Annotated in this window: 46 protein-coding genes, 1 pseudogene and 1 riboswitch; of the genes and pseudogenes, 22 read left to right on the forward strand and 25 right to left on the reverse strand. The window is 72.0% G+C overall.

Annotated elements, in window-relative coordinates:
- Positions 1-96: 96 nt before the first annotated feature.
- Together ACFWRO_RS27405 and rsmH are read right to left on the reverse strand one after the other, a co-directional pair.
- Positions 97-615 carry a septum formation initiator family protein gene (locus ACFWRO_RS27405; RefSeq protein ID WP_384514230.1) on the reverse strand — a complete coding sequence of 173 codons (519 nt, stop codon included), beginning with the start codon at positions 613-615 and terminating at the stop codon, positions 97-99.
- Positions 616-640: 25 nt separating this feature from the next.
- Entirely contained in the window at positions 641-1,600 is a 960-nt protein-coding gene (gene rsmH / locus ACFWRO_RS27410) for a 16S rRNA (cytosine(1402)-N(4))-methyltransferase RsmH (RefSeq protein WP_384514232.1), read from the reverse strand.
- A gap of 312 nt (positions 1,601-1,912) precedes the next feature.
- Between rsmH and ACFWRO_RS27415 the strand changes: the two genes are divergently transcribed.
- The 4 genes from ACFWRO_RS27415 to ACFWRO_RS27430 all read left to right on the forward strand — a co-directional run bounded on the left by ACFWRO_RS27415 (position 1,913) and on the right by ACFWRO_RS27430 (position 7,493).
- Complete coding sequence (locus ACFWRO_RS27415) at positions 1,913-2,485, forward strand: beta-class carbonic anhydrase (RefSeq protein WP_384514234.1); 573 nt, start codon at positions 1,913-1,915, stop codon at positions 2,483-2,485.
- 180 nt (positions 2,486-2,665) lie between these two features.
- Positions 2,666-3,685 carry an AAA family ATPase gene (locus tag ACFWRO_RS27420; protein WP_384514235.1) on the forward strand — a complete coding sequence of 340 codons (1,020 nt, stop codon included), beginning with the start codon at positions 2,666-2,668 and terminating at the stop codon, positions 3,683-3,685.
- Positions 3,685-5,061: a DUF58 domain-containing protein gene (locus tag ACFWRO_RS27425; RefSeq protein WP_384514237.1), complete on the forward strand. Its 1,377-nt coding sequence runs from the start codon at positions 3,685-3,687 to the stop codon at positions 5,059-5,061. The genes ACFWRO_RS27420 and ACFWRO_RS27425 overlap by 1 nt, the downstream gene beginning before the upstream one ends.
- Complete coding sequence (locus ACFWRO_RS27430) at positions 5,058-7,493, forward strand: DUF3488 and DUF4129 domain-containing transglutaminase family protein (RefSeq protein ID WP_384514239.1); 2,436 nt, start codon at positions 5,058-5,060, stop codon at positions 7,491-7,493. Before ACFWRO_RS27425 ends, ACFWRO_RS27430 begins: the two co-directional genes overlap by 4 nt.
- Positions 7,494-7,710: 217 nt before the next feature.
- On the opposite strand, the gene ACFWRO_RS27435 is transcribed toward ACFWRO_RS27430, so the two are convergent.
- From ACFWRO_RS27435 to ACFWRO_RS27445, 3 genes are all read right to left on the reverse strand, one after another.
- Positions 7,711-8,118 carry a DUF3040 domain-containing protein gene (locus ACFWRO_RS27435; protein WP_384514241.1) on the reverse strand — a complete coding sequence of 136 codons (408 nt, stop codon included), beginning with the start codon at positions 8,116-8,118 and terminating at the stop codon, positions 7,711-7,713.
- 269 nt (positions 8,119-8,387) lie between these two features.
- A complete protein-coding gene (locus ACFWRO_RS27440) occupies positions 8,388-9,176 on the reverse strand; it encodes a class I SAM-dependent methyltransferase (protein WP_384514243.1) in 789 nt (262 codons plus the stop codon).
- An 80-nt stretch (positions 9,177-9,256) separates the two neighbouring features.
- The gene (locus tag ACFWRO_RS27445; protein WP_384514245.1) at positions 9,257-9,727 is read right to left on the reverse strand and encodes an SAV_6107 family HEPN domain-containing protein; all 471 of its coding nucleotides are present in this window, start codon (positions 9,725-9,727) and stop codon (positions 9,257-9,259) included.
- 166 nt (positions 9,728-9,893) lie between these two features.
- Between ACFWRO_RS27445 and ACFWRO_RS27450 the strand changes: the two genes are divergently transcribed.
- The 5 genes from ACFWRO_RS27450 (at position 9,894) to ACFWRO_RS27470 (ending at position 15,847) form a co-directional block, all read left to right on the forward strand.
- Complete coding sequence (locus tag ACFWRO_RS27450; RefSeq protein ID WP_384514246.1) at positions 9,894-10,781, forward strand: ATP-binding cassette domain-containing protein; 888 nt, start codon at positions 9,894-9,896, stop codon at positions 10,779-10,781.
- Entirely contained in the window at positions 10,753-12,840 is a 2,088-nt protein-coding gene (locus tag ACFWRO_RS27455) for a YhgE/Pip family protein (protein WP_384514248.1), read from the forward strand. The genes ACFWRO_RS27450 and ACFWRO_RS27455 overlap by 29 nt, the downstream gene beginning before the upstream one ends.
- Before the next feature lie 29 nt (positions 12,841-12,869).
- Positions 12,870-13,478 carry a TetR/AcrR family transcriptional regulator gene (locus ACFWRO_RS27460; protein ID WP_384514249.1) on the forward strand — a complete coding sequence of 203 codons (609 nt, stop codon included), beginning with the start codon at positions 12,870-12,872 and terminating at the stop codon, positions 13,476-13,478.
- 276 nt (positions 13,479-13,754) lie between these two features.
- Positions 13,755-14,378 (forward strand): DUF4126 domain-containing protein, encoded by a 624-nt coding sequence (locus tag ACFWRO_RS27465; RefSeq protein ID WP_384514251.1) that lies wholly within the window; start codon positions 13,755-13,757, stop codon positions 14,376-14,378.
- A 35-nt stretch (positions 14,379-14,413) separates the two neighbouring features.
- Positions 14,414-15,847, forward strand: coding sequence for a phytoene desaturase family protein (locus ACFWRO_RS27470; RefSeq protein WP_384514253.1), 1,434 nt, complete (start codon positions 14,414-14,416; stop codon positions 15,845-15,847).
- 54 nt (positions 15,848-15,901) lie between these two features.
- On the opposite strand, the gene ACFWRO_RS27475 is transcribed toward ACFWRO_RS27470, so the two are convergent.
- The 6 genes from ACFWRO_RS27475 to ACFWRO_RS27500 all read right to left on the reverse strand — a co-directional run bounded on the left by ACFWRO_RS27475 (position 15,902) and on the right by ACFWRO_RS27500 (position 20,579).
- Entirely contained in the window at positions 15,902-16,741 is an 840-nt protein-coding gene (locus ACFWRO_RS27475; RefSeq protein ID WP_384514255.1) for a hypothetical protein, read from the reverse strand.
- A gap of 51 nt (positions 16,742-16,792) precedes the next feature.
- Positions 16,793-17,710 (reverse strand): methylenetetrahydrofolate reductase [NAD(P)H], encoded by a 918-nt coding sequence (metF, locus tag ACFWRO_RS27480; protein WP_384514257.1) that lies wholly within the window; start codon positions 17,708-17,710, stop codon positions 16,793-16,795.
- A gap of 133 nt (positions 17,711-17,843) precedes the next feature.
- Positions 17,844-18,494: a thiamine phosphate synthase gene (gene thiE / locus ACFWRO_RS27485; protein WP_384514258.1), complete on the reverse strand. Its 651-nt coding sequence runs from the start codon at positions 18,492-18,494 to the stop codon at positions 17,844-17,846.
- Positions 18,495-18,584: 90 nt separating this feature from the next.
- Positions 18,585-18,950 carry an Rv2175c family DNA-binding protein gene (locus tag ACFWRO_RS27490; protein WP_384514260.1) on the reverse strand — a complete coding sequence of 122 codons (366 nt, stop codon included), beginning with the start codon at positions 18,948-18,950 and terminating at the stop codon, positions 18,585-18,587.
- A gap of 44 nt (positions 18,951-18,994) precedes the next feature.
- Positions 18,995-20,197 carry an NAD(P)/FAD-dependent oxidoreductase gene (locus ACFWRO_RS27495; protein WP_384514370.1) on the reverse strand — a complete coding sequence of 401 codons (1,203 nt, stop codon included), beginning with the start codon at positions 20,195-20,197 and terminating at the stop codon, positions 18,995-18,997.
- A 40-nt stretch (positions 20,198-20,237) separates the two neighbouring features.
- Positions 20,238-20,579 carry a hypothetical protein gene (locus ACFWRO_RS27500; RefSeq protein ID WP_384514262.1) on the reverse strand — a complete coding sequence of 114 codons (342 nt, stop codon included), beginning with the start codon at positions 20,577-20,579 and terminating at the stop codon, positions 20,238-20,240.
- Between the two features lie 54 nt (positions 20,580-20,633).
- A riboswitch (TPP riboswitch) is annotated at positions 20,634-20,746 on the forward strand.
- Between ACFWRO_RS27500 and thiO the strand changes: the two genes are divergently transcribed.
- The 6 genes from thiO to ACFWRO_RS27530 all read left to right on the forward strand — a co-directional run bounded on the left by thiO (position 20,744) and on the right by ACFWRO_RS27530 (position 26,495).
- Positions 20,744-21,946: a glycine oxidase ThiO gene (gene thiO / locus ACFWRO_RS27505; protein WP_384514263.1), complete on the forward strand. Its 1,203-nt coding sequence runs from the start codon at positions 20,744-20,746 to the stop codon at positions 21,944-21,946. It overlaps the preceding riboswitch by 3 nt.
- A complete protein-coding gene (gene thiS, locus ACFWRO_RS27510) occupies positions 21,943-22,158 on the forward strand; it encodes a sulfur carrier protein ThiS (protein ID WP_384514264.1) in 216 nt (71 codons plus the stop codon). The genes thiO and thiS overlap by 4 nt, the downstream gene beginning before the upstream one ends.
- Before the next feature lie 5 nt (positions 22,159-22,163).
- Positions 22,164-22,958 (forward strand): thiazole synthase, encoded by a 795-nt coding sequence (locus ACFWRO_RS27515; protein ID WP_384514266.1) that lies wholly within the window; start codon positions 22,164-22,166, stop codon positions 22,956-22,958.
- A gap of 111 nt (positions 22,959-23,069) precedes the next feature.
- The gene (gene pknB / locus ACFWRO_RS27520) at positions 23,070-25,013 is read left to right on the forward strand and encodes a Stk1 family PASTA domain-containing Ser/Thr kinase (protein ID WP_384514268.1); all 1,944 of its coding nucleotides are present in this window, start codon (positions 23,070-23,072) and stop codon (positions 25,011-25,013) included.
- 6 nt (positions 25,014-25,019) lie between these two features.
- Positions 25,020-25,871 (forward strand): deoxyribonuclease IV, encoded by an 852-nt coding sequence (locus tag ACFWRO_RS27525; RefSeq protein ID WP_384514269.1) that lies wholly within the window; start codon positions 25,020-25,022, stop codon positions 25,869-25,871.
- 84 nt (positions 25,872-25,955) lie between these two features.
- Positions 25,956-26,495, forward strand: coding sequence for a DUF4396 domain-containing protein (locus ACFWRO_RS27530; protein ID WP_384514271.1), 540 nt, complete (start codon positions 25,956-25,958; stop codon positions 26,493-26,495).
- 33 nt (positions 26,496-26,528) lie between these two features.
- Here the strand turns inward: ACFWRO_RS27530 and ACFWRO_RS27535 are convergent, their stop codons facing one another.
- On the reverse strand, positions 26,529-27,161 hold the full coding sequence (locus ACFWRO_RS27535) for a sulfite oxidase-like oxidoreductase (protein ID WP_384514272.1): 633 nt from the start codon (positions 27,159-27,161) through the stop codon (positions 26,529-26,531).
- 176 nt (positions 27,162-27,337) lie between these two features.
- Between ACFWRO_RS27535 and bfr the strand changes: the two genes are divergently transcribed.
- A complete protein-coding gene (gene bfr, locus ACFWRO_RS27540) occupies positions 27,338-27,814 on the forward strand; it encodes a bacterioferritin (RefSeq protein ID WP_384514273.1) in 477 nt (158 codons plus the stop codon).
- 23 nt (positions 27,815-27,837) lie between these two features.
- Here bfr and ACFWRO_RS27545 read toward each other — a convergent pair whose 3' ends face one another.
- Both ACFWRO_RS27545 and ACFWRO_RS27550 read right to left on the reverse strand, forming a co-directional pair.
- Positions 27,838-28,083 carry a bacterioferritin-associated ferredoxin gene (locus tag ACFWRO_RS27545; protein ID WP_384514275.1) on the reverse strand — a complete coding sequence of 82 codons (246 nt, stop codon included), beginning with the start codon at positions 28,081-28,083 and terminating at the stop codon, positions 27,838-27,840.
- A gap of 128 nt (positions 28,084-28,211) precedes the next feature.
- Complete coding sequence (locus ACFWRO_RS27550; protein WP_384514277.1) at positions 28,212-29,564, reverse strand: class II 3-deoxy-7-phosphoheptulonate synthase; 1,353 nt, start codon at positions 29,562-29,564, stop codon at positions 28,212-28,214.
- Between the two features lie 157 nt (positions 29,565-29,721).
- Here ACFWRO_RS27550 and ACFWRO_RS27555 point away from each other — a divergent pair, with 157 nt between their 5' ends.
- From ACFWRO_RS27555 to ACFWRO_RS27565, 3 genes are all read left to right on the forward strand, one after another.
- Positions 29,722-32,514, forward strand: coding sequence for an N-acetylmuramoyl-L-alanine amidase (locus tag ACFWRO_RS27555; RefSeq protein WP_384514278.1), 2,793 nt, complete (start codon positions 29,722-29,724; stop codon positions 32,512-32,514).
- A gap of 89 nt (positions 32,515-32,603) precedes the next feature.
- A complete protein-coding gene (locus ACFWRO_RS27560; RefSeq protein WP_384514372.1) occupies positions 32,604-32,660 on the forward strand; it encodes a trp operon leader peptide in 57 nt (18 codons plus the stop codon).
- Between the two features lie 100 nt (positions 32,661-32,760).
- Positions 32,761-34,629, forward strand: a complete 1,869-nt coding sequence (locus ACFWRO_RS27565) for an anthranilate synthase family protein (RefSeq protein ID WP_384514279.1) — start codon at positions 32,761-32,763, stop codon at positions 34,627-34,629.
- 12 nt (positions 34,630-34,641) lie between these two features.
- Here the strand turns inward: ACFWRO_RS27565 and ACFWRO_RS27570 are convergent, their stop codons facing one another.
- The 5 genes from ACFWRO_RS27570 to ACFWRO_RS27590 form a co-directional block, all read right to left on the reverse strand.
- A complete protein-coding gene (locus ACFWRO_RS27570) occupies positions 34,642-35,640 on the reverse strand; it encodes a 2-hydroxyacid dehydrogenase (RefSeq protein WP_384514280.1) in 999 nt (332 codons plus the stop codon).
- A 99-nt stretch (positions 35,641-35,739) separates the two neighbouring features.
- Complete coding sequence (locus ACFWRO_RS27575) at positions 35,740-36,768, reverse strand: 6-phosphofructokinase (RefSeq protein WP_384514282.1); 1,029 nt, start codon at positions 36,766-36,768, stop codon at positions 35,740-35,742.
- An 88-nt stretch (positions 36,769-36,856) separates the two neighbouring features.
- Complete coding sequence (locus ACFWRO_RS27580) at positions 36,857-37,540, reverse strand: response regulator (RefSeq protein WP_384514284.1); 684 nt, start codon at positions 37,538-37,540, stop codon at positions 36,857-36,859.
- A complete protein-coding gene (gene macS / locus ACFWRO_RS27585; protein ID WP_384514285.1) occupies positions 37,537-38,748 on the reverse strand; it encodes a MacS family sensor histidine kinase in 1,212 nt (403 codons plus the stop codon). The genes ACFWRO_RS27580 and macS overlap by 4 nt, the downstream gene beginning before the upstream one ends.
- A gap of 37 nt (positions 38,749-38,785) precedes the next feature.
- Positions 38,786-39,517, reverse strand: coding sequence for a lysophospholipid acyltransferase family protein (locus ACFWRO_RS27590; RefSeq protein WP_384514375.1), 732 nt, complete (start codon positions 39,515-39,517; stop codon positions 38,786-38,788).
- Between the two features lie 226 nt (positions 39,518-39,743).
- Between ACFWRO_RS27590 and ACFWRO_RS27595 the strand changes: the two genes are divergently transcribed.
- Positions 39,744-40,526, forward strand: coding sequence for an alpha/beta hydrolase (locus ACFWRO_RS27595; protein WP_384514287.1), 783 nt, complete (start codon positions 39,744-39,746; stop codon positions 40,524-40,526).
- Positions 40,519-41,181 (forward strand): annotated as a pseudogene (locus ACFWRO_RS27600) (hypothetical protein); the annotation flags it as partial. The gene ACFWRO_RS27595 and the pseudogene ACFWRO_RS27600, both read left to right, overlap by 8 nt.
- A gap of 121 nt (positions 41,182-41,302) precedes the next feature.
- On the opposite strand, the gene ACFWRO_RS27605 reads toward ACFWRO_RS27600, so the two are convergent.
- The 6 genes from ACFWRO_RS27605 to ACFWRO_RS27630 all read right to left on the reverse strand — a co-directional run bounded on the left by ACFWRO_RS27605 (position 41,303) and on the right by ACFWRO_RS27630 (position 46,218).
- Entirely contained in the window at positions 41,303-42,055 is a 753-nt protein-coding gene (locus tag ACFWRO_RS27605; RefSeq protein ID WP_384514289.1) for an endonuclease/exonuclease/phosphatase family protein, read from the reverse strand.
- An 85-nt stretch (positions 42,056-42,140) separates the two neighbouring features.
- Positions 42,141-43,082 (reverse strand): ROK family glucokinase, encoded by a 942-nt coding sequence (locus tag ACFWRO_RS27610; RefSeq protein ID WP_362013370.1) that lies wholly within the window; start codon positions 43,080-43,082, stop codon positions 42,141-42,143.
- A gap of 66 nt (positions 43,083-43,148) precedes the next feature.
- Entirely contained in the window at positions 43,149-43,595 is a 447-nt protein-coding gene (locus ACFWRO_RS27615) for a DUF5304 domain-containing protein (protein WP_384514291.1), read from the reverse strand.
- A 41-nt stretch (positions 43,596-43,636) separates the two neighbouring features.
- The gene (locus ACFWRO_RS27620; protein ID WP_384514293.1) at positions 43,637-44,755 is read right to left on the reverse strand and encodes an ArsA family ATPase; all 1,119 of its coding nucleotides are present in this window, start codon (positions 44,753-44,755) and stop codon (positions 43,637-43,639) included.
- A 139-nt stretch (positions 44,756-44,894) separates the two neighbouring features.
- The gene (locus ACFWRO_RS27625) at positions 44,895-45,338 is read right to left on the reverse strand and encodes an SRPBCC family protein (RefSeq protein ID WP_384514294.1); all 444 of its coding nucleotides are present in this window, start codon (positions 45,336-45,338) and stop codon (positions 44,895-44,897) included.
- A 112-nt stretch (positions 45,339-45,450) separates the two neighbouring features.
- Positions 45,451-46,218, reverse strand: a complete 768-nt coding sequence (locus ACFWRO_RS27630; RefSeq protein WP_384514295.1) for a metallophosphoesterase — start codon at positions 46,216-46,218, stop codon at positions 45,451-45,453.
- Between the two features lie 254 nt (positions 46,219-46,472).
- Here ACFWRO_RS27630 and ACFWRO_RS27635 point away from each other — a divergent pair, with 254 nt between their 5' ends.
- On the forward strand, positions 46,473-48,269 hold the full coding sequence (locus ACFWRO_RS27635) for an AMP-dependent synthetase/ligase (protein ID WP_384514297.1): 1,797 nt from the start codon (positions 46,473-46,475) through the stop codon (positions 48,267-48,269).
- Positions 48,270-48,380 lie beyond the last annotated feature (111 nt).

Below are 48,380 nucleotides of genomic sequence, written 5' to 3' on the forward strand. Positions count from 1 at the left end.
GACGTGCGGCGGCCGGGGGCCGGGGGCGGGCCGGGCGGGCGGGGTGCGCGGGGCCGGGCACGCGGCGGCGCGGGGGCTCCTTGGGGGGCACTGAGGTCACCTGCCGGAGTTCGTCGGGGCGGGCGCGGTCGTGTGCGCGGGTGGTGGCGTGGTGGGGTTCGCGGGCGGGCCGGTCGGGGTGGCCGTGCCGCTCGGAGTGGCCGTCCGGGTGGGGACGGGCTTCACGGTCGGCGTCGGGTCCGGCTTCGGGGCGGAGGCCTTGGACGGCCGGCCCTTGACCGTCCCGTCCGGCTCCAGGAAGGCGGGGCTGCCGCCGGGGACCATGCCGAGCTCCCGGGCCCGCCGTTCCAGCGCGTCGGGCGCGGAGTGGTCGTCCACGTCGCGCTGGAGGGCCTGCTCCTCGTCGGTCAGCTCGGTGGTGCGGTTCTTGAGGTCGCGCAGCTTGAAGGAGCCCTGGTTGAGGGCGGAGTTCAGCAGCAGGAGCGTGATGAGCCCGCCGCCGAGGAGTACGACGACGAGCAGGACGAAGGGGGTACGGGCCGCGCTGCTCGGCCCCGACGGCATGAGCCGCCCGAGCCGCGCCGCCCGCCCTTTGAGCGGCCCCTTCATCGTCATGCGTGCCTGTCCTCGCGTGCGTCGCTCACCGGAGTACGTCCTCCCGGATGCGCTGCGCTCCCCTGAGCCGGGCCGGGGCCGCGCGGCGGTTCTCGGCGATCTCCTCCTCGGTGGGGAGTTCCGCGCCGCGGGTGAGCAGCTTCAGGCGGGGCTGGTACTGCTCCGGGACCACCGGCAGGCCGGGCGGAGCGGTGTTGGCCGCGCCCGCCGCGAAGACCTGCTTGACCAGCCGGTCCTCCAGGGAGTGGTACGACAGGACCGCGATCCGGCCGCCCACCGCGAGCGCCTTCACCGCCGCCGGGATCGCCCGCTCCAGGACCGTCAGCTCGCCGTTGACCTCGATGCGCAGGGCCTGGAAGGTGCGCTTGGCCGGGTTGCCGCCGGTGCGCTTGGCCGCCTGTGGGAGCGAGTCCCGGATCAGTTCGACCAGGCGGGCGCTGTTGGTGAACGGTTCCTTGTCGCGCTCGCGCACGACCGCGGAGACGATCCGCTTGGCCTGCTTCTCCTCGCCGTACGCCCGCAGGATGCGGACCAGTTCGCCGGCCGGGTAGGTGTTGAGGACCTCCGCCGCGCTGACCCCGGTCGTCTGGTCCATGCGCATGTCGAGCGGCGCGTCCTGCGCGTACGCGAAGCCGCGGTCGGCCTCGTCGAGCTGCATGGAGGAGACGCCCAGGTCGAAGAGGATGCCGTCGACGCGCGGGACGCCGAGCCGGTCGAGGACCTCGGGCAGTTCGTCGTAGACCGCGTGGACGAGGGTCGCGCGCTCCCCGTACGGGGCGAGCCGCTCGCCGGAGAGCCGCAGCGCCTCCTTGTCCCGGTCGAGGGCGATCAGGCGCGCCTCGGGGAACCGCTTGAGCAGTGCCTCGCTGTGGCCGCCGAGGCCGAGGGTGCAGTCGACGACGACCGCGCCGGGGCGCTCCAGTGCGGGGGCCAACATGTCCAGGCACCGCTGGAGCATCACCGGGACGTGTCGGTCGTTGCTCAATGCGCCCTCTCAGAATTCGGCTCAGATTCGGCGCGGCCGCTACGCATCCGCCGCACACGCGGGGGAGAAACTGCGGAAATCGCTCATTGTCTCCGTCAAACTCCGCGTCACTTTAGTCCACTGACCCCGACGGTCAATCAACCGGCTGGCGCGTCGCGCGGGCCTTCGGCCGGAGCCGGGCATTCCCGGCGACTCACCCGGATGGACCCTGTCTCACCCGGCCTGTGGGTTACCTCACAACAAGGCTCAATGGCGTTCTTTGTCCACTCTCACAGCGGGCCTCGCAAGCGCGTGACCACTACCGTCATAAACATGTCGACCTCTGCGCACCTCTCCGCCAACTCCACAGCTTCGACAGATTCCGCCGATTCCGCCGCGATACCCACCAATGGCACGGTCACCGACCGGCTCGTCGAGGCCAACGCGCGATACGCCGCCCGCTTCGCCGACCCCGGCATGGACGCCCGCCCCGTCCTGAACGTGGCCGTCGTCGCCTGCATGGACGCCCGGCTCGACCTGCACGCCGCGCTCGGCCTGGAACTGGGCGACTGCCACACCATCCGCAACGCCGGCGGCGTGGTCACCGACGACGTGATCCGCTCCCTCACGATCAGCCAGCGCGCCCTCGGCACGCGCAGCGTGGTCCTCATCCACCACACCGGCTGCGGCCTGGAGTCCCTCACCGAGGACTTCCGGCACGACATCGAGATGGAGGTCGGCCAGCGGCCGGCCTGGGCCGTGGAGGCCTTCCGCGATGTCGAGCAGGACGTCCGGCAGTCGATGCAGCGGGTGCGGACCTCGCCGTTCCTGCTGCACACCGAGGACGTCCGCGGCTTCGTCTTCGACGTGACCACCGGTCTGCTCCGCGAGATCGACCCGGCCTGATCGGCCCCGATCTCCTGCCCGATCCCCTGGGCGCAATAGAGCAAACCCCGGCAAATCGCTCCCACTTGTCCACAGCCAAGTGACACAACCCGCCAAGGGCAACAAGAATGCTCGGGTGACACCCCCCGAATCACCGCGGGGGCAGGTGTCGGTGTTTACGGAGGGGCCGAGGAGGGCCGGGTGACGACCTATGACGATCGAGCGAGCCTCACAGATCTGACCACCACAGCGGAGCGTGTCCGCAGGTCGGTGGAGGGTGTGATCGAGGGCAAGCCTGAGGTCGTACGGCTTTCGCTGACCGTGCTGCTCGCCGAGGGACATCTTCTGATCGAGGATGTCCCCGGCGTCGGCAAGACGATGCTGGCCAAGACGCTGGCGCGGTCCATCGACTGCTCGGTGCGCCGCATCCAGTTCACGCCCGATCTGCTGCCCTCGGACATCACGGGCGTGTCGATCTTCGACCAGCAGCGGCGTGACTTCGAGTTCAAGCCGGGCGCGATCTTCGCCCAGATCGTGATCGGCGACGAGATCAACCGCGCCTCGCCGAAGACCCAGTCCGCGCTCCTGGAGTCCATGGAGGAGCGGCAGGTCACGGTGGACGGGCAGACGTACGAGCTGCCGAGCCCGTTCATGGTGGTGGCCACGCAGAACCCGGTGGAGATGGAGGGCACGTACCCGCTCCCCGAGGCGCAGCGCGACCGCTTCATGGCCCGGGTCTCCATCGGCTACCCCAGCGCGGAGGCCGAGCTCCAGATGCTCGACATCCACGGGGCGGTCAACCCGCTGGACGACCTGCAGCCCGTCGCGCACGCCCACGACATCGTCAAGCTGATCGACACGGTACGGGCGGTCCACGTCGCCGACTCCGTCCGCCGGTACGCCGTGGACGTCGTCGCCGCCACCCGCAGCCACCCGGACCTGCGGCTCGGCGCCTCGCCACGGGCCACGCTGCACCTGCTGCGCGCCGCCAAGGCGTCCGCCGCGCTCAGCGGCCGCGAGTACGTCCTGCCGGACGACCTCCAGGCCCTCGCCGTGCCCGTCCTCGCCCACCGGCTGCTGCCGACGGCGCAGGCCCAGCTGAACCGGCGCACCTCGGAGCAGGTCGTCCGCGACATCCTGCAGCGCACGCCCGTCCCCGCCGCGGCGCCGCCCGCCGGCCCGCACTACGGCCAGCAGCAGCCCGGCGTCCGGTCGCTGTGATGGCCACCTCCGCCGCGCCGGAGGGGCAGCGGGGCGACGACGACCGGGACGGTCGCCCGGGTGAGGACCCGACCGGTCTGCGCGCCGCCCTGAGCGGTCTCACCACGCGCGGCCGGTCCTTCCTCGCCGCCGGGGTCGCCGCCGGGATCTGCGCCTACGTCCTCGGCCAGGGCGACCTGCTGCGCGTCGGGCTGCTGCTCGCCGCGCTGCCGCTGATCTGCGTCGGCGTGCTCCACCGCACCCGCTACCGGGTCGCGGGCAGCCGGCGGCTCTCCCCGCAGCGGGTCGCGGTCGGCTCGGAGGCCCGGGTCCACCTGCGGATGGACAACGTCTCCAAGCTGCCCACCGGGCTGCTCATGCTCCAGGACCACGTCCCGTACATGCTCGGGCCGCGGCCCCGCTTCGTCCTGGACCGGGTCGAGGCGGGCGGCCGGCGCGAGGTGTCGTACCGGGTCCGTTCCGATCTGCGCGGCCGGTTCCCGCTCGGCCCGCTCCAGCTGCGGCTGAACGACCCGTTCGGGATGTGCGAGCTGACCCGCTCGTTCAGCGCGTACGACACCCTGACCGTCGTCCCCAGGACCGAGGCGCTGCCCGCGGTGAAGCTGACCGGCGAGGCGTCGGGGTACGGCGACGGCTCCCTGCGCTCGCTGGCGCTCGCCGGGGACGACGACATCATTCCGCGCGCCTACCGCCACGGCGACGACCTGCGCCGGGTGCACTGGCGGTCCACCGCGCGCTACGGCGAGCTGATGGTGCGCCGTGAGGAGCAGCCGCAGCGGGCCCGCTGCACGGTGCTGCTTGACACCCGCGCGATCGCCTACCAGGGCGCGGGCCCGGACTCGGCCTTCGAATGGGCGGTGTCCGGCGCGGCCTCCGTCCTGGTCCACATGCTGGAGCGGGGCTTCTCTGTACGGCTCCTCACCGACACGGGCACGGCGGTGCCCGGCGAGGGCACCGAGGGCTTCGCGGGCAGCTCGCAGGACTCGGCCGAGGCGGCCGGGCTGATGATGGACGCCCTGGCCGTCGTGGACCACTCCGACGGGGCCGGGCTCTCCCGCGCGTACGACGTGCTGCGCGGGGGGAACGAAGGCCTGCTGGTCGCCTTCGTCGGCGACATCGACGAGGAGCAGGCCGCGCTGGCCGCCCGGATGCGCCGGCGCGGCGGCGCGGCCGTCGCCTTCGTCCTGGACTCCGGGACGTGGCTGACCGGCGGCGCCGTGGCCGGCGCCGTCGACGAGCGGCTGCGGCAGCTGCGCGAGGCCGGTTGGACGGCGCTGGCCGTGCCCCCGGGGGCCGGGCTCGCCGAGCTGTGGCGGCAGGCGAGCGGCATCCGGGCGGAGAGCGCCGCGGATGACACGTACGGAGGTTGGGCATGAGCGGCCGCGGGCGGCTGACACTGGGCGCCTACGCGGCCACACTGATGGCGGCGGGCGCGCTCCTGCCGCTGGTGAACCCGTCGACGTGGATCTTCACGGCGGCGTTCCTGCTCGCGCTGCAGAGCGGGGTCGGCGCGCTGACCCGGCGCGTGCCGCTGGCCAGGCCGCTGACGGTGGCGGCCCAGCTCGTCGTCACGCTCCTCGCGCTGACCCTGGTCTTCGCCCGGGAGGAGGCGCTGCTCGGCGTCCTGCCGGGGCCGCAGGCGTTCGAGCGGTTCGCCGCGCTGTTCCAGGCGGGCGCCGGTGACGTCGGCACGTACGCCCCGCCCGCCCCGGACACCGACGGCATCCGGCTGATGGTGGTCAGCGGCGTGCTCCTGATCGGGCTCCTGGTGGACACCGTCGCGGTGACGTTCCGCAGCGCGGCCCCGGCGGGCCTGCCGCTGCTCGCGCTGTACTCGGTGGCCGCGGGGCTCTCCGAGGGCGGTGCGAGCTGGATCTGGTTCCTGCTCGCGGCCTCCGGCTACCTCCTGCTGCTCCTGGCCGAGAGCCGGGACCGGCTCTCGCAGTGGGGCCGGGTCTTCGGCGGCGCGGCGCGGGCCGGTGGCCCTGGGACGCCTGGCGGCTCAGGAGGCGGGGGCGGCGGCGGGAAGGCGCTCGCCGCCGTGCGGACCGGTCGGCGGATCGGCGTGCTCGCCATGGGCGTCGCGCTGGCCGTGCCGGCCGTGCTGCCCACGCTCTCGGGCGGCCTGTTCGGCGCGCCGGGCGAGGGCCCCGGCGACCGGGGCAAGGGCGGCACGATCTCGGCGGTCAACCCGCTGGTCTCGCTCCAGGACAACCTCCGGCAGCCCGAGGACCGCGAGGTGCTCCGGTACCGGACGAACGCGACCGACACGAGCGGCATGTATCTGCGGCTCGTGGCGCTCGACCAGTTCGACGGCACGTCGTGGAAGTCCTCGGTCCGGCCGATCCAGGACGTGCCCGAGCGGCTGCCCCGGCCGGCCGGGCTGAGCGACCAGGTCCGCACGATCGAGGTGACGGGCAACTTCGTCGCCTCCCCGACGTACGAGCAGAAGTGGCTGCCGATGCCCTTCCCGGCGGACCGGGTGGAGATCGGCGGGCGCTGGCGGTACGAGCCGACCGGGCGGATGCTCGTCGGCGACGACGGGCAGAACACCAAGGGTGCCCGGTACACGGTGACCAGCCTGGACGTCCGGCCGACGGCCCAGCAGCTGGCGGCGGCCCCGCCGGCGCCGGAGGCGCTGCGCACGGAGTACACCAAGGTCCCCGACTCGCTGCCGCTCGATGTCCGGGCGACGGCTCTGCAGGTCACGAAGGGTGCCCGGAACGACTACGAGCGGGCGGTGAAGCTCCAGGACTGGTTCACGACGGACGGCGGCTTCCGCTACGACGTCGAGGTGGAGTCCGGTACGGGAGTCCAGGCCATCTCGCGCTTCCTGGAGCGCCGGGAGGGCTTCTGCGTCCACTTCTCGTTCTCGATGGCGGCGATGGCGCGCTCGCTCGGGATCCCGGCGCGGGTGGCGGTCGGCTTCATGCCGGGCAGTCGGCAGTCCGACGGCACGATGTCGGTCGGCATCCGGGACGCCCACGCCTGGCCCGAGCTGTACTTCGAGGGCGCGGGGTGGACCCGGTTCGAGCCGACCCCGTCCCGGGGCTCCACGCCTGAGTACACGCGTGAGCAGTCCCCCTCGGGCACGCCGAGCGAGTCGGCTCAGCCGTCGACGAGCGCGTCGGCGACGCCGTCCGCGGCGCCGAGGACCTCGGAGAGCTGCCCTGCGCAGATGCGCCGGCAGGGCGAGTGCGGCCAGGACGAGCCGGCGGGCGCCGACGCGTCGGACGGAGGCGGCACGGATCTCCTGACGGTGGCCCTGGTGGCCCTGGGGGTGGCGGTGGTGCTGCTGCTCCCGCTGTCGCCGTTCCTCTACCGGTCCCGGGTACGGGCACGGCGGCTCGGCTCCCCGGGCCGTACGGCCGAGGACGGGGTGGCCAGGACGCTGGAGGCGTGGCAGGAGATCAACGACACGGCCTGGGACCACGGGGTGGTCCCGGACGAGTCGATGACGCCCCGCAGGACGGCGGCGCGGATCGTCCGGCTCGGCTCCCTGGAGGGCGAGCCGGCGAGCGCGGTGCACCGGGTGGCGCGGGCGGTCGAGCAGGTGCTGTACGCCCCGCAGCCCCGCCCGGGCACGGGCCTCGTGGACGAGGTGGCGCTGGTCCGGTCGGGCTTCGCGGCGGTCGCCTCCCGGCGGGTCCGGCTCCGCGCCCTGCTGGCGCCGCGCTCGACCGTCCGGGTGATCTGGCGGGCCTCCTCCTGGTGGTCGGCCACGACGACGGCCTGGGGCGCCCGCCGCGACACCCTGACGGCGCGGGTGACCGCCCGGTTCCAGCGCCCGTCCCGCCACGAGGGCTGACGCCCGCCGGGGGCCGGTGCCCCGCCCTTACGGGGGTGGGCGCCGGCCTCGCGGCGCGTCGGTGACGGACGTACTCATACATCCACGAGCCGAGAACATCCACGAGACACATGAGACATGCGACGAGCCCCGTGGGCCCGGGACGCGCTGTCGCGTTCCGGGCCCACGGGGCTCGCTCAAGAAACTATCTGTCAGGGGCAGGGCCCTCGGCGCGGCCTCAGTGGCCGCCGCCCTGCTGCTCGTCGCGGCGGCGCTGCCAGCGCTCCTCGATCCGGTTCATCATCGAGCGACGCTGTCGGGTCCGACGGCCACCGGCCGCCTCCCCCGCACTCGCCTGCTGCTGCTCACCCGGCTTGGGCGCCTTGCGCCAGCCTGTCACGGCCATCACCGCGCAGCCCAGCATGACGAGGAACCCCACCACGCTGATCCACCACTGCTGAGCGACCATTCCAGCCATGAGGAGCGCGATACCCACCAGGAAGCCGGCGACTGCCTGGTAGACCCGTCGCCGGGTGTACGTACGCAGCCCGCTTCCCTCGAGCGCTGTCGCGAACTTGGGATCTTCGGCGTACAGCGCTCGCTCCATCTGCTCGAGCATTCGCTGCTCGTGCTCCGAGAGCGGCACGGAGTCCTCCTAGTCGTCGGTCGCGGGGGCGACCGGGATGCGGCCCTTTCAGGATAGGCAGGGATTCGCCCCCGTGAAACCCGCCCTCAACGCCTATTCGTCAATCCGGGCCGCCACGCGGTCGGGTTGCTGAGGCGTTGATTCCCCAGCACCTTGCCCGTCATGCCGGATCGTGTCCCCCGATCATACGGGGCAAAGCCGTCGACCGGAGGTTCTGTGGCGTACTCCATGTGCGGCTGCGTCGCTGATCAGCGCACCACCACCGGGTATCAGGCGCGCTTCTCGCCCAGGAGGTGCAACTGGGTGGCGATGGCATGGAACGACGGAAGCTCCGCCGCGGCGGCCTCCAGCTTGAGCAGGGCCTCCGCCGCGCCGGGTTCGGTGTCCACCAGGACACCGGGGACGAGGTCGGCGAAGACCCGTACGCCGTGCACCGCGCCGACGTCGAGACCGGCCGCGCCGGCCAGCTCGGTGAGCTGGTCGGCGGTGAAGCGCCGGGGCACCGGGTCGCCGTCGCCCCAGCGCCCGTCCGGGTCGCCGAGGGCGTTCCTGGCCTCGGTGAAGTGTCCGGCCAGCGCGCGGGCGAGGACGGCGCCGCCGACGCCCGCCGCGAGCAGGCTGAGCGCGCCGCCGTCCCGCAGCGCGGCGGCCGCGTTCCGTACGCCCTCGGCCGGGTCGTCCACGTACTCCAGGACGCCGTGGCAGAGCACCACGTCGTAGCCGTCGCGGCCGACCACGTCGAAGAGGCCGTGGATGTCGCCCTGGACGCCGGTGACCCGCTCGGCGACGCCGGCCTCGGCGGCCCGGCGCTCCAGCGCGAAGAGGGCGTTGGGGCTGGGGTCGACGACCGTGACCCGGTGGCCGAGCCGGGCCACCGGCACCGCGAAGTTGCCGGAGCCGCCGCCCGTGTCGAGGACATCGAGGCTGTCCTTCCCGGTGGCCTTGACCCGGCGGTCGAGGGCGTCCTTGAGGACGTCCCAGACGACGGCCGTACGAAGGGAGGCGCGCGACGGGCGCGACGACGCCTCTCGACCGAAGACAGGGGAAGGGTCCGACACGGCTGTTGACTCCTCGGTGACGGTGTACGAACGCCTCCCACCCTATGGCCTCGCGGGCCGTCCCCGGCTCAGCCGCCCCCTCACCCGGTGGCTTCCCCGTCGGCGGGTCGGCGGGGAAGCACGGGCTGGAGGACGAGGAGGCGCTCGACCAGGCGCAGGAACATCCCGGCGTCCCGGATCAGGTCGTCGGCGTCGCGCGGGGTGGCCGCGCCCGGGATGCCCGCCTCGGCCCGGGCGCGACGGGCGGCGCCGGAGGCGAACAGGGCGCTCCACTCCGTGAGTTCCGGCGCTATCTCCGGCAGCACCTCCCAGGCGCTGCGGATCCGGGTCCGCTTGCGCGGGTTGGTCTCGGGCCTGCCCCGGACGGCGAGCACGGCGGCGGCGGTGCGCAGGGCGGCGAGGTGCGCGGTGGCGTACCGCTCGTTGGACCGGTCGAGGCCGGCGGCCTCGTCCAGGCCGGCGCGGGCCTGGGCGAGCAGATCGAGGGCTGCGGGCGGCGCGGTCTGGCGACGCAGCACAGGGTGGACGGCGGCTGCGGAGGAGCTGTTCATGACGTGCCTCCTGTCGTCGTGTGACGGCTCTGTGTCCGTATGTGTCCATCGTGAAGGGCACCACTGACAATCGCCCTGACCTGCTGTTTTGCCGAGATCGCCGATCCAGGGGTAAGTTTTTGCACTGACTGGTCAGTTCAAAAAAGGGGAATCGGGGGGTGGACCGGTGGATGCGAAGCCGGAGGAGCCGCACGGCGCCGCCGTCGTCGCGGACGGATTCGGGCTGAAGGGGCCGCGGGGCTGGGTCTTCCGCGAGGTCGGCTTCCGGGCCGAACCCGGCGCGCTCGTCGCGATCGAGGGCCCGTCCGGGTCGGGGCGCACCTGTCTGCTGCTCGCGCTGAGCGGCCGGATGAAGCCCCACGAGGGCCACGCCGAGGTCGCCGGGCTCCCGCTGCCCCGCAGGATGGCCGCCGTGCGCCGGATCAGCGCGCTCGGCCCGGTGCCCGGGGTCAGCGACCTCGACCCCGCGCTCACCGTCGCCGAGCACCTGCGCGAGCGCGCCCTGCTCCAGCGCCGGTACGACGGCGCCGTACGGGCCCTGTTCCGGCCGCCCGCCGAGCGCGCCGCCGCCACGAAGGCGCGGATCGACGCGGCCCTGGAGGCCTCCGGGCTCGACCTGGACGCCCTGCCGAAGGCCGAGCGGACCTCCGTACGCGACCTGGAGCGCCTGGAGGCGCTGCGCCTCTCCGTGGCCCTGGCGCTGATCGGCCGCCCCCGGCTGCTCGCCCTCGACGACACCGACCTCAAGCTCTCGGCCGCCGACCGGGCCGAGGCCTGGAAGCTCCTCCGCTCGATCGCCGACGCGGGCACGACCGTGCTCGCCGTGTGCAGCGAGGCACCCGAGGACGCCCTGAAGATCACCACCGCACCGCGCGCGGCGGACGACGCGGACGCCACTGACGACAGCGGCGACACGGACGTGGAAAGCGCCGAGAGCACCGAAGACGCCGCCGCGGACGCCGAGAGCGCCGAAGAAGACACCACCGCCGCCACCGACGAAGACACGACCGAGGAGGGGGAAGCCGATGCGCTCGCCGAGACTGGCCGCGCTTGAGCTGAAGCGGTTCGGCAGGGGGAAGCTGCCGCGCGCCGCGCTCGTCGCGATCCTGCTGCTGCCGCTGCTGTACGGCGCGCTGTACCTCTGGTCCTTCTGGGACCCGTACAGCAGGCTCGACCGGATACCCGTCGCGCTCGTCAACGAGGACAAGGGCGCCACCGCCGACGGCAAGAAGATCACCGCGGGCGCCGACATCACCGAGAACCTGCTGGACAGCAAGGTCTTCGAGTGGCACCAGGTGAGCGACGCCGAGGCGCGCGAGGGCGTGGAGGACGGGACGTACTACCTCTCGCTGACCATGCCCGGCGACTTCAGCTCCCGGATCGCCTCCAGTTCGGGCGACTCCCCCGAGACCGGTGCGCTGCGGGTCCGCACGAACGACGCCAACAACTACATCGTCGGGCAGATCTCGCGGACGGTCTTCTCCGAGGTCCGCACCGCCGCCTCGACCAAGTCCTCGCGCTCCTTCCTCGACAAGATCTTCATCTCCTTCTCGGACATCCACGAGGCCACCGCCGAGGCGGCCAAGGGCGCGGGTGACGTCAAGGACGGCGTGGACAAGGCCAAGAAGGGCTCCAAGGACCTGGCCGACGGGCTGAAGGACGCCAAGAGCGGCAGCGGGAACCTGGCCACCGGACTGAAGAAGCTCGACAAGGGCGCGGGCCAGCTGGAGACCGGCTCCCGGCAGGTCGCGGCCGGCACGAAGGAGCTCGCCGACAAGGTCAACGGGACGGCCGCCAAGGTCCGCCCGTACCTGAAGGACAACGGCAAGGCGATCGGCGACACCGCCCGCCTGGTCGGCGACGCGGCCACGGCCGTCCGCAACGACCTGGCCGACGTGGTCCGGCGCGCCCCGCTCGCCCGGAGCGCCGCGCACCTGGCCGACGACAAGCTGGAGGCCCTCCACAAGAAGCAGTGCGTCGACAACCTCCTGCCCGACGCCAAGGCCTGCGAGGTCCTCAAGGAGGCCAAGACCTCGGCCGGCGACGTGGCCAAGATCGCCGACGATCTCCACGAGCTGTCCAAGGGCAGCGACGGCGATCTGAAGAAGCTCGACGCCAAGCTGGCCACCGTCCAGAAGCAGGCCGCCGAGGTGGCCGAGGCGGCCCCGCACCTCGACACCGACCTCGAGGACGCCGTCAAGAAGATCAACAAGCTGAACGAGGGCGCCCAGAAGGTCGCCAAGGGCGCCGACGAGCTCCACACGGGCCTGACCAGCGCCAAGGGCGGCTCGGTGAACCTCGACACCGGCGTCGGCAAGCTGAAGAAGGGCGCCGGGGACCTCGACGGCGGGCTGTTCAAGCTGGCCGACGGCTCGGGCGAGCTGGCCACCGGTCTGAAGGACGGGGTCACCAAGATCCCCGACTACGACAAGGACGAGCGCGACCGGCGTACGGAGGTCATGGCGGACCCGGTCGAGCTGGCCTCCCAGTCGCTCCACAAGGCGCCCAACTACGGCACCGGTTTCGCCCCGTACTTCATCCCGCTCTCCCTCTGGGTCGGCGCGATGGTGGCGTACATGCTCATCCAGCCGCTCAACCGGCGCGCGCTCGCCGCCGGCGCCTCCGCCTGGCGGATCGCCCTGGCCGGCTGGCTGCCCGTCGCGGCCATCGGGCTGCTCCAGGTCGCCGCGCTGATGTCGGTGCTGCACTGGGGTCTCGGCCTGCAGATGGCGAGGGCCGCCGGAACGGTCGGCTTCCTCGCCCTGGTGACCTGCTGCTTCGCCGCGATCATCCAGTGGCTCAACGCCCGCTTCGGCGCGGCGGGCCGGATCCTGGTGCTCGCCGTGCTGATGCTCCAGCTGACCTCGGCGGGCGGCACGTACCCGGTGCAGACCAGCCCCGGCTTCTTCAACGCCATCCACCCGTTCCTGCCGATGAGCTACGTGGTCGAGTCGCTGCGCCGGCTGATCTCGGGCGGCGGGATGGGACCCGTGTGGCAGGCGTGCGCGGTGCTCGCCGCGTTCACGCTCGGGGCGCTCGCGCTGACGGCCGTCTCCGCCCGGCGCAAGCAGGTCTGGACGCTTGACCGGCTGCACCCCGATCTGAGCCTGTGAGACCACCGGAACCTGTGAGAATCGAGCCCATGGACAGCAGCAGCACCAGACGCCAGGCCACGCGCGCGAAGCTCTACGAGGCCGCCGTCACGCTCATCGCCGAGCAGGGCTTCTCGGCGACGACGGTGGACGAGATCGCGGAGCGCGCGGGGGTCGCCAAGGGCACGGTCTACTACAACTTCAAGAGCAAGACCGAGCTCTTCGAGGAGCTGCTGCGGCACGGCGTCGGCCTGCTCACCGCCTCCCTTCGAGAGGCGGCCGAGGAGACGGAGCGGCAGGGCGGGAACCGGGTCGACGCGCTGGACGCGATGATCCGGGCGGGACTGGTCTTCATCAACCGCTATCCGGCCTTCACCCAGCTGTACGTGGCCGAGCTCTGGCGCACCAACCGGGCCTGGAACTCGACCCTCCTGGTGGTCCGCCAGCAGGCCGTCGCGGTGGTGGAGGGCGTCCTGCGCCAGGGCGTCGACGAGGGCGAGCTGAGCCAGGACATCGACATCCCGCTCACGGCGGCCGCGTTGGTCGGGATGGTCCTGGTGGCCGCCCTGGACTGGCAGGCCTTCCAGCGGGAGCGCTCGCTCGACGACGTCCACAGCGCCCTGTCCCGGCTGCTGCACGGGCGCGTGAGCGGGCGTTAGCTCCCCACACACGGTCGGCAACACGACGAACGGCGAGGCTCGATCCCCCCGAGCCTCGCCGTTCGCGTTTCCTGCACCCCCGTGCACCCCCGTGCACCCCCGTGCCCCCGTGCCGGCAGGCGCGCGGCCCCGTTCCGCCACCCCGTGTCGGCGGTCCCGGAGCCGCGCCCCTTCCGTGGACACCACTCTCTCGTCCGCGCGGGTCCGCGCCCATCCGCGTATCTACTCATCTCGCCCCCTAGGTACGGATACTCAGAGCTGGTTACGATCGCGGGCGTGTCCGTACTCCCCCTGGTCTTCACCAGCGGCTGGGCGAGCGGGATCAACGCGTACGCGGTGGTCCTCCTGCTCGGCATCTTCGGCGCGACCGGTCTCACCGACGAGGTGCCCGAGTCGCTGCAGCGCACCGACGTCCTGATCGCCGCCGGTGTGCTCTTCCTCTGCGAGGCGGTGGCGGACAAGATCCCCTACGTCGACTCCGTCTGGGACTCCGTCCACACGGTGATCCGGCCGGTGGCCGGAGCCGTGGTCGGCGCCCTGCTGGCCGGGCAGTCGGGTTCGCTCTCCGACCTGGCGGCGGGCGCGGTCGGCGGCTCGACCGCCCTGATGAGCCACTTCGTCAAGGCCGGGACCCGGATGGCGATCAACACCTCGCCGGAACCGTTCTCCAACATCGCCATGAGCACGGCGGAGGACCTGGGGGTCGCCGGGATCATCACCTTCGCCATATTCAACCCCCAGGCGGCGGCGATCATCGCGGCCGTCCTGCTCGTGCTCGGCCTGGTGATACTGGTCTTCCTGGCCCACGCCATCCGCCGCTTCCTGCGCCGCCGGGCGCAGCGCAGGGAGGAGCGCCGGCTGGCCGCCGCGCAGCCGCGGCACTCGGTCCCGCCCGACTGACAGGGCTGTCAGTGGCGGCCGATAGGGTCGCTGGCATGGCACGGATTGTGGTGATCGGCGCCGGGATGGGCGCCATGGCGGCGGCCGCCCGGCTGGCCGTGGCGGGCCACCGGGTGACGGTGTACGAGCGCGGCGGGACGTACGGCGGCGCGGTGCGCCGCTTCGAGCGGGACGGGTTCGGCTTCGACACCGGCCCCGGTCTGCTGCACCTGCCCGCGGTCTACCGCGATCTGTTCGTCAAGACCGGCAAGGAGCCCCTGGAGGAGCTCGTCGAGCTGACGCAGGTCGACCCGGCGAGCCGTCATGTCTTCGCCGACGGCACCCGCGTGGACCTGCCGAACGCCTCGCGGGCCGGCACGGCCTCCGCCCTGGACGCGGCGCTCGGCGCGGGCGCGGGCGAGCGCTGGGGCGACTTCCTGGGCCGGGCCCGCGAGGCCTGGGACCGCACGCGCCGGCCCCTCCTGGAGGAGCCGCAGGCCGCGGACACCACGCCGCTCGCCCGGGAGCCGTATCCGGCGCTCAAGGCGGGCCTGTTGCGGCGCCCCACGACCACGCTCGCGCAGGTCGGCGCGCGCGAGCTGCGCGACCCACGCCTTGTCGCCCTCGTCGACGCGTACGCCTGGGCGTACGGCTTCGATCCGGCCACCGCCCCCGCCTCTGCGGCCGTCCTGCCGTACATGGAGCAGACCTTCGGGTCCTGGTACGTGAGCGGGGGCATCCGGGCGCTCGCCGACGCGCTGTACCAGCGGTGCCTGAAGCGGCGGGTGGAGTTCGTCTTCGACTCCGCCGTCACGGAGGTCGTCGAGAAGGACGGCCGGGCGGCCGGGGTCGAGCTGGCGGGCGGCGAGATCGTGGCGGCCGACCACGTGGTCGCCGGGGCACCGGTACCCGCGCTCTACGGCGAGCAGGTCGTCCCCTGGGAGCGCCAGGACGACTGGCCGTCGTACCAGAGCGACACGACGGGCCGGCTGACGGTCTGTCTGGCCCTGCGCGGGGCGCGCGAGGCGGGGGCCGCGCACCGCACGGTGGTCCACGCGACCGGGGACCGGCCGACGGTGACCGTGCTGCGGCCCGACGACCCGGCGCTGCGCCCGGACGCCGACCACGAGTCGGTGACGCTCTCCGCGACGGTGAACCTGTACCCCGAGTACGACTGGGCGGAGCTCGCCGGGGACATGGTCACCGCTGCGGAGTCCGCCGTGCCGGGGCTGCGCGAGCGGCTGCTCTGGCAGGAGGTCCGCACCCCCGAGGACACCCTGCGCGAGACGGGCGCCGCCGAGGTCCCCGGGCCCGCCCTCGCGGGCGGCCGGGGCCGGTACCTCCCGGCGGCCAACCGCTCCCCGCTGCCGGGCCTCTACTTCGCGGGCGGCTGGTCCCACCCGGGCGGCGGGCTCGCCCACGCGGGCATGTCGGGCGCGCTGGTCGCCGGACTGATCGTGGAGGGCGACGACTTCCGCGGCTCGCGGTAGGCCCGACCGCCGGCCGCCGGTAGCGGTTCGGGCGATCGGGCCCGACCGCCGCCGTCAGTACCGGTACTGCTGGTCGTTGTCGTAGCCGTAGTACTCCTGGCCGCCCTGCTGCGGCGGCGGGGCCGGCTGCTCGCCGTCCCGCTGCTGCGGCACCCACACCCCGCCGGGCGGGGTGTCGTAGCTGTACGAGGGCGCGTACGGGTCCGCGTAGGACTGCTGGCCGCCGGTGCCGTAGTCGTACGCGGCGTACTGCTGGCCGTCCGTGCCCGGGCCGATGTACGGGTCGGAGTAGGCGGCGTACTGCTGCCTGCCGTTGTCATAGTCGTAGCCGGGCTGCTCGTACCCGGGCTGCGGGGCGTATCCCGGGTGCTGTTCGTAGCCGCCGTAGCCACCGTCATATCCCCCGTAGGAGTGCTGCGGGGTCTCGGCGTTGGCCTGCGCGTGGTCGTACGCGGGGGTGTAGACGCCGTACTGGCCGGTGTCCTCGGGCATCGGCTGGGGCTCGTAGACGGCCGTCGTCTCGGCCCGCGTCTCGTCGTACGAGGGGTCGACCGGCTCGTACGCGAGGTCGCTGACCTCCAGCGTGGGGCCGGCGGCCTCGGCGGGCGGGCCGGACTTGCGGCGGCGGCTCGCGCCGGGGCTGCCGCCGATCGCCCAGCCGGTGGAGAAGCCCCGGCGGAAGGAGAGCGTCACATAGGTCTGGCCGACGGCGAAGGCGACCGCGCCCACGACGATCACCGCGACGGACGGCATCAGCACACCGAGGACGACCCCGAGGAAGCCGCTGAAGGCGAGCACGCGCCAGCGCAGCCGCGCCTTGTACTGCAGCAGCACCTCACCCAGCAGCCACAACGCGACGACACCGAACGCGATGTAGAGGACCGTCCACCCCATGCCCGCCCCTCTCCTACGGCCACCGCCACGGGTCTGGGGCGGGTACGCCGGTCACGACTGCACGTGCAGTCCGAGATTCTCGTAGATCTCCAGCGTCGCGGTGGAGTTGTTCAGCGTGATGAAGTGCAGTCCGGGGACACCCTCGGAGAGCAGACGTGCGCAGAACTCCGTCGCGAACTCGATGCCAATGGAGCGTACAGCGGCCGGATCGTCCTTGACGGCGAGGATGCGGTCTTTCACATCCGCCGGGAAGAGAGCGTTGCTCAGCTGGGGCAGCCGGTCGAGGGTCTTCACGTTCACAACAGGCATGACTTCGGGGATGATCGGCGTCTCGCAGCCGGCCTTCACCACGCTGTCGCGCATCCGCAGGTAGTTCTCGGGATCGAAGAACATCTGGGTGATGGCATAGTCGGCGCCGGCCCGGCACTTGTCCACGAAGTGACGGATGTCCGTGTCCCAGTCGGTGGACCGCGGGTGCATCTCCGGGAAGGCCGCGACGCCCACGCAGAAGTCGCCGGACTCCTTGATCAGCCGGACGAGGTCGGCGGCGTACTGCACGCCCTCGGGGTGCTCGACCCACTCCCCCAGCGGGTCGCCCGGCGGGTCGCCGCGCAGCGCGAGCATGTTGCGGATACCGGCGTCGGCGTACTGGCCGAGTACGTTGCGCAGCTCGGCGACCGAGTGGTCGACGGCGGTGAGGTGGGCGACGGGGGTGAGGGTGCTGTCACCGGCGATCTTCTGGGTGGCCTTGACGGTGCCGCCGCGCGTGGTGCCGCCGGCGCCGTAGGTCACGGAGACGAAGCTCGGGCCGACCGCCTCGACGCGGCGCAGGGCGTTCCAGAGGCTCCGCTCGCCCTTCTCGGTGCGGGGCGCGAAGAACTCGAACGAGTACGACGGCTTGCCGGACGCGAGGATCTCGCGGACCGTGCGTGCGCGGTCCGAGCGGGTGGAAGCGGTACCTAGGGCCATACCGGCAGGTTAGACGCGGTGCTGCGGCCGACGAAGTGCTGTCCGAGTCGTGGACACCTTTTTGGACAGCGTTCGGGCGGGGTTTCCCTGGCGCCCATCGGGGCGCCACGGGGGGCGCTACGCAGGACAGGCGTTACGCGGAGCGCTCGCGGATCCGCTTGGCCAGACGGGCTGTAGCCGCGGCCGGGTCGTCGGCCTCGGTGATCGCGCGGACGACGACGATCCGGCGGGCGCCCGCGTCCAGGACCTCGTCGAGATTGGTCTCGTCGATACCGCCGATCGCGAACCAGGGCCGGTCCTGCTCCAGGGCGGCGGCGTACCGCACGAGGCCGAGGCCGGGGGCGTACCGCCCGGGCTTGGTGGGGGTGGGCCAGCAGGGGCCGGTGCAGAAGTAGTCCACGCCCGGCTCGACGGCGGCCGCGTCCACCTCGGACTCGGCGTGGCAGGAGCGGCCGATCAGGACGTCCTCGCCGAGGATCTTCCGGGCGGCGGGGACGGGCAGGTCGTTCTGGCCGAGGTGCAGCACGTCGGAGCCGATGGCGTGGGCGACGTCGGCCCGGTCGTTCACCGCGAGCAGCTTGCCGTGCCGGCGGCAGGCCTCGGCGAAGACGGCGAGGTGCTCCAGCTCCTCGCCGGCCTCCATGCCCTTGTCGCGGAGCTGCACGATGTCCACGCCGGAGGAGAGCACGGCGTCGAGGAAGGCCGGGAGGTCTCCCTGGCGCCTGCGGGCGTCCGTGCAGAGGTAGAGCCGGGCGTCGGCGAGCTGCGCGCGAGGCGTGGACATGGGTGCTTCCCCCCGTTGGGTGCGGCGGTCCGAGGGGGCCGGGCGAAGCCGGCCCCCAGGGCCTCGTGTGGTGTCTTCAGAGCGTGTGCGTCAGACGGCGAGCGCCTGGGCCCGGCGCTTCACCTCCGTACCGCGATTCTCGCTGAGGGCCTGCGCGGGCGTGCCCGGCAGGGAGGGGTCGGGAGTGAAGAGCCACTCCAGCATTTCTTCGTCGCTGAAGCCGTCGTCCTTCAGGAGGGTCAGGGTCCCGGAGAGGCCCTTGACCACCTTGTCGCCGTCGATGAAGGCGGCGGGCACCTGAAGCGCCTTGTTCTCGCCGCGTCGTACGGCGATGAGCTGGCCCTCCTTGACCAGCTGCCGCACGCGCGTCACCTCGACATCGAGCATTTCCGCGATGTCGGGGAGGTAGAGCCAGGCGGGGACGAGAGCATCGGTCTTTGCGTCAATCTCGGTCACGGGACCAAGCCTGCCATCCCGGACTGACAGTCGGTAGTCGGGCCCTACTCGACTGCGGCCTTCAGGGGGACGGAAGGGTCGGTGGCGCGGGTCGGGTCGAGCCTCGCGCCGGACTCGATCAGCTTGCGGCCCTGGGCCAGGTCGCGGGGGCGGCCGACGGCGAGCACGGCGACGAGGGCGCCGTCGTTGAGCCAGAGGACGGACCAGGAGGGGTCGGCCGGGTCGCCGCGGCGGACCAGTTCGGCGGCTCCGGCGTGGTGGCCGGCGTACTGCACGAACCGGCCGAACTGCTCGGACCAGAAGTACGGCACCGGGTCGTAGACCGTGGGGGTCTCGCCGATGATGTCGGCGGCGACGGTCCGGGGGCCCTGGAGCGCGTTGTCCCAGTGGTGGACGAGGAGCCGGGCGCCGTAGCGGGCGGAGGGGAAGGAGGCGCAGTCGCCGACGGCGTACACGTCGGGCAGAGAGGTGCGCAGCCGGTCGTCGGCGGTGACGGAGCCGTCCGCGCCCAGGGCGATGCCGGAGCCGGTGAGCCACCGGGTGGCAGGCCGGGCGCCGATGCCGACGACGACCGCGTCGGCGGGCAGCCGCCGGCCGTCGGTCAGGACGACCGTGCCGGGTTCGACGGACTCCACGCGCGCGTGGGTGAGGAGCTCGGCGCCGCTCTCCTCGTACCAGCGCGCCATCGGGGCGGCGACCTCGGCGGGCAGCGCGCCGGCGAGCGGGCGGTCGGCGGCCTCGACGACGGTGACCGCGCACCCCGCCTCGCGCGCGGCGGTGGCGAACTCGGCGCCGATCCAGCCGGCGCCGACGACCACGATGTCGTGGCGGCGCTCCAGGACGGGCCTGAGGCGGGCGGCGTCGTCGAGGGTGCGCAGCAGGTGGACCCCGGGGACGCCCTCGGTGCCGGGCAGGGTGATCGGTTCGGCGCCGGTGGCGAGGACCAGGACGTCGTACGGGACGGGTCCGGCCTCGGTCTCGATCTCGTGGTCGTCGGCGCGCAGCCCGGTCACGTCGAGGCCGAGGCGCAGGTCGATGGAGAGCGCCTCGAAGTCGACGTCGAAGGCGGAGTCCTCGGCCTTGCCGAGGAGGACCGCCTTGGACAGGGGCGGCCGGTCGTAGGGCTGGTGGGGCTCGGCCCCGATGAGGGTGACCGTTCCGGTGAAGCCCTGTTCGCGCAGGGCGACGGCGGTCTGCACCCCCGCCATACCGGCGCCCACGACGACGACCCGCTGCTCTGCCTGCATCTGCTCGCTCACCCGTTCACCTTAACTATCTGACACATCGTCAGGAAGGCGGCTGCTCCACGACGCTGGTGCCGGAGCCCTCCTGGGACTCCCATGCCCAGCTCTCCTCCAGTCGAACGCGTCCGTCCGGCAGCTCCACCACGAGCGAGGCGCAATGCCCGGAAGAGGTCGTTCCGCCCTGCTTCAGCTGCACGTACCGGAAGTCGAGCCGATCCCCCGCGCGCGTGCCGACGAGAAACCCCCGCACCACGTCCCCGCCCGCGTACTCGGCCCAGATCCGGCCGTCCTCCTCGTGGTACGTGAACCGGGTACGCGTCCCGACCTGACCGGGAGCCTGGTCGGCGACCGGGGCGAGGATCAGACCGTCGAGAGAACGGGCCACGGTGGAGGCTCCCTTACTGGGCGTCGGGGGCTGGGGTTAGGCTGACCGTCAACGTAGAGCACTCGCGGGAGCCCGGACGCACCGGGCTGAGAGGGAGGCTGGCCGGCCTCCGACCGTACGAACCTGATCCGGGTCATGCCGGCGAAGGGAGGGGCTGGACGCCCATGTCGCGTACACGCAGTACGGGCAGTACAGGCAGTACACGCAGCACATGCAGTACCTCTGACGTTCTCGTCATCGGGGGCGGGATCATCGGCCTGGTCACCGCCTGGCGGTCCGCGCAGCGCGGGCTGTCCACGGCGGTCGTGGACCCCGAACCGGGCGGCGGGGCCGCCCGCGTGGCGGCCGGGATGCTCGCCGCCGTCACCGAACTCCACTACGGCGAGGAGACCCTCCTCGCCCTCAACCTCGCCTCCGCGCGCCGCTACCCCGCGTTCGTCGCCGAACTCCAGGACGCCACAGGGCACGACGTCGGCTACCGCGCCTGCGGCACGCTCGCCGTCGCGCTCGACGCCGACGACCGGGCCCATCTGCGCGATCTGCACGCCCTGCAGATCCGCTCCGGCCTGGAGTCGGAGTGGCTCAGCGGCCGCGAGTGCCGCCGCCTGGAGCCGATGCTGGCGCCGGGCGTGCGCGGCGGACTGCGGGTCGACGGCGACCACCAGGTCGATCCGCGCCGCCTCGCCGCCGCGCTCGTCACCGCCTGCGAGCGGGCCGGGGTGGTCTTCCACCGGAGCCTCGCCGAACGCCTTACGGTGGTACGGGACCGGGCCACGGGCGTGACGCTCACCGACGGCTCCGCCCTGGAGGCGGACCAGGTCGTGCTGGCCGCGGGCAGCCTCAGCGGCCGGCTCGCGGGCGTACCGCAGGAGGTCCTGCCGCCCGTACGTCCCGTCAAGGGACAGGTCCTGCGGCTCACCGTGCCGCCCGCGTTCGCGCCGTTCCTGTCCCGGACCGTCCGGGCGGTCGTGCGCGGCAGCCACGTCTACCTGGTCCCGCGCGAGAACGGCGAGCTGGTCGTCGGCGCGACCAGCGAGGAGCTGGGCTGGGACACCACCGTCACGGCGGGCGGGGTGTACGAGCTGCTCCGCGACGCCCACGAGCTGGTCCCCGGCCTCACCGAGCTGCCGCTCACCGAGACCCTGGCGGGCCTGCGCCCCGGCTCGCCGGACAACGCACCGCTGCTCGGCCCGACCGCGCTCGACGGCCTCCGCCTTGCCACCGGGCACTACCGCAACGGCGTGCTGCTCACCCCGGTCACCGGCGACGTCATGGCCGAGTTCCTCACCACCGGCGTGCTTCCTGACGAGGCCCGCCCCTTCACTCCCCGCCGCTTCTCCCCCGTACGACAGGAGCAGCCCGCATGACCGCCACGAACACGACCGTCTCCGTCAACGGCGAGGCGCGTGTCCTCGCCGCGCCCACGACCCTCGACTCCCTGGTCACCACGCTCACCGCCGCGCCCGCCGGCGTGGCGGCGGCCGTCAACGAGACCGTCGTGCCGCGCAGCCAGTGGTCCGCGACCGTCCTCGGCGAGGGCGACCGGGTCGAGGTCCTCACCGCCGTACAGGGAGGCTGAGCGCCATGTCCGACGACACCTTCCTCCTCGGCGGTACGGAGTTCTCCTCCCGGCTGATCCTCGGCACGGGCGGGGCCCCGAGCCTGGAGATCCTCGAACGCTCCCTCGCCGTCAGCGGCACCGAGCTGACCACCGTCGCCATGCGGCGGCTCGACCCGACCGTGCGGGGCTCGGTCCTCTCCGTCCTGGAGAAGCTCTCGATCCGCGTCCTGCCGAACACGGCGGGCTGTTTCACGGCGGGCGAGGCGATCCTGACCGCGCGCCTGGCCCGGGAGGCGCTCGGCACCGACTGGATCAAGCTGGAGGTCATCGCCGACGAGCGGACCCTGCTGCCTGACCCGGTCGAGACCCTCGACGCGGCCGAGACGCTGGTCGACGACGGCTTCATCGTCCTTCCGTACACCAACGACGACCCGGTCCTCGCGCGGAAGCTGGAGGACGTGGGGTGCGCGGCGATCATGCCGCTGGGCTCGCCGATCGGCTCCGGGCTCGGGATCCGCAACCCGCACAACTTCCAGCTGATCGTCGAGCGCGCCGGTGTGCCGGTGATCCTGGACGCGGGGGCGGGCACGGCCTCGGACGTCGCGCTGGCGATGGAGCTGGGCTGCTCGGCGGTCATGCTCGCCTCCGCGGTGACCCGGGCGCAGGATCCGGTGCTGATGGCGGAGGGGATGCGGCACGCGGTGGAGGCGGGCCGGCTGGCCCACCGGGCGGGCCGGATCCCGCGCCGGCACTTCGCCGAGGCCTCCTCCCCCACGGACGGCCGCGCGGTCCTGGACCCGGAACGCCCGGCGTTCTGAGCACGCGGGAGCCCTTCGGCGACCCCGAGGTGCCGTGCGTCGCGTCACAGGTGTGCTGCGGTCGGGCCGGTGGGGAACGGGGTGTCCTCACCGGCTCGTAAACTCGGGGCCGTGGACACGACCCTTCAGGACCCTCTCGTCGGGCAGCTGCTCGACGGCCGCTACCGCGTCGACGCGCGCGTCGCCGTCGGCGGGATGGCCACGGTCTACCGGGCCGTCGACACCCGGCTCGACCGGGTGCTCGCGCTCAAGGTGATGCACCCGGCCCTCGCCACCGACGCCGCGTTCGTCGAGCGGTTCATCCGCGAGGCCAAGTCCGTCGCCCGGCTCTCCCACCCCAATGTGGTGGGGGTCTTCGACCAGGGCGCGGACGGCGCGTACGTCTATCTGGCCATGGAGTACGTCGCCGGGTGCACCCTGCGCGACGTGCTGCGCGAGCGCGGGGCGCTCCAGCCGCGCGCCGCGCTCGACATCCTGGAGCCGGTGCTCGCCGCGCTCGGCGCCGCGCACCGGGCCGGGTTCGTGCACCGGGACATGAAGCCGGAGAACGTCCTGATAGGGGACGACGGCCGGGTGAAGGTCGCCGACTTCGGTCTCGTACGGGCGGTCGGCTCGGCCACCAACACCACGGGGTCGGTCCTGGGTACCGTCTCGTACCTGGCTCCGGAGCAGATCGAGCACGGCACGGCGGACACCCGCGCCGACGTGTACGCCTGCGGTGTCGTCCTGTACGAGATGCTGACCGGCTCCAAGCCGCACACCGGGGACACCCCCGCCCAGGTCCTCTTCCAGCACCTGAACACCGACGTCCCGGCCCCCTCGGCGGCCGTGCCCGGCCTCGCCCTCGAACTGGACGAGCTGGTGGCGACCGCCACCGCCCGCAACCCCGAGGTCCGCCCGTACGACGCCGTCGCGCTCCTCGCGCACACCCGGGAGGCCCGGGCGGCCCTCGGGGACGCGCAGCTGGACGCCGTACCGCCGCAGGCGCACGCCGAGGACCGTACGGGGGCGGACGACCGGACCAGCGTGATCCCCCGGGTCGCGCCGGCGGCCGCGCTTCCGCAGGACGACGTCCAGCACACCAGCCGGCTCCCCGTGCCGCCGCCCGAGCTCGCGCAGGAGCTCCGCTCCGAGGGCCGGGCGGAGCACCGGGACCGGGGACGGCGCCGGCCGCGCGGTCCGCTGCTCGTCGTCGTGGCGGTCCTGCTCGCCCTGGGGATCGGCGGGGGCGTCTGGTACATCAATTCCGGCCAGTTCACCCGCGTCCCCGCGGTCCTCGGCCAGAACGAGGCGAAGGCGACCGAGCGGCTCACGGACGCGGGGCTCGACGTCGGCGCGACGAAGCGGGCGTTCAGCGACGTGTACGAACGCGGCACGGTCATGGCCACCGACCCCGCCTCCGGCCGGCGGATCCGGGGCAACGGCACGGTCACGCTCACCATCTCCCGGGGCCCGGAGATCGTGAAGGTCCCCCGGCTCAAGGGGAAGCCGCTGGCGCAGGCCAAGCGGCTGCTCGCCGACGAGGGCCTCTTGGTCGGCGTGACGACCAGGGCTTTCAGCCAGGACATCCCGCAGGGCGCCGTGATCAGCTCCGACCCGGAGCCGGGCACCGAGCGCAGCCCCGACTCGGCCGTGGCGCTCGTGGTCAGCAAGGGCCGCCCGATCGACGTCCCGGACGTGGCCGGCGACTCGGTGGCCGACGCCACGAGCACGCTCCAGGAGGCCGGGCTCAAGGTGGAGATCGCGAGCGAGCAGATCCACTCCGCCGAGGCGGCCGACACGGTCGCGGCGCAGTCGCTCGCGGAGGGCAGCCGGGCCGCCAAGGGCGACCGGATCGTCCTCACCGTCTCCAAGGGGCCCCGGATGATCGAGGTCCCCGACGTGACGGGCGAGTCGACCGACTCCGCGCGCGCGAAGCTGGAGGGGGCGGGCTTCGAGGTGAAGGTCGAGAAGACCTTCCCCTTCCTCGGCGACACGGTCTCCGGCCAGTCGGTCGAAGGCGGCGCCACCGCCCCCGAGGGCTCCACCGTCGCCATCACGATCAAGGGACTGTAAGAACTCATGCGCAACCCCGTCGGCGGTCACGTCCCCGTGGCCGGCGGTCTCGCCACCGTCGGTCTCGGCTACGCCCGCGAACTGGGCGCGGAGACCGTCCAGGTCTTCGTCGCCAACCCGCGCGGCTGGGCCACGCCCGTGGGCAACCCGGCGCAGGACGAGCTGTTCCGCGCCGGATGCGAGGCCGAGTCCCTGTCGGCCTGGGTCCACGCCCCGTACCTGATCAACTTCGGCTCCCACACCGAGGCCACCGTCGAGAAGTCTGTCGAGTCGCTCCGGCACTCGCTGCGCCGGGGCCGCGAGATCGGGGCAAAGGGCGTGGTCGTGCACACCGGCTCGGCGACCGGCGGCCGTCCGCGCGCGGAGGCGCTGGCACAGGTACGGGAGCGGATGCGGCCGCTGCTCGAGGAGCTGACACACCCGGACGATCCGTTCCTGCTCCTGGAGTCGACGGCCGGGCAGGGCTTCTCGCTCTGCTCGCGCGCCGAGGACTTCGGCCCGTACTTCGAGGCCCTCGACCACCACCCGAAGCTCGGGATCTGCCTCGACACCTGCCACATCTTCGCGGCGGGCCACGATCTGACCGGCCCGCACGGCATGCGGCAGACGCTCGACCAGCTGGTGGCGACGGTGGGCGAGGGCCGGCTGAAGCTGATCCACGCCAACGACTCCAAGGACGTCGTCGGCGCGCACAAGGACCGGCACGCGAACATCGGGTCCGGGCACATCGGCGAGGACCCGTTCCGCGAGCTGATGCGGCACCACGCGACCGACGGCGTGCCGCTGATCATCGAGACGCCGGGCGGGAAGGAAGGCCACGTCGCGGACGTGGAGCGGCTGAAGAAGCTCCGGGGCTGAGATTCCCGTTGAGGAATACCCCTAGGGGGTATACGGTTCCTGGAGAGAAGCAGCAGGAACCGCCATCGGTCATTGGGGGAACCCATGCAGCACGAAGCGCACGCCGGCCGGCACGCCCACCACGACGGCCACGGCCACGACCACGGACAGGGCCACGGGCACGACCACGGGCAGACCCCGACCAAGGCCAGCTGGTCGATGGCGGCGAAGGCCACCCTGCACTGCCTGACCGGATGCGCCATCGGCGAGGTCCTCGGCATGATCATCGGCACCGCGCTCGGCTGGGGCAACGCCCCGACGATGGTCCTGGCCATCGCCCTGGCCTTCTTCTTCGGCTACTCGCTCACGCTCTGGGCGGTCGTCCACGCGGGCCTGAGCCTGAAGGCGGCCATCGGCGTCGCGCTCGCCGCCGACACGCTTTCGATCACCGTCATGGAGCTCGTCGACAACGGGGTGCTGCTCCTGGTGCCGGGCGCGATGGACGCGCACCTCTCGGACGCGCTCTTCTGGGGCGCCCTGGCCTTCGCCTTCCTCGTCGCCTTCCTGATCACCACACCCGTGAACAAGTGGCTGATCGGGCGCGGCAAGGGCCACGCGGTGGTCCACCAGTACCACCAGCACTGACCGAGCCACCGACCGAGCTCTGACCGATACCGATCAGAGCTCGGGGCCGTCCCCCGGCTCCTCCTGGTACGAGTACCGCTGTTCCTTCCAGGGGTCGCCGAGGTTGTGATAGCCGCGCTCCTCCCAGAAGCCGCGGCGGTCGGCGGTCATGTACTCCACGCCCCGGACCCACTTGGGCCCCTTCCAGGCGTACAGGTGCGGCACCACGAGCCGCAGCGGGAAGCCGTGCTCGGCGGTGAGCAGCTCACCGTCCTTGTGGGTGGCGAAGATCGTCTGGTCGGAGGCGAAGTCGGAGAGCCGCAGGTTCGCGCTGAAGCCGTACTCGGCCCAGACCATCACGTGCGTCACGTTGCCGGCCGGCGGGGCCAGATCCAGGATCGTCCGGGCGGGCACCCCACCCCATTCGGCCCCGAGCATGCTGAATTTCGTCACGCAGTGCAGATCGGCCACGACCGTCGCGAACGGCAGGGCCGAGAAGTCCTCGTGGTTCCAGCACCGCTTGTCGCCGTCCGCCGTCGCCCCGAAGACCCGGAACTCCCAGCGGTCGGGCTTGAACTTGGGGACGGGGCCGTAGTGGGTGACCGGCCAGCCGCGCTGCAGCCGCTGCCCCGGCGGAAGATCCGACTGCCCTGCTTCCCGGTGTACCCCGCTCTCCGGCTGACCCATGTCATCCATGGTGACAGACCGCGAGGGGTGGTCATGACCAGCCAACCTCCCCAGCAGGGCAGCTTTGGGGCAAGTCCCACTAAGCCTGCACTTACTGGACGGTCCCCAACCGTGGTGCAAGGATGCGGCCATCCTGCCCAGTCACGACTTAGACATGCGTGGAAGGAGCCTCTGCGATGCAGGGCGACCCCGAGGTCCTCGAGTTCCTCAACGAGCAGCTGACCGGCGAGCTGACGGCCATCAACCAGTACTGGCTGCACTACCGCATCCAGGACAACAAGGGCTGGACCAAGCTCGCCAAGTACACCCGCGAAGAGTCCATCGATGAGATGAAGCACGCGGACAAGATCACCGAGCGCATCCTGATGCTCGACGGTCTGCCCAACTACCAGCGGCTCTTCCACGTACGCGTCGGCCAGACGATCACCGAGATGTTCCAGGCGGACCGCCAGGTGGAGGTCGAGGCGATCGACCGCCTCAAGCGCGGCATCGATGTCATGCGGGCCAAGGGGGACATCACCTCGGCCAACCTCTTCGAGGAGATCCTTGCCGACGAGGAGCACCACATCGACTACCTCGACACGCAGCTGGAGCTGATCGAGAGCCTGGGCGAGGCTCTGTACATCTCGACGCTGATCGAGCAGCCGAGCTGATCAGCTGATCAGGCGGCAGCCGTCTAGGCGGCTTCGGACAGCTCGTCCGGTTCGCCGATCTCCGCGGTCAGGGCGGGCATGCCCTGGTCCAGCAGCTCCCGGCGCGGGCAGTTGCCGCGTCCGAGTATGGCCTGGATGCGCCTTACGCAGGATCCGCAGTCCGTACCCGCCTTACAGGCGGAGGCGATCTGGCGGGGCGTGCAGGCGCCCGCGTCCGCGTGCTCCTTGACCTGCTTCTCGGTGACACCGAAACATGAGCAGACGTACACGCGGATTCACCTCCCGCCGGATCGATAAGGCTAACCTAACCTTACCCGGCACCTACGAGGTGTAAAGCTCTGCACATGAATGGGGCGCGGATCACAGCGATCCGCGCCCCATCGTCGTACGAAGCTACTTACTGATCGCGGTACATCTCCGCCACCAGGAACGCCAGGTCCAGCGACTGGCTCCGGTTGAGCCGCGGGTCGCAGGCCGTCTCGTAGCGCTGGTGCAGGTCGTCGACGAAGATCTCGTCGCCGCCGCCCACGCACTCGGTGACGTCGTCACCGGTGAGCTCGACGTGGATGCCGCCCGGGTGGGTGCCGAGGCTCTTGTGGACCTCGAAGAAGCCCTTGACCTCGTCGAGCACGTCGTCGAAGCGCCGGGTCTTGTGCCCGGAGGCCGCCTCGAAGGTGTTGCCGTGCATCGGGTCGGTCACCCAGGCGACGGTCGCGCCGGAGGCGGTGACCTTCTCGACCAGCTCCGGGAGCTTGTCCCGGACCTTGTCGGCGCCCATGCGGACGATGAAGGTCAGCCGGCCCGGCTCACGGTCCGGGTCGAGCCGGTCGATGTACGTCAGCGCGTCGTCGACCGAGGTCGTCGGGCCCAGCTTGATGCCGATCGGGTTCGCGATCTGCGAGGCGAACTCGATGTGGGCGTGGTCGAGCTGGCGGGTGCGCTCACCGATCCAGACCATGTGGCCGGAGGTGTCGTACAGCTTGCCGGTGCGCGAGTCCGTACGCGTGAGGGCGCCCTCGTAGTCGAGCAGCAGCGCCTCGTGGGAGGCGTAGAACTCGACGGCCTTGAACTCGGCCGGGTCGGTGCCGCAGGCCTTCATGAAGTTCAGGGCGTTGTCGATCTCGCGCGCCAGCTGCTCGTAGCGCTGACCCGACGGGGACGACTTCACGAAGTCCTGGTTCCAGGCGTGCACCTGGCGCAGGTCGGCGTAGCCACCGGTGGTGAAGGCGCGCACCAGGTTGAGCGTGGAGGCGGAGGCGTTGTACATCCGCTTCAGGCGCTCGGGGTCCGGGATGCGGGACTTCTCGTCGAAGTCGAAGCCGTTGACGGAGTCGCCGCGGTAGGTCGGCAGGGTCACCCCGTCGCGGGTCTCGGTGCCCTTGGAGCGGGGCTTGGAGTACTGCCCCGCGATGCGGCCGACCTTCACGACGGGCACGGAGGCCGCGTACGTGAGGACGGCGCTCATCTGGAGCAGCGTCTTGAGCTTGGCGCGGATGTGGTCGGCGGAGACGGCGTCGAAGGCCTCGGCGCAGTCGCCGCCCTGGAGCAGGAACGCCTCGCCCCGGGCGACGGCTCCCATTCGGGCGCGCAGCTGATCGCACTCGCCCGCGAAGACGAGCGGCGGATACGACTCGAGGTCCGCGATCACATCGCGCAGAGCCTCGGCATCGGGGTACTCAGGCTGCTGCGCCGCGGGAAGGTCTCGCCAGGTGTTGCCACCGGTTGCGGTGGTCTTAGCGTTCACGGTCACAACCACCACATTACGGTGTCCGGCGCCGTGTCCATCGCGCCGCCCAATGGCTGAGACACGCGTCCGTCGTATCCGATGGCGATCATCACCCCATCGAGTGGTGTTACCCTCACGCGCGTTTAAACATCTGAGGCCTAAATACTTCACAGGGGTGGGCGTGAGCCAGGGGCACCGCAGGGACCGCAAGAAAAGACGGCTGCTTTACGGCGCGGCGGCGGCCGTCGTCGCGACGGCGACGATCGGCACGATCGCCGTCGCGTCTCCGGGCGTGCTGGGCTCCTCGGACGACAAGGGGGGCGGGGAATCGTCCCTGCAGTCGCAGTTCGCGGCGGCCGCCGAGGAGTTCGACGTTCCGAAGAGCGTGCTGATGGCGGTGTCCTACCGGCAGACGCGGTGGGAGTCGCATGACGGCGAGCCGAGCACGACCGGCGCGTACAACGTCATGGGCCTGACGAAGGTCGATCCCGAGGACCTGGAGTCCGAGGCCGACGACCACCGGCTCGAGCACATGAACCGGAGCGGCAAGGCGGAGATCGAGAAGACCTTCGATGCCGCCAAGGCGCTGCGCAGCCTGCCGAAGGAGACCGTCGACACCGACGACCCACGGCTGCACACCCTCGACAAGGCCGCCGAGCTGATCGACAGCTCCACCGACTCCCTGCAGAAGAACACGTCGGAGAGCATCCGGGCCGGCGCGGCCCTGCTCGCCGACTACCAGAACGAGGCGACCGGCAACCTGCCGGACGACCCCGGCGCCTGGTACCCGGCCGTGGCACGCTACAGCCAGTCGCCCGACAAGAAGGGCTCCGACCTCTTCGCTCAGCGCGTCTTCGAGTCGATCAAGACGGGCGAGGTCGAGGTCACCACCGACGGCGAGCGAGTGGTCCTGCCGGCCGATCCCTCAGTGCAGCCCGTCAAGCCGTCGAACGTGCCGCTCGCGGCGAGCTTCGCGAGCACGACCGACGCACCGGCTGTCGAGTGCCCGGTTGGGCTGAACTGCAACTTCGTTGCCTCCCCGACCTTCACCGCGGCATCCCGGCCCGACGGCCAGGGCGTCAGCATCCGGCAGATCGTGATTCATGACACGGAGGGCGGCTACGCCGGCTCGCTCGCCGCGCTCACCAACCCGGCGACGAAGGCGAGCGCGCACTACCTGATCCGCGCCTCTGACGGCCTCGTCACGCAGTTGGTGGAGAACAAGAACCTGGCATGGCACGGGGGCAACTGGACCCTCAACATGCACTCCATCGGCGTGGAGCACGAGGGTTACGCCATCAAGGGCGGCGGCGGCTGGTACACGGAGCCGCAGTACGAGTCCTCTGCGGCCCTTGTGAAGTTCCTGGCTGCCAAGTACGGCATCCCCGTGGACCGCCAGCACATCATCGGGCACGACGAGATCGGCGTGCAGCTCGACAGCTACATCAGCAAGACCCACTGGGACCCGGGCCCGTTCTGGGACTGGAACCGGTTCATGGCGAAGCTCGGCGCTCCCACGGGCGCGGGCGGCGCCGGCGGCCTGCTCCGAGTCGGCCAGGTGGTCCGCGTCGTTCCCCCGTTCACCACGGCGAACCAGCCGACGCTGACGTACTACGACGATGCGTCGAAGACGAACAAGACCGCCAAGGCCCAGCCCGCGAACTTCGGCTACCTCTACTCGTCGCCGTCGACAAGCGCGGCCACGATCACCGACCCGTACTTCTCCGCGCTCTGGTCCCAGGGCTCGAACTGGGCGAACAAGGTCCGGGCGGGCGGCACCTATGTCGTCGCCGAGACCCAGGGCGACTGGACCGCCATCTGGTACGCCGGTCAGAAGGCCTGGTTCCGCAACCCCGGCGGCCAGTTCACCGTGCCGGTGACCAGCGCGCCGACCCAGGTGAAGGCCAAGGCCGGTGTCACGGTCAAGATCTACGGGCGTGCCTACCCCGAGACCGCCGCGTACACCGCCGCGGGCCTGGAGGCTCCGACTGACAACCCGAACTATCTGTCGAAGTACAAGTTCACCACCGGCGCGTCCGGCGTGGCCTACGCGAAGGCCGGCCCCGCAGTGAAGGGCGACGACTGGTTCGGGTCGGCCCAGAAGAACGTCATCGGCAACGACGTCTACATCCCGATCCAGTACCACCACCGCCTGGCATGGGTGAAGGCGTCCGAGGTCCAGGAAGTGCCCGGCACCGCGCCCGTCACCAGCACCAACCGCTACAACCTCCTCGCCCGCGACGCCTCCGGCGTTCTCTGGCAGTACCAGGGCACCGGCAGCGCCTCCGCGCCGTTCCTCACGCGGTACCGCGTCGGCGCCGGGTGGAACATGTTCAACGCCGTCACCCCGATGACCGCGCTGCGCGCGGACGGCACGGGCGACATGGTCGCTCGGGACGCCGCCGGGATCCTCTGGTACTACAAGGGCACCGGCAACCCCTCCGCGCCGTTCAAGGCCCGGCTCAAGACCGGTGCCGGCTGGGGTGCGTACGACAAGATCGTCGGCACGCGCGACCTGAACGGGGACACCATCCCGGACCTGATCGCCCGTGAGAAGTCCGGCGTGCTCTGGTTCTACAAGGGCACGGGCAACCCGGCCGTGCCGTTCGCCGCGCGCACCAAGGTCGGTGCCGGCTGGCAGGCGTTCAACCAGCTCGTCTCCACCGGCGACCTCAACGCCGATGGCAAGGCGGACCTGATAGCCCGCGACGCCGCGGGCGTCCTCTGGTTCTACAAGGGCACCGGCAGCGCCACCACGCCGTTCGCCCCGCGCACCAAGGTCGGCGCCGGCTGGCAGGCCTACAACCAGCTCGTCGGCCCCAGCGACCTGAACGGCGACGGCAAGGTCGACCTCATCGCCCGCGACACGACCGGGGCGCTCTGGTACTACAAGGGCACCGGCAGCGCGACCGCCCCGTACGCCACCCGTACCAAGGTCGGCAGCGGCTGGCAGATCTACAACCTGATCTTCTGATCCACAGGTCGGCCCCTGGGGCCCGGCTCGCACCGTCCACGGTGTGAACCGGGCCCCTTCGCGCTGCCCGGCTGCGTTACAGTGCTCGCATGTTCGCGCAGACGACCCTGAACTGGTGGTGGACCGCTCCTCCGGCGGCCCACTGACTGCGCGTACCCCCACACCACACGCGAAGGCCGCCCGAGAGGGCGGCCTTCTGCGTTCCCAGGGCCGTTCCTCTCCGCACCACCGGAAGGAACACACCCCATGGACCTCTCCCGTCTCCTCGACGACTCCTGCCCTCCCTTCGCCCTGCTCCGCAGGCGCACCCCCGGTCGTGACCACGACACCGTCGAGGTGCTGATCGGCGCGGTGCACGAGGCCGAGCGGCTCGCCGAGTTGCCCGTCGGGGCCCTGCCGACCCTCGCCCTGGTGCCGTTCCGGCAGATCCGTGAGCGCGGATTCGACGTCCGTGACGACGGCACCCCGCTCTCCGTCCTCGTCGCCGAGGAGACGTACGAGCTGCCGCTCGCCGACGCGCTCGAACAGCTGCCGACGCACGCCGTACGGGTCGAGGGCGGCGGGTTCGACGTGTCGGACGAGGCGTACGCCCGGACCGTGCGGCGGGTCATCGAGGAGGAGATCGGCGCGGGCGAGGGCGCCAACTTCGTCATCCGACGGACGTACACCGGGGAGATCCCCGGCTTCGGGCGCGCCGACGCGCTCGCGCTGTTCCGGCGGCTGCTCGCGGGTGAGCGGGGCGCGTACTGGACCTTCGTCGTCCACACCGGCGACCGGACCCTGGTCGGCGCGAGCCCGGAGGTGCACGTGCGGATGGCCGGCGGGACGGTCGTCATGAACCCGATCAGCGGCACGTACCGCTACCCGGCCGGGGCCGCGCCGACCCCCGAGGACCTGCTGACGTTCCTGGCGGACCGCAAGGAGACCGAGGAGCTCTCCATGGTGGTCGACGAGGAGCTGAAGATGATGTGCACGGTCGGCGACATGGGCGGGGTGGTGGTCGGGCCCCGGCTCAAGGAGATGACGCACCTCGCGCACACCGAGTACGAGTTGCGCGGCCGCTCCTCCCTCGACGTACGGGAGGTGCTGCGGGAGACCATGTTCGCGGCGACGGTCACCGGCTCCCCGGTGCAGAACGCCTGCCGGGTCATCGAGCGGCACGAGGCCGGCGGACGGGGCTACTACGCGGGCGCCCTGGCCCTGCTCGGCACCGACGAGAACGGCCTCCAGACCCTGGACTCGCCCATCCTCATCCGTACCGCCGACATCTCCCGCGACGGGGCCCTGCGCGTGCCGGTCGGCGCCACGCTCGTACGCCACTCCGACCCCGCCGGCGAGGTCGCCGAGACGCACGCCAAGGCGGCCGGGGTGCTCGCGGCGCTCGGTGTGCGGGAGGGGCGGCCGCGTGACGAGGCACCGGTGGCGACCCGGCTCGCGGACGACCCCCGGGTGCGGGCGGCGCTGGACGCCCGGCGGGCCGACCTGGCGCCGTTCTGGCTGCGGATGCAGGTCAGGTCCGCCGAGCTGACCGGCCACGCGCTGGTGATCGACGCCGAGGACACCTTCACCGCGATGCTCGCGCACCTGCTGCGCTCCTCGGGCCTGGAGGTCTCCGTCGTCCGCTACGACGAGCCGGGGCTGCGGGAGCTGGCGCTCGCCCACGAAGGCCCTGTGGTGCTCGGCCCGGGGCCTGGGGATCCGTCCGACGCCGCCGATCCGAAGATGCGCTTCCTGCGCGGGCTCACCGCCGATCTCGTACGGGACCACCGGCACGGTCTCCTTGGCGTCTGCCTCGGCCACGAGCTGATCGCGGCCGAACTGGGCCTGGAGATCGTCCGCAAGCGCACCCCGTTCCAGGGCGCGCAGGTGCGGATCGATCTCTTCGGGCAGGAGCGGACGGTCGGCTTCTACAACAGCTTCACGGCCCGCTGCGACGAGCGGACCGCCACCGAGCTGGCCCTGCACCGGATCGAGGTGAGCCGGGACGAGGAGACGGGCGAGGTCCACGCGCTGCGCGGGCCGGGCTTCGCGGGGGTGCAGTTCCACCCGGAGTCGGTGCTGACGATGGAAGGGGCGGAGCTGACCGCCTCCCTGCTCGCCGGCGTGCTCGTCTAGGGCCGGAGAGGCTTACGACTCGGCCGGGACCAGGACGTTCTCGCTGCGGCGGCCCGCCGCGTAGTCGAGGACGTTCTGGACGGTCGTGTCCACGATCTGGCCGACCGCGTCCACGGTGTAGTACGCCTGGTGCGAGGTGACCACCACGTTCGGGAAGGTCACCAGGCGGGCCAGGGTGTCGTCCTCGACGACCTCCAGGGACTTGTCGAGGAAGAAGAGCCCCGCCTCCGCCTCGTACACGTCGAGGCCCACGCCGGCGAAGCGGCCCGCGCGGAGTTCGGAGACCAGGGCCTCGGTGTCGATGAGGCCGCCCCGGCTGGAGTTCACCAGGATGGCGTCGTCCTTCATCATCCGCAGGGCGGCCGCGTCGATGACGCGCCGGGTCGCCGGGAGCAGCGGCACGTGCAGGCTGACCAGGTCGGACTCGGCGAGGAGCTGCTCCTTCTCGACGTACTTCATGCCGAGCTCGACGCACGCGGGGTTCTCGGCGACGTCCCAGCCGAGGAGGTTCATGCCGAAGCCGTGGGCGATCCGGGTGAAGCCCTCGCCGATCTTCCCGGTGCCGAGGACACCGACCGTACGGCCGCGCAGGTCGCGGCCCATCAGCCCGTCGAGCCGGAAGTCGAAGTCGCGAGTCCGGTTGGAGGCGCGGACGATCCGCCGGTTGACGGCCATCGCCAGGGTCCAGGCGAACTCGGCGACGGAGTACGGCGAGTAGTACGAGACCCGGGCGACGGTGAGGCCGAGCTGGGCGGCCACGTCGAGGTCGATGTTGTTGAAGCCGGTGGAGCGCTGGGCGATCAGCTTCGTCCCGCCGGCGGCGAGGGTACGCAGGACCCGGGCACCGAGGTCGGCGTTGACGCTGGTGGAGACGGCTTCGTAGCCGGTCGCGATGGCGGCCGTGTCCTCGGTGAGGAACACGTCCAGACAGCGGACGTCGTGGTGTCCCGCGAAGGCCTTCTCGATCAGCGGCTTCTCGTCGGCCTGCACACCGAATGCCAGGATTTCCACGGATCCGCTCCCGGGGGCTCTGCCGGAATTGTCTGGTTACCGGCGAATATACGGTCCCCGGGAGCGGGCCGCGTGGCTTGCCGCCCCTGCCCGCGGCGCTCAGCCGAAGAAGACGCCCACCTCCGCGTACAGCGCCGGATCGACCGTCTTGAGCCGGGCCGTGGCCTCCGAGATCGGGACGCGGACGATGTCGGTGCCGCGCAGCGCGACCATCCGCCCCCAGTCGCCGTCCCGGACGGCGTCGATCGCGTGCAGCCCGAAGCGGGTCGCGAGCCAGCGGTCGAAGGCGCTGGGCGTGCCGCCGCGCTGCACATGGCCGAGGACCGTGGTCCTGGCCTCCTTGCCGGTCCTGCGCTCGATCTCCTTGGCGAGCCACTCGCCCACGCCCGAGAGCCGGACGTGTCCGTACGAGTCGAGGGTGCCGTCCTTGAGGACCGCGTCCCCGTCCCGTGGCATCGCACCCTCCGCGACGACCACGATCGGGGCGTACGTGGCCTGGAAGCGCGAGGTGACCCAGGCACAGACCTGGTCGAGGTCGAAGCGCTGCTCGGGGATGAGGATGACGTTGGCGCCGCCCGCGAGGCCGGAGTGCAGGGCGATCCAGCCCGCGTGTCGGCCCATCACCTCCACCACCAGGACCCGCATGTGGGACTCGGCGGTGGTGTGCAGCCGGTCGATGGCCTCGGTGGCGATGCCGACGGCCGTGTCGAAGCCGAAGGTGTAGTCGGTGGCGGAGAGGTCGTTGTCGATGGTCTTCGGGACGCCCACGCAGGGGACGCCGTGCTCGTCGACCAGCCGGGCGGCGGCCCCGAGGGTGTCCTCGCCGCCGATCGCGATCAGGGCCTCGATCTCGTACTTGGCGAGGTTCTCCTTGATCCGGCGGACGCCGTTGTCGGCGGTGAACGGGTTGGTGCGGGAGGAGCCGAGGATCGTGCCGCCGCGCGGCAGGATGCCACGGACGGCGGGGATGTCGAGCGGTACGCCGATACCCTCCAGGGGTCCGCGCCAGCCGTCGCGGAACCCGGTGAACTCGTAGCCGTACTCCTGGACGCCCTTGCGGACGATGGCGCGGATGACCGCGTTGAGACCGGGGCAGTCGCCGCCCCCGGTCAGTACGCCGACGCGCATGGAGATCTCCTTCGCCGTGGCGGACGGGATGCGCGACCCACGCTAATAGTGACGTGGCTCACTCCGACACAGCGCGAAGGGTGATTTGTCAGGCGTCGTCGAGGCCGCGCTCTATGGCGTACCGGACGAGCTCGACGCGGTTGTGCAGCTGGAGCTTGCCGAGCGTGTTCTGGACGTGGTTCTGGACGGTCCGGTGCGAGATGACCAGGCGCTCGGCGATCTGCTTGTAGCTCAGGCCCTTGGCCACGAGACGCAGGACCTCGGTCTCGCGCTCGGTCAGCTGGGGCGCTCCGGGCTCGTCGGCCCCGGGGGCCGGGAGCGGCTCGGAGGCGAGCCGGCGGTACTCGCCGAGGACCAGGCCCGCGAGGCCGGGCGTGAACACGGGGTCGCCGACGGCCGTACGGCGCACGGCGTCGATCAGCTCGGCCGTGCTGGCCGACTTCAGCAGGTAGCCGGTGGCGCCGGACTTGACCGCCTCCAGGACGTCGGCGTGCTCGCCGCTCGCGGAGAGCACCAGGACCCGCAGCGCGGGGTTGGCGCCGACCAGTTCCTTGCAGACCTGGACGCCCGGCTTGGCGGGCAGGTTGAGGTCGAGGACGAGGACGTCCGGGCCGACCGCCCCGGCGCGGCGCACGGCCTGCTCGCCGTCGCCCGCCGTGGCCACCACGTCGAAGCCCGCCTCGGCGAGGTCGCGGGCGACCGCGTCCCGCCACATCGGATGGTCGTCCACGACCATCACTCTGATCTGCTGCTCGGTCCGCTGCTCGCTCATCGCGTTCCCGCCTTCCCCCGTGTGTCCCTCGGGACCTTCAGTTCCACTTCGGTGCCCTGGCCCGGTACCGAGATCAGCTCGGCCGTGCCGCCCAGGTCGCGCAGTCTGCCGCGGATGGAGAGGGCGACCCCCATCCGCCCCTCGCCCTCGGCCTGCGCGAGCCGTCCCTCGGGGATGCCGGGGCCGTCGTCCCGTACCGTCACGATCACCTCGTCCGGCCAGTCCTCGACCAGGATCCACGCCTGGGCCTCCTCGCCCGCGTGCACTCGGACGTTGTCCAGGGCCGCGCCGACGGCGGAGGCCAGTTCGCGGGCGGCGGGCGGCGGCAGCAGGACCGGGGCGCCCGGGTCCGAGAGCGTGATCCGCGCCCCGGCGCGCGGCGCGAGCAGGGCCCGCAGGTCGACCGGGGAGTCGTCGTCCGGCTCCTCGACGATCCGGACCACCGCCCCCTCCGACTCGTCCTCGGAGACGAGCGAGGGCCGGGTCAGTCCGCCGGCGACCAGGGTGCGCAGCGCGACCTCCTGCTCCCCGGCCATCCGGCCCAGCTCGGCGGCCTCGCCGCCGAGGGCGGTGCCGCGCCGCTGCACCATCGCAAGGACCTGCAGGACGCTGTCGTGGATGTCCCGCGCGAGCCGTTCCCGTTCCCGGGTAGCGGCCTCGATCTCCAGGGCGCGGGCGAGGGTGCGCTCGGAGGCGCGGGCGACCTCGACGACGTACCCGATGGCGATCGACGCCACCCAGACGAGCAGGACGTTGTGGAGCGTGTCCCGGGTGGGGTGGGCGCGCTCGATGATGTTGGCGACGGCGACCAGCGAGGAGGCGAACCCGGCCCAGCGCCAGCCGCCCTTGATCGCGTACGCGAGGACGGCTCCGGCGGTCCATATGGACGGCAGGGTGGGGCTGTCGACCGTGCGCGCCTGCTCGTCGGCGAGCGGGGTCAGCAGGATGCCGGTGAGGGCGATGGTGAGGTCCGCGACGAGGAAGCGCTTGGTGCAGCCGGCCGCGTTGGCCACCTTGGGGAGCGTCGCCAGGGTCCAGACGCAGAGGAACGCGAGGAAGGCGACGGCGACCCAGGGCCGCTCGTAGCGGTCCCGGCCGAAGACGAAGATCAGGACGGCATAGATCATCGTCAGGACGCGGTACGCGGTGAGCGCGCGCCACAACGGCTGCTCGACCGACATCCGCACGACACGCTCGCGCTTGGCCATCTCCCCCACCCCCCGGACGGCGCCTCCCCAGCAGGGGTCAGGCGCCGGACTCTTCCCGTGCCGCGATCTCGGCCTTCACGGCCTCCTTGGCGGCCTTCTCGGCCTCCGCCATCTGACGCTTGGCGGCCGTCGCGTAGATGTCGACGTACTCCTGGCCGGACAGCTTCATGATCTCGTACATGACCTCGTCGGTCACCGAGCGCAGGATGAAGCGGTCCCCCTCCATGCCCTGGTAGCGGGTGAAGTCGAGCGGCTCGCCGATCCTGATGCCCGGGCGCATCAGCTTGGGCACCACCTTGCCGGGCGGCTGGATCTTCTCGGTGTCGATCATGGCGACCGGGATCACGGGCGCGCCGGTGGCCAGGGCCACGCGCGCGAGGCCGCCGGGCTTGCCCCGGTAGAGCCGGCCGTCGGGCGAGCGGGTGCCCTCGGGGTAGATGCCGAAGAGCCCGCCCTTCTCGATGACCTCGATACCGGCCTTGATCGCCGCCTCGCCCGCGCCCCTGCCGCCGGAGCGGTCCACGGGGAGCTGGCCGACGCCCTTGAAGAAGGCGGCGGTGAGCTTGCCCTTCACACCGGGCGAGGTGAAGTACTCGGCCTTGGCGATGAAGGTGACCTTGCGGTCGAGGACGGCGGGCAGGAAGAAGGAGTCCGAGAAGGACAGGTGATTGCTCGCGAGGATCGCCGGCCCCTCGGCGGGAATGTTCTCCAGGCCCTCCACCCACGGCCTGAAGGCGAGCTTCAGGGAGCCGCCGATGGAGAACTTCATTGCGCCGTAGATCAACTCGAGTACCTTCCGTGTGCCGTCGGACAGACCTTATCCCGCCTTTTCCCGCCCACCCGCGCCGGTGCGGCCGAGGACGGGGCACCTTCGTGGATTCGGACCTGGTCGGGTGTCGGTCCGGTCGCGTACCGTGAAGTCCTTCCCCTTTATGCCCTCGCTTCGTCGAAGCCCCGCCCTCCTCGAAGCCGAACCCCCTGAACAGGAGACCCCGGTGCCGGTCCTTCCTGGAGCCGAGCCGTACCGCCACGACGGCGGCAAGGTAGGCGTCCTTCTCTGTCACGGATTCACCGGTTCCCCGCAGTCGATGCGCCCCTGGGCCGAGTACCTGGCCGAGCGCGGGCTGACGGTGTCGGTGCCCCTGCTGCCCGGACACGGCACGCGCTGGGAGGACATGCAGCTGACCACCTGGCACGACTGGTACGCGGAGGTGGACCGCGAGCTCGGCGAGCTTCTGGCCCGCTGCGAGCAGGTCTTCGTCTTCGGCCTCTCCATGGGCGGGGCGCTGGCGCTGCGCCTCGCGGCCAAGCACGGGGACGCGGTGCGCGGTCTGGTGCTGGTGAACCCGGGCAACAAGGTGCACGGCCTGGCCGCGCACGCGCTGCCGGTCGCCCGGCACTTCGTCCGCTCGGCGCCGGGCATCGCGAGCGACATCGCCAAGGAGGGCGCGGTGGAGGTCGGCTACGACCGGGTGCCCCTGCACGCGGCGCACTCCCTGCGCCAGTTCTTCCGGACCGTGGACGCGGAGCTGCCCCAGGTCACGCAGCCGGTGGTGGTGCTGCACAGCCCGCAGGACCACGTGGTCCCGCCGGCGGACTCGGCGCGGGTGCTCAGCCGGATCTCCTCCACGGACGTGAAGGAGCTCCTGCTGGAACAGAGCTACCACGTGGCGACGTTGGACCACGACGCGGAGCGGATCTTCGAGGAGAGCTGGGCGTTCGTCGGCCGGCTCGCTCCGGATGTCGTCGGGGAGAAGGGGAGCACGAGCGGTGGCTGAGCAGCAGGACGGGGAGCGCGACCCGCAACCCATCGACGAGCAGGCGGCCTGGGCCGCGATCGTCGCCGGGTACGGCGACGAGCCGGTGGACCCTCCGGGCGCGAAGCCGTTCCGGTCGGTGGAGGACCTGGCGCTCCCGGAGCCGGTGGACGGCGACGGTGAGGGCGCCGGTGACGCGGACGCCGACGAGGACGAGGACGGCGAGGAGGACGAGGACCGGGACGGGCCCGCGAAGCCCGCGCTCGGCAGCTCGATCGTCTTCGCGCCCGGCGTCGGTGTGGGCGTGGGCGGCGGCCCCCGGGACTACGAACTGGCCGACCCGGACGCCGAGCCCGGCGAGACGGACGCGGACGGCGGGGCCGACGGGAACGGCAAGAAGACCGGCAAGGCGAAGAAGGACGACGACGGCGAGGGCCACTTCGTCCCGCCGGAGCCCCCGCCGCTGCCGGAGGCGGACGCGACGACGAAGTTCGCGTGGCTGGGCGTGATCGGCGGCCCGGTGCTGCTGCTCCTCGCCGTCCTGCTCCAGTGGGACATGACGTGGTGGTTCACGACGGTGTGCGTGGGCGGCTTCCTGGGCGGGTTCGCGACGCTCGTCGGCCGGATGAAGCACGACGACGATGACGACGGCTACGACGACCCGGGGCGCGGGGCGGGGGGGGGGGCCCCCCCCCGGGGCGGGGGGGGGGGGGGGCGCCCCCCCCCGCGGGTCCGGGCGGGGTGTCGGTATACCGGCCGTACGGCTCAGGGACTCAGGAGCTCAGGAACTCACGAGCTCAGGAGGCCTGGAGCCGTACGGCGGCCAGGACCGGCAGGTGGTCGGTGGCCGCGCGCAGGTCCGCCGGGTCGAGGCCGTCGAGGTCCTGGGGGACGCCGCAGCCGAGGAACTCCACACCGCGCGTCGCCAGGATCGCGTCGATGCGCTGGTGCGGGTCGTCGGGCGTGGAGGTGTACTCGCCGCCCCAGGGGCTGACCTCCCAGCCGTCCTGGAGCTCCTTGGTCAGCCGGGTGAAACTCCGGCCGCCGGGCCGCTCGTTGAGGTCTCCGGCCACGATCACGTGCGGGGCGTCCATCCCGGCCACCCGGTCGAGGAGCATCCCTGACTGCGCGTACCGCTCCTCGCTCCGCAGGCTCAGATGGCAGCTGATCAGGCCGACCCGGGCGCCCGCGAACCGTACGACGGCGGTGGCGAGGCCGCGCCGGTGGAGCCCGGGGGTGAGCGGCAGGAGCACGTCCTCGGTGCGTTCGACGGTGGCCCTCAGCGAGCACATCAGGAGCGGCCCCGCGGCCGTCGCGCCGCCGCTCAACAGGACAAGCTCGCTCTTCGCGGCGAGCCGGGCCGCGTGTTTGCGCCAGCGGAAGAACCGGGGCGCCTCCTGGACGAGGACGAGGTCGGGCGCGCAGGCCCGGACGACGCGGGCGAGGGCGTCCTCGTCGTCCCGCATCGAACGGATGTTGTAGCTCAGGACCCGGACGACGGCCGAACCGTCCGCCTCGGTGCGGGAGTCGGGCAGCGGGGTGATCGCCATGCCCTGCAACATACGACAACCGCCCGCCGCTCCCCAGAGGACGCGACGGGCGGGTGGACGTACGAGTGGACGTGCTACTCGATGGCTAGCCCTGGCGGGCCAGGTCGGCCGCGCCGACGAGGCCGGCCTTGCCGCCGAGCTGGGCGGCGAGGACCTGGGCGTGCGGGCGCCACTGGCCACCGATCAGCCAGCGGCGGAAGGACTTCCGGATCGGGTCGAGGACCAGCTCGCCCTCGTCCGAGACCCCGCCGCCGACGATGAAGGCGGACGGGTCGAAGAGCGACGCCAGGTCGGCGAGGCCGGCGCCGGCCCAGCGGGCCAGCTCGCGGAAGGAGTCGATGGCCACCGGGTCGCCCGCGCGGGCGGCCTGGCTGATGTGCTTGCCCTCGATGCCCTCGGGCGTGCCGTCGCCGAGGCCGAGGAGGACCTCGGCGCGCTCGGGCGTGGCGTTGGCGCGCTGCTTGGCGTACCGGACGAGGGCGCGGCCGGAGGCGTACTGCTCCCAGCAGCCCTGGCTGCCGCAGCCGCACAGCAGGCCGTCCGGGACGACCCGGATGTGACCGAACTCGGCCGCGACGCCGAAGCGGCCGCGGCGCAGCTTGTTGCCGATGATGATGCCGCCGCCGAGGCCGGTGCCGAGGGTGATGCAGATGACGTCCTCGTGGCCCTTGCCCGCGCCGAACTTGTACTCGCCCCAGGCCGCCGCGTTCGCGTCGTTCTCGACGACGACCGGCAGGCCGACCCGCTGCTCGACCTTGTCCTTCAGCGGCTCGTGCCGCCAGTCGATGTTCGGCGCGAAGAGGACGGTGGCGCGCTTGTCGTCGACGTAGCCCGCGGCACCGATGCCGACAGCCTCGATCTGATGGCCCTTGCCGGCCTCGGAGACAGCGGCGCAGATCGCGTCGACGATGCCTTCGGGGGTCGGCGGGGTGGGCACCTTGTGCGTGTCGAGGATGTTGCCCTCCTCGTCGACCACGCCGGCCGCGATCTTCGTGCCGCCGATGTCGACGCCGATGGTGAGTCCCATGTGTCCCTCAGTTTTCGGTCGAGCCCCGCTAGGGCCAACCGTACCCGAGGGGGCCACCCGTACTGATCAGTCCAGGTCGATGGGGCGCCCGGGTCCGGGCCCGTCGTCCTCGGCCTCGGGGTCCTTCGGGGAGCCCTTCGGGGTCTCGTCCCTGCGCGGGTCGTTCGGCTCGTCGCGCGTCCAGCGGGTCTCGTGGTTCTCGACCGCCGAGCGGTAGGCGGCGAGCAGCTCGTTCCCGGCGGCCGCGAGGTGGTCGAAGACCTGCGGGTTGCGCTCGATGATCGGCTCGACGGCGGCCTTCGCCTGGTTGACGAACTGCTGCACGGTGCCCTGGGCGGCCATGCCCGCGAGCGGGCCGCGCAGGGTGGAGACCTTGTCGGCGACGGCGTCGAAGAGCCTGCGGAACTCCTCGGCGGCCGAGCCGGGCTCCGCGCCGGCGGCGGCGCGGCGGCGGGCCTTCTCGGCCTCCAGGTCCTCGGCGCACGCCTTGGCCCAGGCGTCCTGATCGCTCATGGCGTACTCCTTACGGCTTATACCGTCGACGGTACACGTCCTCAGGGGGCCTTCGGCCAGAGACCGGCGTCCGGGGCGAACCTGACCCTCAGATCTCCGTCGACGAGCCCCGCCCCGGCGACCGTGCAGCGGCGCAGGGCGGGCGGGAGCGAGACGTTGCGGCGGAACGGGCCGACGGCGAGGAGCAGTTCGTCGCCGCGCCGGACGAGGGAGAGCTCCTCCTTGACGGCGCCGGGCAGCGGGACGTGCCAGACGAGGATGCCGTCCTCGGCGCGGTGGTCCTCGACCGTCCACTCGGGGGCGGGGGCGGGTTTCGTGTCGACGGCGAGGAGGGCGAGGTCCTCGGCGCCGCGCGGGTCCCGGCCGAGGTGCGGGAGGGCGTGGACGGCTCCGTCGTGTCCGGTACGGAGCCGGGCCAGGTGCTCGTGCTGCTGGGCGGTCAGGGCGGCGAACCAGGGGTCCTGGGACTCGGCGGGGAGCAGCTTGTTGGCGACGACCGTGTCGAGAGCGAGGCCGTGCAGGGCGAGCCCGAGGCGGGCGGTGCGCAGGGTGTCGGTCGCGGCGGGTCCGGGCTCGACGACCAGGCGTACGGCGGTGGTGGGGGCGTCGACGACGGCCTGGACGGCGGCGAGCTCGGCCTCCCAGCGGGCGGTCGCCTCGTAGAGCCACTGCGCGGGCATGGGGACGCCGGCGAGCTGGGCCAGCATGGGGCGCAGGGCGCGGGCGGCCTGCCGTTCGGGGGGCAGGAGGCGGCGGAGGTAGCGGCGGAGCTGCTCGGGCAGGGCGAGGAGGGCGATCGCGTCGAGCAGCGGGGGCAGGTCGACGACGACGAGGTCGAGGTCTGGCCGTGCGGCGGCATCGCGCAGGGCGCGGAGGAGGGCGAAGGGTGCGCTGCCCGGAAGCTCGGTGAGCTCGGCGTCCTCGAAGGGGGCGGCGCCGAGGAGGTCGAGGGCGGTGGCGGAGCGTTCCTGCAGGGCGAGGAACTCCCGCCGGAAGTCGGCGGCGGGCCTGGGCCGGAGGACGTCCACCCCGAGTCCTTCGTCGACGTCCCCCGAAACGAGCAGCACGCGCCGCCCGGCGTGAGCCTCGGCGAGCGCGGTGGCCACGGCGACGGTACTCCGCCCGGCCCCCCCGGCCCCGGTGACAAGCAAGATCCCCATACGGCGCAACGTTACCGGCCCGGCCCGGGACCCGGTTCATGGGCGACTCCCCCGCCTCCGGGTTGTGGGCGGTCGTTCCGCTGGGCGGGACGACTGCCCACACAGGAGGGCCTGGTGGGCAACGCCCCCGCGCGTCTGGCTACTCGCCCGATTCCACGCGCTTCTTCAGGCCCGCCAGGGCGCGGTCGATGATGACCTTTTCCGCCTTGCGCTTGATCATGCCGAGCATCGGGATCTTGACGTCCACCGTCAGCTGGTACGTCACCTCGGTGCGCGTGCCGTCGCCCGCCGGGGCCAGCTGGTAGGAGCCGTCCAGGGCGCGGAGCATCTGGGACTTGACCAGCGTCCAGGAGACCTCGTTGTCGCCGGTCCAGGTGTACGCCAGCGTGTGGTCGTCCTTGATCGCGCCCGCGTCGAGCAGGAGCCGTACCTTCTCCGCGCGGCCGGCCTCGTCCTTCTCCAGGACCTCGGCCTCCTTCACCTCGCCCGTCCACTCGGGGTAGCGCGCGAAGTCGGCGATGACGCCCATGACGTCGGCCGGCGCCGCCTCGATGGTGATGCTCGAGCTGGTGTGTTCAGCCATCGTGGTGGCTCCTCCACTGTGCGGTCACTGTGCGGTCCGGCGGACGTTCTCGCGGAAGTTCACGGCACGAACGTGCCGACTCGAAGGCTATCGCGCCGTCACCGGCGCCCCGTCACCACTCCAGCGTCCACGGCCGCCCCGTCGCCGCGAAGTGACCCACGTTCACGCACTCCGTGCCCCCGACCCGCATGCGCCGGGCCAGCGGCTGGTGGACGTGGCCGAAGAGGGCGTACCGGGGCCGGGTGCGCCGGATCGCGTCGAGCAGCGCCCGGCTGCCGCGCTCGAAGCGCCGGGCGACCGTGTCGTACGTCAGTTCCGGGACGTCCGGCGGGATGTGGCTGCACAACACGTCCACAGAACCCAGCGCCTCGACCTTCGCCGCGTACTCCTCGTCGGAGATCTCGTACGGCGTGCGCATCGGCGTCCGCAGCCCGCCGCCCACGAAGCCGAAGACGAGCCCGCCTATCTCGACCCGCTCGCCGTCCAGGACCGTGGTCCCCGGGCGGGCGTACTCGGGCCAAAGGCCCGGGATGTCGACGTTCCCGTACGTCGCGTACGTCGGGGTGGGGAAGGCGGCGAAGAGCTCTTCGTACTGGCGGCGCACCGCGCCCTCGATCGCGGTGTCGCGGTCGAGGGCGAGCTCCGACCAGAGGCGCCGCCCCAGGTCACGGGCCTCGTCGAAGCGGCGGGCGGTGCGCAGCTCGACGATCAGGTCCGCGTTCTCCACCCCGAAGAGGTCGGGGAAGATGCCTCGGCTGTGGTCGGCGTAGTCGAGGAAGAGCACCAGGTCACCGAGGCAGACGAGGGCGTCCGCCCCCTGACCCGCCTTCGCGAGGGCCCCGCTGTTCCCGTGCACGTCGCTGACCACGTTGATCCTCATGCCGTCAGCGTAGGGCGTCGGACCTGCGGTTACTTCCGAGTCGTGAAAGCTGTGGACTACTGTGCGCGGAGCACCGCCACAGCTGTGTGACGCACGGAACATCTGACCAGGACCCCCTATCGGGAACCCAGTACTGATGGGTAACGTCCGGGCAGTCCAGTTGTGCTCACCCCACTGAGCACCTGCCCGATCTTGGACCGCACCGGTGCATTACACAGAGCCGTGGCGCCGGCGCCCGATGAGGAGCAGCAGTCTTGCGCGAGTTCAGCCTTCCGGCCCTGTACGAGGTCCCCACGGACGGCAATCTGACGGATCTCATCCGCCGCAACGCCACTCAGCACCCAGACACCGCCGTGATGGGACGCAAGGTGGCCGGCGTCTGGACCGACGTCACCGCCAAGCAGTTCCTCGCCGAGGTCAGAGGAGCCGCGAAGGGACTGATCGCGGCGGGCGTGGAGCCCGGCGACCGGGTGGCCCTGCTGTCCAGGACGCGGTACGAGTGGGTGCTCCTCGACTTCGCGATCTGGAGCGCGGGCGCGGTCACCGTGCCGGTCTACGAGACCAGCTCGCCCGAGCAGATCCAGTGGATCCTCGGCGACTCGGGCACTTCGCTCGTCCTGGTCGAGTCCGCGGCCCACGAGGAGGCGGTGGAGTCGGTACGGGCCGAGCTGCCGGCCCTGAAGGGCATCTGGCAGATCGAGGCCGACGCCGTCGCCCGGCTCACCGCCGCCGGCGCGGACGTCTCCGACGAGCTGCTCGACGAGCGGATGTCGACCGCGCACGCGGACGACCCGGCGACGATCGTCTACACCTCGGGCACCACCGGCCGCCCCAAGGGCTGCGTCCTGACGCACCGCGCGTTCTTCGCGGAGTGCGGCAACGTGGTGGAGCGCCTGAAGCCGCTCTTCCGGACCGGCGAGTGTTCCGTCCTGCTCTTCCTGCCCGCCGCGCACGTCTTCGGACGGCTCGTCGAGGTCGCGTCCGTGATGGCGCCCATCAAGCTGGGCTGCGTACCGGACATCAAGAACCTCACGGACGAGCTGGCCTCCTTCCGGCCGACGCTGATCCTGGGCGTGCCGCGCGTCTTCGAGAAGGTCTACAACTCGGCGCGGGCCAAGGCCCAGGCGGACGGCAAGGGCAAGATCTTCGACAAGGCCGCGCACACGGCGATCGCGTACAGCCGGGCGATCGGCACCCCGCAGGGCCCGTCGTTCGGTCTGAAGCTGAAGCACAAGATCTTCGACAAGCTCGTCTTCTCCAAGCTCCGGGCGGTGCTCGGCGGGCGCGGCGAGTACGCGATCTCGGGCGGCGCGCCGCTGGGTGAGCGGCTCGGCCACTTCTTCCGCGGGATCGGCTTCACGGTCCTGGAGGGCTACGGCCTCACCGAGTCGTGCGCGGCGACCGCGTTCAACCCGTGGGACCGGCAGAAGATCGGCACGGTCGGTCAGCCGCTGCCGGGCTCGGTGGTGCGGATCGCCGACGACGGCGAGGTGCTGCTGCACGGCGAGCACATCTTCTCGGGCTACTGGCAGAACGAGGCGGCGACGGCCGAGGCGCTCGCGGACGGCTGGTTCCACACCGGCGACATCGGCACCCTGGACGAGGACGGCTACCTCGCGATCACCGGCCGGAAGAAGGAGATCCTGGTGACGGCGGGCGGCAAGAACGTCGCCCCCGCGGTCATCGAGGACCGGATCCGGGCGCACGCGCTGGTCGCGGAGTGCATGGTGGTCGGCGACGGGCGGCCGTTCGTGGGCGCGCTCGTCACCCTGGACGAGGAGTTCCTCGGCCGCTGGGCGAGCGAGCACGGCAAGCCGGCGGGCTCGACGGCGGCGACGCTGCGCGACGACGCGGAGCTGCTCGCGGAGGTCCAGCGCGCGGTGGACGACGGCAACGCGGCGGTGTCGAAGGCCGAGTCGGTACGGAAGTTCCGCGTCCTGCCCGCGCAGTTCACCGAGGAGGCGGGCCACATCACGCCGTCGCTGAAGCTGAAGCGGAACGTGGTGGCGAAGGACTTCGCGGACGAGATCGAGTCGATCTACCGCGCCTGACGCCGACCCCACGACGCGAGTCGGGGGCCGCGCGCGGGGGGGGGGGGGGGGCGCGGGGGGGGGGGGGGGGGTAAGGGAGTGGGAAAAAACAAACCCCCCGGGGGGGCCGCC

Origin of the sequence: Streptomyces sp. NPDC058579, assembly GCF_042718575.1 — a bacterium.
Taxonomy (GTDB): Bacteria; Actinomycetota; Actinomycetes; order Streptomycetales; family Streptomycetaceae; genus Streptomyces.

Bases quoted from the DNA above. Each gene is read 5' to 3' on its own strand.
- ACFWRO_RS27535 (WP_384514272.1), bottom strand. From the start codon at position 27,161: ATGGGTCAGCCGGAGAGCGGGGTACACCGGGAAGCAGGGCAGTCGGAT.
- ACFWRO_RS27630 (WP_384514295.1), bottom strand. From the start codon at position 46,218: ATGAGGATCAACGTGGTCAGCGACGTGCACGGGAACAGCGGGGCCCTC.
- ACFWRO_RS27590 (WP_384514375.1), bottom strand. From the start codon at position 39,517: ATGAAGTTCTCCATCGGCGGCTCCCTGAAGCTCGCCTTCAGGCCGTGG.
- ACFWRO_RS27605 (WP_384514289.1), bottom strand. From the start codon at position 42,055: ATGGCGATCACCCCGCTGCCCGACTCCCGCACCGAGGCGGACGGTTCG.
- ACFWRO_RS27575 (WP_384514282.1), bottom strand. From the start codon at position 36,768: ATGCGCGTCGGCGTACTGACCGGGGGCGGCGACTGCCCCGGTCTCAAC.
- ACFWRO_RS27425 (WP_384514237.1), top strand. From the start codon at position 3,685: ATGGCCACCTCCGCCGCGCCGGAGGGGCAGCGGGGCGACGACGACCGG.
- ACFWRO_RS27530 (WP_384514271.1), top strand. From the start codon at position 25,956: ATGCAGCACGAAGCGCACGCCGGCCGGCACGCCCACCACGACGGCCAC.
- ACFWRO_RS27580 (WP_384514284.1), bottom strand. From the start codon at position 37,540: ATGAGCGAGCAGCGGACCGAGCAGCAGATCAGAGTGATGGTCGTGGAC.
- bfr (WP_384514273.1), top strand. From the start codon at position 27,338: ATGCAGGGCGACCCCGAGGTCCTCGAGTTCCTCAACGAGCAGCTGACC.
- macS (WP_384514285.1), bottom strand. From the start codon at position 38,748: ATGGCCAAGCGCGAGCGTGTCGTGCGGATGTCGGTCGAGCAGCCGTTG.
- thiE (WP_384514258.1), bottom strand. From the start codon at position 18,494: ATGTCCACGCCTCGCGCGCAGCTCGCCGACGCCCGGCTCTACCTCTGC.
- ACFWRO_RS27495 (WP_384514370.1), bottom strand. From the start codon at position 20,197: ATGCAGGCAGAGCAGCGGGTCGTCGTCGTGGGCGCCGGTATGGCGGGG.
- ACFWRO_RS27515 (WP_384514266.1), top strand. From the start codon at position 22,164: ATGTCCGACGACACCTTCCTCCTCGGCGGTACGGAGTTCTCCTCCCGG.
- metF (WP_384514257.1), bottom strand. From the start codon at position 17,710: ATGGCCCTAGGTACCGCTTCCACCCGCTCGGACCGCGCACGCACGGTC.
- ACFWRO_RS27430 (WP_384514239.1), top strand. From the start codon at position 5,058: ATGAGCGGCCGCGGGCGGCTGACACTGGGCGCCTACGCGGCCACACTG.
- thiO (WP_384514263.1), top strand. From the start codon at position 20,744: ATGTCGCGTACACGCAGTACGGGCAGTACAGGCAGTACACGCAGCACA.
- ACFWRO_RS27455 (WP_384514248.1), top strand. From the start codon at position 10,753: ATGCGCTCGCCGAGACTGGCCGCGCTTGAGCTGAAGCGGTTCGGCAGG.
- ACFWRO_RS27565 (WP_384514279.1), top strand. From the start codon at position 32,761: ATGGACCTCTCCCGTCTCCTCGACGACTCCTGCCCTCCCTTCGCCCTG.
- ACFWRO_RS27475 (WP_384514255.1), bottom strand. From the start codon at position 16,741: ATGGGGTGGACGGTCCTCTACATCGCGTTCGGTGTCGTCGCGTTGTGG.
- ACFWRO_RS27615 (WP_384514291.1), bottom strand. From the start codon at position 43,595: ATGAGCGATCAGGACGCCTGGGCCAAGGCGTGCGCCGAGGACCTGGAG.
- ACFWRO_RS27620 (WP_384514293.1), bottom strand. From the start codon at position 44,755: ATGGGGATCTTGCTTGTCACCGGGGCCGGGGGGGCCGGGCGGAGTACC.
- ACFWRO_RS27445 (WP_384514245.1), bottom strand. From the start codon at position 9,727: ATGAACAGCTCCTCCGCAGCCGCCGTCCACCCTGTGCTGCGTCGCCAG.
- ACFWRO_RS27610 (WP_362013370.1), bottom strand. From the start codon at position 43,082: ATGGGACTCACCATCGGCGTCGACATCGGCGGCACGAAGATCGCGGCC.
- ACFWRO_RS27525 (WP_384514269.1), top strand. From the start codon at position 25,020: ATGCGCAACCCCGTCGGCGGTCACGTCCCCGTGGCCGGCGGTCTCGCC.
- thiS (WP_384514264.1), top strand. From the start codon at position 21,943: ATGACCGCCACGAACACGACCGTCTCCGTCAACGGCGAGGCGCGTGTC.
- ACFWRO_RS27460 (WP_384514249.1), top strand. From the start codon at position 12,870: ATGGACAGCAGCAGCACCAGACGCCAGGCCACGCGCGCGAAGCTCTAC.
- ACFWRO_RS27470 (WP_384514253.1), top strand. From the start codon at position 14,414: ATGGCACGGATTGTGGTGATCGGCGCCGGGATGGGCGCCATGGCGGCG.
- ACFWRO_RS27625 (WP_384514294.1), bottom strand. From the start codon at position 45,338: ATGGCTGAACACACCAGCTCGAGCATCACCATCGAGGCGGCGCCGGCC.
- ACFWRO_RS27415 (WP_384514234.1), top strand. From the start codon at position 1,913: ATGTCGACCTCTGCGCACCTCTCCGCCAACTCCACAGCTTCGACAGAT.
- ACFWRO_RS27405 (WP_384514230.1), bottom strand. From the start codon at position 615: ATGACGATGAAGGGGCCGCTCAAAGGGCGGGCGGCGCGGCTCGGGCGG.